Below are 55,610 nucleotides of genomic sequence, written 5' to 3' on the forward strand. Positions count from 1 at the left end.
GAGATGAGCGACTTCGCCGCCATCGTGTCGCGTATCCGCGACATGCAGGACGAGATCGATGTCATCTTCCTGAACGATTATTTCCCGCGCGTCGGCACATTCATCCGGCAGCTGCGCGCCGCGGGCGTGACAACCCCGATCGTCGGCGAGAGCACCTTCCCTTCGGCCGCTTTGCCCGAGGTGGTGGGCGCAGACGGTCTGCAGGATGTGTATTACGTTACCTCGGCTTTCTTCGAAGGCGCCGAAGGTCGCGATCCGGCATTGGAGCCGATGATCACCCGGTATCAAGAGCAATTCGGTACGTTCCCGGAAAACCTGAACGCCGTGCTTGGCTACCAGATCGGACATATTCTTGGCATGGCGCTGGAGCAGGCGGACAGCACCGATGCGGGCGCGGTCGCGGCGGCCCTGCGCGGCATGAGTAATCTGCGGGTGGCCGGAACCGAATACTATGGGTTTGCCAGCAGCTATCCCGAGAAATCGGCCAGCGTTGGCGGCTTCGATGCCGAGGGGCGTTTCGTTCTGGTTGCAGATATCGATACGCGAGACGCTGAGTGACACAGCCGACGCCTGAAACCAAGGCGGCCGATCCCGCCGGCACCTTGCGTGCCGACGGGATCGTGATGCGGTTTGGCGGCATCAAGGCGCTGGATGGTGCGTCGATCCGCATTCGACCCGGTGATACGATCGGGCTTCTGGGTCCCAACGGGTCGGGCAAGACAACGCTGGTCAACTGCCTGACCGGTATCCTGACGCCCACCGAAGGCCGGATAGTTTTCAACGGTCAGGACATCACCCGCCGGACACCGCGGCAGAGGGCGCATGGCGGTATCGTGCGCAGTTTTCAGAACCTGCGGCTCATGCCCGATCTGACGGTTGCCGAGAACGTGGCCGTCGGGCTGGCAGGGCTGGCCCAACCGCTTCGCGCGGCCGAATGGCGCGACCGGCTGACCACGGCGCTGGCCGCACAACGTCTGGAACCTTACGCGCACAGCCCGCTTGGACAAATGCCTTACGGCGTCATGAAGCGGGTCGAGGTCGCCCGCGCCCTCGTGTCGCGCCCGCGTATCCTGCTTCTGGACGAACCTGCCGCCGGGCTGGGCGGCGGCGATTGGGAGCCCCTGGCCGAGACCCTGAAAACGGCGCAGGAGCAGATGGGTTTCGGATTGCTACTGATCGATCACAACATCGAATTCGTTCGCGCGCTTGTGAATCGACTGGTCGTTCTGGCGACCGGGCAGGTTCTGGTCGAGGGAAGCCCCGAGACGGTTCTGACCGACCCCGAGGTCGGCCGCGTCTATCTTGGGAGCCTGGCCGATGCTTGAGCTTGATCGCGTCAGTACGGGTTATGGCCGGGTGCGGGCTCTGGACACTGTCAGCCTGACGCTTGGCGCCGGTCATACGCTTGCTGTCCTGGGACCGAACGGCGCAGGAAAATCCACCCTGCTCAAGCTGGTCGCCGGGTTGCAGGCGCCGTGGTCGGGCACCCTGAAACTCGACGGATCGGCAGATCTGAGCCCGCTCGACGTGACCGCGCGTGTGCATCGCGGGATCGTCCTGTGCCCCGAGGGGCGACGGATCTTCACGACGCTCAGCGTCGAGGAAAACCTTTGCATCGGCGGCACGGCGCTGTTGGCACGCCCCGGCGGCGCACAGCGAATGCGCGAAGGCCTCGAACGCGCCTACAGCCTGTTTCCGATCCTGGCCGAGCGCCGCCACGGCCCCGGCAGCGCATTGTCCGGCGGTCAGCAACAGATGCTGGCCATCGCGCGTGCCTTGATGGCCGAACCGCGCCTCCTGCTGCTCGATGAGCCGTCTCTGGGACTGTCGCCCGTGATGGCCGACGAGGTGTACGCAACGCTGGCCGCGTTGAAGGCCGAGGGGATGACACTGATCGTAGTCGAGGAAGCCGCTGGCCGCCCCCTCGGTCTTGCGGATACGGCCATGATCCTGCGCAACGGCCGAACCGTGTGGCGGGGTGCGGCCGCCGCCGCCCGGGATCCCGACCTGTTGCAACGCGCCTATCTTGGAGACCACGCCGCATGAATCTCCTGCAACTCGGTGTCGACGGGCTTGCGACCGGATCGGTCTACATGATGCTGGCCCTTGGCATCAGCCTCGTCTTCAGTGTCATGCGGCTGGTGAATTTCGCCTATGGCATGATCATCGTCTGGTTCGGCTTCATGCTGCATGTGCTCTGGGGGACCGGGCTGCCCTACTGGCTTTGCGTTCTCGGCGCCCTGGCCGGGACGGTGCTGCTGTCGATCGTCCTGGCGCGCGCGATCTTCATGCCTTTTGTCGGCGCACCGCCCGCGACCCTGCTCCTGGCATCCTTCGGTGTTGCGATCGTTCTGCAATCGGTTGCGGTGGTCCTGTTTGGCGAGCCGGCAAGGCCGGTGCAGACACCGCAGATCCTGTTGACATCGATCGATACCGGCTGGTTCCGTATCTCTGTCCTGCAACTGCTGTCGCTGGCGCTTGGGCTGACCATGCTGGTTGGCCTCGAATTTCTGATCGGGCGGACGCGGATCGGAATGGAGATCCGCGCCACGGCCGAAAGCCCCGAGGTGGCGCGCCTGATGGCCGTGCGGTCGGATCGCGTGTTGACCTTCGTCTTCGCGTTGAGTGGCCTGATTGCGGGTCTCGTCGCGCTGGTCTGGTTCGCACAGTCGGGATCGGTCACGGCGCGCGGCGACCTTGCACCGACGCTCAAGGCCTTCGTCGCCGTCGTGATCGGCGGCTTGGGAACCATCCGCGGCGCGGTGTTGGGGGGGCTGGTTCTGGGCTTTCTCGAGACTGCCATGTCAGGTTTGCTGGTCGGGGCGCTCTCCGGTTTTCAGCAAACTTTCGTATTTGCCCTCGTCATCCTGATCCTGCTCCTGCGGCCCGAAGGATTGCTGGGCAAGGCCACCGGAGGCATGCGATGAGACGTCCCTTGCAGCTCCGCAGCGATGCCCCGCTCACACCGGGAGGCTATATGTCCCTCGTCGCATCGGGCATGGGGATTGCCGCCCTGCTTGCTCTGGCGATCCTCGGCCTGAACCTTGCGACCGGGGCCCGGTTCGCCAGTCTGCTGACCAATCTCGGCCTGTGGCTGATCATTGCCGTCGGGTTTCAGGTTTTCGTCGGATCGACCGGCACCATCTCGTTCGGTCACCCCGCCTTCGTCGCGCTCGGCGCCTATACGGGCGGCATCCTGACCCTGCCCCCTGCGATGCAAAGGATCGCGCTGCCCGATCTGCCCGGCTGGCTTGCCGGTCTGGATCCGGGCCTCTGGCCCGCGACGATCGCCGGCGGCGCGGTCGCTGCCCTGCTTGCCCTTCTGATCGGCCCGATCGTCATGCGGTTGACCGGGATCGCGGCCGGCATCATGACCTTCGGCCTGCTGGTGATCGTGAACGAAATGATCCGCGCCGCAACCCCTCTCACGCGTGGCAACGCGACGTTTTACGGGGTGCCCCGGCTGGCCGGCCTCACCGAGGTGCTCGTCGTCGTGGTCCTCGTCGTCGGGATCGCGCTGGCCTACAAGTTCTCGCGTTGGGGATTGCGCGCACGCTCCGTCGCCCAGGATCCTGTCGCGGCCGAAATGAGCGGCATCAGCGTTGTGACTTCGCGGCTCTGGGCCTTTGTCCTGTCAGCCTTCATCTGCGGGATCGGCGGCGCGCTGATGGGCTTTTTCCTGACCGCGTTCAGCGCGCAGTCCTTCTATGTCGGCATGGTGCTGCCGATGATGATCATGGTCCTTCTGGGCGGCATGAACAGCGTGGCTGGCGCCCTGACCGGGGCGGTTCTGCTGACATTCTGGGAATATGTGATGCGGCTGATCGAAACGGGCGGCATGGGCATTTCCCTCCCGCCGGGGCTGTCGCAACTGACGCTGGGCGCCGGGCTGATCGCCATCCTCTTTTTCCGACCCTCGGGGCTATGGGGCAGCCGGGAATTCTTCATCGCGCCCGTGGGGCAAACACGCAAGGGAGACAATCCATGAGTTTCGAACCCTATATCGAGCGCGGCGAAGGCCCTGCCGTGATCTTCAACCACGGGACGCTGATGGACGCGACGATGTTCGAGCCCCAGATGGCGTTCCTTTCGGCCAAGGGCTATCGCGTCATCTCGCAGAACAGCCGCGTTCTGCTGGGCAAGGCGACCCGCCACACGCTCGACGATCTGGCGGCCGACACCGCCGCGTTGGCAGAGCGCCTGGGCCTGACCGAGTATGTGGTGGCCGGCATGTCCACCGGGGCGTTCATGGCCCTCAACTTTGCCCTGAACTATCCCGACCGCGCAGCGGGTTTCATCCTGATCGAGGGTCAGGCCGTCGCCTATCCCCCCGAGGAGCAGGATGCCTTCGAGGCCGAATTCGACAAGTTCGACACCGACGGGATGGTGTCGCGCGAGCGGGCGGAATGGGCGGCGCCCTTCTGCTTTGGCGAGCATACCTATGCCAACAACCCGGGCCTCGTCGAGCATTGGATCAACCGCTGGACGACCGAGATCCCCTCGCGCGCAGTATGGGCGCAGGGAACGTCCTGGGTCCGCAAGCCGGACCTGACCCCGCGCCTGCGCGAGATCGAGAAGCCGGTGCTCATCATCCATGCCGAAGGCGACCTGCCGGTTCCGATTTCGCGCGCCTATTCGATGCTCGAGAACCTGACCGACGCGACGCTGGTCAAGATCCCGCGCTCTGGCCATACCTCGAACCTCGAAAACCCTGACGCCGTGAACCATGCGATCCTCGGCTTCCTAGACCGCATCTACGGGCGGATGGGGTGATCGCGGCCGATCTCTCCTGTGCTCGCGTGCGGCTCTTCCCCATGTCTTCTCCAGCGGCGGCACGATCATCCACATCGCCTCTGCGCTGGCCTTCGTCGGTTTTCGCAACGAATGTGCCCATGGCCCCACGAAGGCTGGAATCGAGCGGTTCACCAAGGGGATGGCTCTGGACGATGCGGGCCTCGTGGCAGGCTGACGGTAAACAAATTTTTTCCTGACCGACAATCGCTGACGCGGGACAGGGTGACCGGGTCCGGGTCGGATACTGCGCGGCCGCGCGGTGAGGTCCGTTCCGGAGACATAGGTAACACTTTTGGCCCGAACGGGTTGAGAAGCGGTCCAGTCTGCATGTCTCATCGTCGAAATAGCCCAGATCGTAGTCCGTGAAGCTGGCCTTCCAGATTCGGCAGGCAACCGCTTTGTCGGCCTATTTGCTCCGGATTGGTGCTGCTGAAGCGCCCGATGGTGCCTATCGAGGAGACTCGAGACGGATCCCGCATTTCTCGCGGCAGGCACCTGGTTGCTCGCACCACACGTGGGGAAGCCGACTTTTTTCCAGCCTCCTGTAACACAACTGCCATCCTGCTGACATTTCAGCTTCACGAGAAGGCGCTACCAACGCTCCCCGACAGGACGGAACGTCCGCAAACGGGGATTGCCATGCTCGAAATCCGCAGCGTGACGCGCCGCTTCGGCGAGACGGTCGCCGTGGACGGCGTCGACATCCAGATTGCCGAGGGAGAGATGGTCGGCGTCATCGGCCGTTCCGGCGCCGGCAAGTCCACGCTCCTGCGCATGATCAACCGTCTCATCGACCCGAGCGAGGGGGCGATCCTGTTCAAGGGGCGGGAGGTTTCCTCGCTGAAGGGCGCCGCGCTGCGCCGCTGGCAGCGCGACTGCGCCATGATCTTCCAGCAGTTCAACCTCGTTCCCCGGCTCGATGTGCTCACCAACGTGCTCCTCGGCCGTCTCAATCATCGCTCCACGGCGCTCAACCTGCTGAACCTCTACAGCCGCGAGGAGCGGATACAGGCCGTCGCCGCGCTGGAGCGGCTCGACATCGCACACACCGCGCTGCAGCAGGCGGGCACGCTGTCCGGCGGCCAGCAGCAGCGTGTGGCGATTGCCCGGGCTCTGATGCAGGAGCCGAAGGTGATCCTGGCCGACGAGCCGATCGCCTCGCTCGATCCGCTCAACGCCAAGGTGGTGATGGATTCGCTTGCCGACATCAATGCCCGCGAGGGCATCACGGTGATCACCAATCTGCACACGCTGGACACCGCCCGGCGCTACTGCACCCGCATCATCGGCATGGCCAGGGGTAAGGTCGTTTTCGACGGGGCTGCGCAGGCGCTGACGGCGGAGGCCGTGCGCCGCATCTACGGCGCCGAGGCCGGGGCGGATGCGGTGCCCGAGGCCATCACCTCCACCAGCATCGAGACGCCCGCAGCCCCGGAGCCTGCCTTCGCCGGCTAGGGCGGCCTCGAACCTTCGCAACAACGCAACCGCCGGGAAACCGGCATCAGACAGGAGAGTGGGAGATGTTGAAGAAGCTTTTGACGAGTGTCGCCGCCATTGTCGCGCTGACGGCGGTCTCGGCCCATGCGGAGGATCTCAAGGAGTTCCGCATCGGCATCCTGGGCGGTGAGAACGAGGCCGACCGCCTGCGCAACTTCCAGTGCATGGTGGACAAGCTGCCGGAAGTGCTGGGCGTCGAGAAGGTCTCGCTCTTCCCGGCGGCGGATTATGATGGCGTCGTGCAGGGCCTGCTGGGCGGCACGCTCGACTATGCCGAGCTCGGCGCCTCCGGCTATGCCAAGGTCTATCTGGAAGACCCGAACGCCGTTGAGCCGATCCTCACCACGGTGCAGACGGACGGCTCCATGGGCTATCACTCCGTGATGGTGGCTCGCAAGGATTCGGGCATCCGCACGCTCAAGGACATGAAGGGCAGGAAGCTCGGCTTTGCCGATCCCGATTCCACCTCCGGCTATCTGGTTCCGGCCGTGACCCTGCCGAAGGCGATCGGCATGTCGATCGAGGAATATTTCTCCGAGACCGGCTTCGGGGGCGGCCACGAAAACCTGGTGCTCGAGGTGCTGAAGGGCACCTTCGACGCCGGCACGACCTGGGCTTCCGGCGTCGGCGACTTCTCGGAAGGCTACACCTCCGGAAACCTGCACAAGATGGTCGAGAAGGGCATTCTCGACATGGACGACCTGGTCGAGGTGTGGAAGTCGCCGCTCATTCCCAATGGTCCGATCGTCGTGCGCAGCTCCATGAACGATGAGATGAAGCAGGCTTTCAAGGCCTTCATGATGGAGCTTCCCGAGAGCGACCCGGACTGCTTCTCCGCCATCCAGGGCGGCGACTTCAAGGGCTTCACGGAGGTCACGCCGGCCTTCTATGAGCCCATCATCGACGCGCGCCGCGCGCTGATCGGGTCCTGATTCCTGAAAGAAACTGGAGGGGAAGCGCCGCCCGCGTGGCGCTTCCCCGCATCCTGGTCCTTCTCCCCATGAGCGCATCCACACACGGCACGGTTCCGTCCCCGGCGGTGCTGTCGGTCGAGCGGCACTGGCAGGCGCTGGTGGCGCGGCGCAGGCTCTACACCGCGGGCGGCCTTCTCCTCCTGCTGCTCGCGCTCGCTGGCTCGCTGTGGTTCGCCAACGCCACCAACGCCGGCAAGTTCTTCGACCGGCTGCCCTATTTCTTCGATTTCATCGGCCAGCTCGTGCCGCGCGACGGCTGGGAGGTGTGGCGGGCGCTCTTCGACCTGCCGTCGCCCCATGACGACGGGAGCCTGAAATACAATTACCCGGAAGGCCGGGTCTATCTCACCGAGACGCTCTATCTGCCGGAATATTTCTACAAGATGCTGGAGACGATCAACATCGCCCTCGTTGCGACGCTGATCGGCTTCGGCATCGGGTTTGTCCTGTCGTTCCTGGCTGCCTCCAACCTCACCACCCGGCGGTGGCTGCGCTTCTTCGCGCGCCGCTTCATGGAGCTGTTGCGGGCCTTTCCCGAGATCGTGATCGCCGGCTTCTTCCTGGCCGTCCTCTCGCTTGGCGCCGTGCCGGCCATCATCGCGGTCGCCATCCACACCATCGGCGCGCTCGGCAAGATGTTCTTCGAGGTGGTGGAAAATGCCGACATGCGCCCGGAGGAGGGGTTGCGCGCCGCCGGCGCCAACTGGGTGGAGCGCGTGTGGTTCGCCATCGTGCCGCAGGTGCTGCCCAACTTTCTGAGCTACGGGCTGCTGCGTCTGGAGATCAACGTGCGTGCCTCCACCATCATCGGCGCTGTGGGCGGCGGCGGCATCGGCGAGGCGTTGCGCCTGTCCATCAGCCGCGGCCACGAGGCCAAGACGCTGGCCATCATTCTTCTGCTGTTCACCACCATCGTTGCGGTCGATCAGTTCTCCGCCTGGCTGCGGCGGCGTCTTGTCGGTCGCCAGGCTTTCGAGTTCGCACGCGGAGGCTGAGATGACGCGTCTTTCCGCCGCCGAGGAAGAGGCGCTCGTCGCGCGCCACCCCGGTGTCTTCGCAGGCTCCCTGCGCAGCCGCCTGACCGGCTGGCTGGTGGCCGCCGGCATTGCCCTTTACCTCGCCTTTGCCTGGTGGTTCTTCTCGGTCGGCCAGGTCTTCTCCAACGGCAACTGGGACATCGCCGGCAGCTATCTGGCCGACTGGGTGTCCTACGAGGTGCGCCCGGACATCGCCTATCGCGACAATCACCTGGACATCTCCTACCCGCGCTTTTCGCCCCTTGGAGAAAACCCCGCGCCCGAATGGCTGGAGACCAGGCGCGCGGTGGTCGAGATCCGTGCCGAGGAGCCCGCCTCCGCCGCCACCGGCGGCGCCACAACGGGCACCGGCTTTCTGGGAAGCGTCGAGGGCGGCGCGGAAAGCTTTCTGGGGCGCACGGAAAGCCCGGCGGGCGGCGGGGCGTCCGCCGCCGAGCCGCAGGCCGGCGCCCCGCCACAGCCGGCGCGGCGGCAGGAAGCGGTTGTGGAAGCAACGGTGCACTTTTCCTCAAGCGCCCGTCTCGACATTGCCGTGGGCCTCGTGACCGTCACCCGTGGCGGCGAGACGCTCATCCTCGACATCACGCCCGACGGGCGCGTGGAGCCGCGTGGCACCCTGCCGGCCTGGGCCTCGCAGCGTGCGCCGGGAGCCAAGGTGATCGCCCGTTTCGGCTTCTCCGGGCGCGCCGAGATCGAGGGTGACGAGGTCAAGGTGCGCCGACGCTTTCTCGGTTGGGAGAACTTTTTCTTCGATGCGCGTTCGCCCTTCTGGGGCCTGTCGGCGGGGGAGGTGGCGCGCGTCGTGCTCTTCGGCGAGCGGCTGGAGCCTGAAAGGTCCAATGCGGCGCTGGCCTGGGACAATTTCCTCAACAATGCCGAGTGGCAGCATGGCGATGTGTGGTTGAAGCTTCTGCAGACCATCGCCATGGCCTTCGCCGGCACGGTCCTGGCCACGCTTCTCGCCTTTCCGCTCGCCTTTGCCGCCGCGCGCAACATCTATCCCAACCGCATCGCCAACTTCCTCTTCAAGCGGGTGTTCGATTTCCTGCGCTCGGTCGACATGCTGATCTGGGCGCTGTTCTTCACCCGTGCCTTCGGGCCGGGGCCACTGGCCGGGATTGCGGCCATCTTCTTCACCGACACCGGCACCTTCGGGAAGCTCTACTCGGAAGCGCTTGAAAACATAGACGACAAGCAGCGCGAGGGCGTGCGCTCGGTGGGCGCTTCGCCGGCGGCGGTGCAGCGCTACGGCGTCCTGCCGCAGGTGTTGCCGATCTTCCTCAGCCAGTCGCTCTATTTCTGGGAATCCAACACGCGTTCGGCCACCATCATCGGCGCCGTGGGCGCCGGTGGCATCGGGCTCAAGCTGTGGGAGGCGATGCGCACCAACTCCGACTGGGAAAACGTCGCCTATATGGTGCTTTTGATCCTGCTCGTGGTTTTCGTGTTCGACAATGTCTCGAGCGCCCTGCGCCACCGGCTGATGGGGACGGCGCGCCGCTGAGAAGCCCTGCCTTGCCAGCCACCTGCCTTTGAAGCGATGATGCGGCCTTGGCAGGGACAATGGAAAGAAGCGACGCGCAGACAGGCACGACCGGCACCCGGCGCACGGGGCATGCGGGGGCGCGGCTGCGCGTCTGGCTGACGAAGCCCCGGCCCATCGGCTTCTTCCTGTTCCTGGTGATCGTCGTCACCATCGCCCCGGCGCTCGCCGTCTCCACGGTGCTTCTGCAGCGCAACGATGCCGCGCAGCGCGAGGTGGTGAACACTCTGGCAGAGGCCATGGCCGATTCCATCGCCGAGGCGGTGGACCGCGAGCTCAGCGCCATGGTCACCACGCTGCGGGTGCTGTCCACCACCCCGTCGCTCGCCGCCGGCAACATCGAGGATTTCTACAACCGGGCAAGGCTGGCCCTCATCGGCTCGGAATCGCATCTGATCCTGCTCGATTCCGGTCTGCGGCAACTGGTGAACACACGCCGGCCCTTCGGTGCGCCGCTTGGCCCCCCGGCCGATCCGGCGACGCTCGAACAGGCGCTCGAAACACGCATGCCGGTCATTTCCGGCGTGTTCCACGACGGCGAGACGGGGCGGTGGATGTTCAACGTCATCCTGCCGATGGTGCGGGAAAACCGGCCGGCGCGCCTTCTGGTGATGGCGCGCGCCGCCGAGACCATCGCCGAAACGCTGTCGCAGCAGATGCTGCGTGGCGGCTGGAACGCCGCCCTGCTCGACCGCTACGGCCATGTGGTCGCCGCGTCGTCGCTGTCGTCGGCGGTGGGCAAGCCGTTCTTTCTCGACGTGCAGGCGCAGCCCACGCCGCAGACGGTGATCGGCAGGATGGAGGACAGGTCCGCCTCCTACATCGCCATTGTCGAGCAGACGACCTTCAGCGGCTGGCAGGTGGTTGCCTGGGCGCCCACTGCCGCCGTGGAGCAGCCCATGCGGCGCACGCTGCGCCAGCTCTTCGGCGGCACCCTCATCATCATCGCCATCGCCACGGGCGCGGCCTGGCTGCTCGGCCGGCAGATCGCGCGGCCCGTGCGGCGTCTGGCGCGCGACGCGCACCGGCTGGGGGCGGGCGAGACGGTGGAGGCTGCCGTCTACCCGATCGCCGAGTTGACCACGGTCTCGGCCGCACTCGCCGAGGCCGCGAGGGACCGCGAGCAGGCGGAGAACGACATCCGCCTGCTCATGCGCGAGGTCGCGCACCGGGCCAAGAACCAGCTCACCGTCGTCTCTTCCATGGCCAAGCAGACCGCGCGCAGCGCGCGGTCGCTTCCCGCCTTCCTCGACTCTTTCCAGAAGCGGCTCTACGGGCTGGCACGCTCGACGGACCTGCTGATCGCCGGCGGCGCCTCGGGGGTGGATCTCAAGGCGCTGGTCCTGGCGCAGATCGAGCCCTTCAGGCCCGAGGATGCGAGGCGGCTGGAGCTTTCCGGTCCGCCCTTCCGCCTCGGCAACCAGGCGGCGCAGACCCTCGGCGTGGCGGTGCACGAGCTGGCCACCAACGCCGCCAAATATGGCGCATTCTCCACCCGCACGGGCCGGCTTGCGGTCTCCTGGCGGGTGGAGGAGGACAGGCTTATCATCGTCTGGCGCGAGCATGTCGAGCGTGCCGGCCGCCGCCGCCCGGCAAAACGCGGCTTCGGCACCGAGATCATGGAGCGCATGTTGGGCGGCACGCTGAACGCCAGCATCTCCCGCAGCTTTCACCGCGACGGGCTGGAATGCGTCTTCATCATTCCGGTCGAGCGCCTCCTGCCCGACGGCACCCGCCAGGGGGAGGGATAGGTGCCGGCGCGGTTTTCTCTGGCAATCCGGGTCATTTTGCCCTATATGCGCCGCGATACCGCGCGATTGCGCTGTCTCGAACGCATGGCCCTGGCTGGACGACATCCCGGCTATGGGCGTCGAACTCCTCGAACACAGGAAAGGACGAACGATGTCGATCACTGCCGAGCGCAAGCAGGAACTCCTCAAGGAATTTGCGACCGCCAAGGGCGACACGGGTTCGCCGGAGGTGCAGGTCGCGATCCTGACCGAGCGCATCAAGAACCTGACCGAGCACTTCAAGGATCACAAGAAGGACAACCACTCCCGCCGTGGTCTTTTGAAGCTCGTCTCGCAGCGCCGCCGCCTCCTCGACTACGTGAAGAGGAAGGACGAGGCCCGCTACCGGGCCTTGATCGAGCGGCTGGGGCTGCGCCGCTAGAATCGGCTGGCGGGCCCGCCGCGCGCGGGCCCGTCGCCGTTCATGCCGGTGCTGGCGCACCGGCGCCGGCCCTTCGCCAAAGCAAGCGGAAGGCCGCCGAAGGACAGGTCATGGGGCAGGATTGCAGGATGCTTGAGCGGCCGGAGGGCCGAAACGCCAAGCCTCCCGTTGTCTTGCCCATGGCTCGTCCCGACAACCAGGACGTGAAGGAGACCGCCCAGGCCCCGGCCTTGGCGGCTCCTTCGGCAAAACCAAGGACAAGACATGTTCAATCAACACAAAGTGGAAATCGAATGGGGTGGGCGTCCGCTCATCCTGGAAACGGGCCGGATTGCCCGCCAGGCCGATGGTGCGGTGCTGGCCACCTATGGGGAGACCGTGGTGCTGGCCACCGTCGTTTCCGCCAGGGAGCCCAAGCCCGGCATCGACTTTTTCCCGCTCACCGTCAACTACCAGGAAAAGACCTTCGCCGCGGGCAAGATTCCCGGCGGCTACTTCAAGCGTGAAGGCCGCCCCACCGAGAAGGAGACGCTCACCTCGCGCCTCATCGACCGGCCCATCCGCCCGCTCTTCGTCGAGGGCTACAAGAACGACACGCAGGTCATCGCCACCGTTCTCCAGCACGATCTCGAGAACGACCCCGACATCGTGGCCATGATCGCCTCCTCCGCCGCGCTCACGCTTTCGGGCGTGCCCTTCATGGGGCCGGTGGGTGCGGCGCGCGTCGGCTATATCGGCGGCGAGTACGTGCTCAACCCGCATCTCGACGAGATGGACGAGACAAAGCTCGACCTCGTCGTTGCCGGCACCAGCGATGCCGTGCTGATGGTGGAATCGGAGGCCCAGCAGCTGCCCGAGGACGTGATGCTGGGTGCCGTCATGTTCGGCCACAAGAGCTTCCAGCCGGTCATCAATGCCATCATCAAGCTGGCCGAGGTTGCCGCAAAGGAGCCGCGCGAATTCCTGCCGGAGGACCTTTCCGCGCTTGAGGGCGAGATGCTGAAGCTGATCGAGGACGACCTCAGGGCGGCCTACAAGATCACCGACAAGCAGGAGCGCTATGCCGCCGTGGACGCGGTAAAGGCCAGGGTGAAGGAGACCTTCCTGCCGGAGGGCGAGGAAGCGCCGCAGTGGACGCCCGATCAGGTGGCCGCCGTCTTCAAGGCGCTGCAGGCCAAGATCGTGCGCTGGAACATCCTCGACACCGGCACCCGCATCGACGGGCGCGACCTGAAGAGCGTGCGGCCCATCGTCGCCGAGGTCGGCACCCTGCCGCGCACCCATGGCTCGGCCATCTTCACGCGTGGCGAAACCCAGGCCATCGTGGTGGCGACGCTCGGCACCGGCGAGGACGAGCAGTATGTGGACGCGCTGACCGGCACCTACAAGGAAACCTTCCTCCTTCACTACAACTTCCCGCCCTATTCGGTGGGCGAGACGGGACGCGTGGGCGCGCCCGGGCGGCGCGAGATCGGCCATGGCAAGCTCGCCTGGCGGGCCATCCACCCGCTTCTGCCCGCGCAGGATCAGTTCCCCTACACCATCCGCGTGGTCTCGGAGATCACCGAGTCCAACGGCTCCTCCTCCATGGCCACCGTCTGCGGCACCTCGCTGGCGCTGATGGATGCCGGCGTGCCGCTGGCAAAGCCCGTCGCCGGCATCGCCATGGGCCTCATCAAGGAGGGCGACCGCTTCGCCGTGCTCTCCGACATTCTGGGTGACGAGGACCACCTGGGTGACATGGACTTCAAGGTGGCCGGCACCGCCGACGGCGTTACCTCGCTGCAGATGGACATCAAGATCACCGGCATCACCGAGGAGATCATGAAGGTCGCCCTCGACCAGGCGCGGGACGGGCGCCTGCACATTCTTGGCGAGATGGCCAAGGCGCTTTCGGAAAGCCGCAGCGAGCTGGGCGAGTTTGCCCCGCGCATCGAGGTGATGACGATCCCGACCGACAAGATCCGCGACGTCATCGGAACGGGCGGCAAGGTGATCCGCGAGATCGTCGAGAAGACCGGCGCCAAGATTAACATCGAGGACGACGGAACGGTGAAGATCGCCTCTTCCAATCCCAAGGAGATCGAGGCGGCGAAGAAGTGGATCCACTCCATCACCGCCGAGCCCGAGGTGGGCCAGATTTACGAGGGCACGGTCGTCAAGACCGCCGATTTCGGCGCCTTCGTCAACTTCTTCGGCCCGCGCGACGGCCTGGTGCACATCTCGCAGCTCTCCGAGGGTCGTGTGCAGAAGACCACGGATGTCGTCAAGGAAGGCGACAAGGTCTTCGTCAAGCTCATGGGCTTCGACGAGCGCGGCAAGGTGCGCCTGTCCATGAAGGTGGTCGACCAGAAGACCGGCAAGGAGATCGTGCCGGAGAAGAAGCAGCACAAGGAAGAAGCCGAGGGCTGATTTCCCCGGCTTCCGGCTGTAGAACGGGCGCGGCCTCGGCCAGCGCCCGTTTTCGTGTCACGCCATGAACGACGCCCTTCGCACGCTTCTCTTCCCCTTCGAGCGCGGCCTCGTGGAGCCGCCGCGGGACGGCGCGCGCGTGCTCCTCTTCGGTGCCGGGGCGGGGCTGAGCCTGCCGGCCGACCTTGCCGCCGGCCTTGAGGTGGTGCAGGGCTTTCGCTCCGATTTCCTGGCGCTGCGGCGCGCCGGCTTTTCCGTCTCGCCGCGGCTGGAGGAGGGCGGCGCGGCCTGCGGTGCGGCCCTGCTTCTGCTTGGCCGCCACCGGCGAGAGAACGAGCAGCGGCTGGCGGCTGCTCTTGCCTGCCTGCGTCCCGGCGGGCTTCTGCTTGCCGCCGGCACGAAGCGGGACGGCGCGCCGGCCGTCGCCCGGCGCCTGTCCTCCCTGCTGCCGCTCGAAGGGCGGCTGGCCAAGCATCATGGCATCGTCTTCTGGCTGCGCCGTCCGCACATGCTCGACACGGCGGCGCTTGCAGCTCTGGCCGGCACGCCCGCGCGAACGCCGGAGGGATACGAGACCGCCGCCGGCGGCTTCTCCGAGGGCAGTGTGGATCCGGGCTCCAGATTCCTGGCCGACAATCTGCCGGCCGGCATTTCCGGTCAGGTGGCGGATTTCGCCGCCGGCTGGGGCTATCTCTCGCTGCGCCTGGCGCGGGATGCCGCCCTGGCGGCGCTCGATATCTACGAGGCGCATCACGCGTCGCTGGAGGCGGCGCGGCGCAACATGACCGCCCATGCGCCAGGGCTCCGCTGCCGTTTCTTCTGGCACGATCTCCTGAGCGAGCCGGTGGAAAACCGCTATGACGTGATCGTCATGAACCCGCCCTTCCACCGCAGCCGCGCCGCCGAACCGGATATGGGCCGCGCCATGATCGCCGTGGCGGCACGGGCGCTGAGGGCGGGCGGCCGGCTCTATCTGGTCGCCAACCGCGCGCTGCCCTATGAGCAGGCAATACAGGCCGCCTTCCCCCGTCACGGCGAGCTGTGCCGCGATGCCGCCTACAAGGTGCTGTGGGGCGCCCGTTAGACCGGTTCATCGTTTCAATGAAACGCTGATCCGATCCATCTCTTTGTTTTTGCCGCATTTGTGCGACGCCAGATGATTCCATCTGGCTGCAAAATGCTGTAGGCCGATCTACTTGCCCGCCTCGGCCTTCTCCGCCGCCTCGCCGGACTGCTTGAGTTCCTCGAGCGTCGGCATGGAGACGATGTGATAGCCCGAATCCACATAGTGGATTTCGCCGGTCACGCCCGAGGAAAGCTCGGACAGCAGATAGAGTGCCGAGCCGCCGATTTCGTCGATCGTGACGGTGCGGCGCAGCGGCGAGTTGCGGCGCTGATAGGTGAACATGTGCCGCGCATCGGCGATGCCCGCGCCTGCCAGCGTGCGCACGGGGCCGGCGGAGATGGCGTTGACGCGGATGTTGCGCGGTCCGTAATCGTTGGCGAGATAGCGCACGCTCGCCTCCAGCGCCGCCTTTGCGACGCCCATCACGTTGTAGTTGGGCATCACGCGCACCGAGCCGGCATAGGTGAGTGTGAGCGCACTGCCGCCATTCTCCATCATCGCCGCCGCCCTGCGTGTCACCTCCGTGAAGGAATAGCAGGAGATGACCATGGTGCGGATGAAGTTCTCGCGCGTCGTGTTGGCGTAGAGGCCCTTCAGCTCGTTGCGGTCGGAAAAGCCGATGGCGTGCACGATGAAGTCGAGCGTGCCCCAGCTTCTCTGCAGCGTGTCGAACACGCTGTCGATGGTGGCGCTGTCTTCCACGTCGCAGGGCAGAAGCAGCTTCGAGCCCACCTGCTCGGCCAGCGGCTTGACGCGCCGCCCGAAGGCTTCTCCCTGATAGGTGAAGGCAAGCTCGGCGCCCGCCCCCGCAAGCCGCTTGGCGATCCCCCAGGCGATCGAGTGATCGTTGGCGACCCCCATGATCAGGCCGCGCTTGCCCTTCATCAAACCATCCATCGCCGGTCCTCAGCTCTCATATCGCTGGAAGACCAGCGTGGCGTTGGTGCCGCCGAACCCGAAGGAGTTGGACAGCACCCTGTCGATCTTGGCGTTGTCGATGCGCTTGCGCACGATGGGCACGCCCTCGAACTCGGGATCGAGCTCCTCGATATGCGCGCTTTCGACGATGAAGCCCTCCTTCATCATCAGCAGGGAGTAGATGGATTCCTGCACGCCCGCCGCGCCCAGCGAGTGGCCGGTCAGCGACTTGGTGGAGGCGATATGGGGGATGTCGTCCCCGAACACCTCGCGGATGCCCTTGATCTCGCGCGAGTCGCCCACCTCGGTCGCCGTGCCGTGCGTGTTGATGTAGTCGATCTTGCCGTCCACGGTGGCAAGGGCCTGGCGCATGCAGCGCACTGCACCCTCGCCGGAGGGCTGCACCATGTCGAAACCGTCGGAGTTGGCGCCATAGCCGACGATCTCGCCATAGATCTTGGCGCCGCGCGCCCTGGCATGCTCCAGTTCCTCCAGCACCAGCACGCCGGCGCCGCCGGCGATGACGAAGCCGTCGCGGTTCACGTCATAGGCGCGCGAGGCGGTGGCCGGCGTTTCGTTGAACTTCGACGACATGGCGCCCATGGCATCGAAGAGGTTCGACATGGTCCAGTCGAGATCCTCGTGGCCGCCGGCGAAGACCATGTCCTGCTTGCCCCACTGGATGAGCTCGAAGGCATTGCCGATGCAATGCGCCGAGGTCGAGCAGGCGGAGGTGATGGTGTAGTTCACGCCGTGGATCTTGAACCAGGTGGCAAGCGTCGCCGAAGCCGTGGAAGACATGGCCTTCGGCACGGCGAAGGGGCCGATGCGCCTGGGGCTTTTCTTTTCACGGGTCGTGTCGGCGGCCTCCACGATGGTGCGCGTCGAAGGCCCGCCCGAGCCCATGATGATGCCCGTGCGTTCGTTGGTGATGTCCTTCTCTTCGAGGCCGGCATCGGCGATGGCCTGCTCCATGGCCACGTGATTCCACGCGCCGCCCTTGGAGAGGAAGCGCAGCGCGCGCCTGTCGACATGCTCCGTGGGGTCGAGCGTCGGCGCTCCCCACACCTGGCAGCGGAAGCCGTGATCGGCAAAGTCCTGTGAAAAGCTGATGCCCGACCTGGCCTCGCGCAGCGAGGCCGTAACCTCCTCGGCATTGTTGCCGATGGACGATACGATGCCGAGGCCGGTGACTACCACGCGTCTCATATCGTTCTCCCCGGCCGCCCGTGCGGCCTTTTCGCAAACGGTTGAAACTCAGGCGCCCTGCTGGGCCAGGCCGACCCTCAGATCGCTGGCCGTGTAGATGGTCTCGCCGTCGGCCTTCAGCCAGCCATCGGCGATGCCGAGCACCAGCCGGCCGCGCATCACGCGCTTGAAGTCGACGCCATACTCCACCTTCTTGTTCTTGGGTGTGACCATGCCCTTGAACTTGACGTCGCCCGTCGACAGGGCCATGCCCTTGCCCGGCAGGCCCAGCCAGCCGAGGAAGAAGCCCGTCATCTGCCAGAGCGCATCGAGGCCCAGGCAGCCGGGCATGACCGGATTGCCGATGAAGTGACAGGGGAAGAACCAGAGGTCCGGCTTGATATCCAACTCGGCGCGAATGTAGCCCTTGCCGAACTCACCGCCCTCGGCGCTGACTTCGGTGATGCGGTCGAACATCAGCATCGGCGGAGCCGGAAGCTGTGCATTGCCCGGGCCGAACAGCTCGCCGCGGGCACAGGCCAGAAGGTCCTCGTATTCGTAGCTGGATTTTGTCTGCGCCATGAATTCCCGTTTTCGTTCGAAGCCCGCCTGCCGGGCCGATGGTGCAATTTCCCTATCACAGCTTCTTTCCGGTAGGAAACAGCTTGAAGGCATTATCCGATGCGGGATTTCGGCGCATTTGGGACATTGTACCGCTATTGATCGCCTGCTGGTCCCGGAATATATGTGATTGGCTAGGATAAGGGGCCTTTTGCGGGCCTCTTCCAGGGAGATTGATCGGCAAAGGGCAGGAAGGGTTTTCTTGACCGCTCAGGATTTCAATCACTACGGCCCCGCCGCTGAGCAGCGCGTCAGGCAAGCGGGGTTGCGTCCGACGCGCCAGCGTGTGGCGCTGGCGCAGCTTCTGTTCGCCTCCGGCGACCGCCACATCTCGGCCGAGGAGCTGCATGAAGAGGCGCTCGGCGCGGGCGTGCGGGTCTCGCTCGCCACGGTCTACAACACGCTGCACCAGTTCACCGAGGCAGGAATGCTGCGCATTCTGCCGGTGGAGGGGTCGAAGACCTATTTCGACACCAACACCTCCGACCATCACCATTTCTTTTTCGAGGACGAGAACCGCCTCGTCGACATTCCCGAGGGGCCGGTGCAGATCGCCAATCTGCCGGTTCCGCCCGAGGGCATGGAAATCGCCAATGTCGATATCGTGGTTCGCCTGCGGCCGAAGGAAAGGCGGGCCAACTGACGGGCAGGCCGGGAATGCGGCCATCCCCCGGACGGCACCGCCGACCGCTTCTCGCGCATGGCGGCCCGGTGGCGTCTAGTCTTCCACCGTCTCGCCCGGATAGACGCCCCAGATCAGGGACTGGCTCATCCAGCCTTCAAGGCTTGCGAAACGCATGCGGCACCACGTGCCGTCGCACGATTCCACCTGCCCCAGAGCGCCGGGCTCCACCTCCGCGATGCGGCGCGCGCCTTCGTCGGGCCGCGCATGGAGCGGAACGCTCGCCTGCCTGTCCTTGAGCCAGGGGGCGACAAGGCCGGTGCGCCGACCCGAAAGCAGCGCACTGTGGATCCAGCCTTCCGCGCCCTCGGCATCGCGCACGCGGCGCCAGCTGTCATATTCCTGGATCACCTCCATGGGCAGCCCCTCGCGCAGGTATAGCCACTCCACCGCATAGTCGGTGCCGGGGCCCACGCGCATGTTGACGCGGCCGGCCTTCAGGCTGACGAAACGCGGCAGCGGCAGTCCGCTCGGGCCCCGTTCCACCTGCTGCGCCCCGGCCGGGGAGGGGGCCATGGCGGGCAGCGCCGCAGCCGCCAGGGCTGCGAGAACGGCAATCGGCACGAACTTGCGAAACATCGCCAAAAGCGGCATTCCATTCTCCCGGCTGGCAGGGGCAACCGGAGGCGTGCGCTGGTTGCGACGGCAGCCCCTGGCAAGACGGCTTTCGCCTTTTTCTTTGTCTTGGCCGTGCCTGCTTGCTAGACATCGAAACCCTTGGACTGCAAGCGGGAACGGCGTGGTCTTGAAGTGTCGCCGCTCTTGGTTAAAGAGGTCTCAACGGGAAGGGATCGAGGTACCCATGGCCGGCAGAAAAAAGCCACTTGTCGTCATAACCCGCAAGCTGCCGGACCAGGTCGAGACGCGCATGCGCGAGCTCTTCGACGCGCGGCTGAATGTCGATGACAGGCCGATGAGCCAGCCCGAGCTCGTGGCGGCGGTCAAGGAGGCCGATGTTCTGGTGCCCACCATCACCGACCGCATCGACGCCGCGCTGATCGCCCAGGCCGGCGAGCAGCTTCGCCTCATCGCCAATTACGGCAACGGCGTGGACAACATCGACGTGTCGGCGGCCGGCGAGCGGGGCATCACCGTCACCAACACACCCAACGTGCTTAACGAGGACACCGCCGATATGACCATGGCGCTGATCCTGGCGGTGCCGCGGCGGCTCACGGAGGGGGCGGCCGTCCTCGCCGAGGACGGCAAGTGGGCCGGATGGTCGCCCACATGGATGCTGGGCCATCGCATCTGGGGCAAGCGGCTGGGCATTGTCGGCATGGGCCGCATCGGCACGGCGGTGGCGCGGCGGGCCAGGGCCTTCGGCCTGTCCATCCATTATCACAACCGCCACCGTGTGGCGCCGATGATCGAGGACGAGCTCGAAGCCACCTACTGGGACAGCCTCGACCAGATGCTTGCCCGCATGGACATCATCTCCATCAACTGCCCCTCCACCCCCGGCACCTTTCACCTGCTGTCGGCGCGGCGGCTGGCGCTGATGCAGCCCTCCGCCTATCTGGTCAACACCGCGCGCGGCGATGTGGTCGACGAGGATGCGCTGATCCGCATGATCGAGGAGGGCCGGCTCGCCGGCGCCGGTCTCGACGTGTTCGAGCATGAGCCCGCGGTGAACCCGAAGCTCGTCAAGCTTGCCGCCCGCGGCAAGGTGGTGATCCTGCCGCACATGGGGTCGGCCACCATCGAAGGCCGCATCGACATGGGCGAGAAGGTGATCATCAACATCCGCACCTTTTTCGACGGGCACCGGCCGCCGGACCGCGTGCTGCCCAGGAAGGCGGGCGCGGAGCGATAGGCGCAACGCCTATCCGGCCTGGCGGGCGCGGTAGCGTACCGTCTCGAAACGCGCCGCCAGCGCGTCGTAAAGCAGAAGCCGGCCGATGAGCGGCTCTCCGATGCCGGTGATAAGCTTGATGACCTCCATGGCCTGCAGCGCGCCCATGACGCCGGTCAGGGCGCCCACGATGCCGGCTTGGGCGCAGCTTGGCACGAGGCCCGGCGGCGGCGCTTCGGGAAAGAGATCGCGATAGGCGGGGAGCGGGGCGCCCCGCGCATCCGTCTCGTAGGGCTTGAGAACGGTCAGCGAGCCATCGAAGCGGCCGACGGCGGCGGTGACGAGCGGCCGCCGCTCCGCCGCGCAGGCATCGGCGAGTGCGTAACGGGTGGCGAAATTGTCCGAGCCGTCCACGGCCACGTCGTAGCGCGCCACGAGGGGGCGCGCATTGTCTGCCTCCAGGCGCAGCCTGTGGGCCTCCACCGCCACATGCGGGTTGAGGCGGGCAATCGCGGCGCGCGCGCTGTCCACCTTGGGCATGCCCAGCGAGGCGCTGTCATGGATGATCTGGCGCTGCAGATTGGACAGGGCCACGTGGTCGTCGTCCACGATGCCCAGCGTGCCGACACCGGCGGCGGCCAGATATTGCAGCACGGGCGCGCCGAGGCCGCCCGCGCCGAGCACCAGCACGCGGGCGCGCTTCAGCTTCTGCTGGCCGGCGCCGCCGATCTCCGGCAGCACCACGTGGCGCGCATAGCGTTCCAGCTCTTCGGGTGAAAGTTGGCTCATGCGGGAACCTTATCGCGTGATGCCGTGCCTGTCAGGTGGCCGGTCGCACCGTGCCCGCGGCCACGGTGAAGAAGCGCGCCCGGCCTTCGAGGCTGGAGAAGAGCGCGGCTTCCGTGCCGGTCATGAAGGCTTGGCAGTTCAGCTCCTCCAGGATCGCAAACAGCGCTGCCCGCCGTCCAGCATCGAAATGCGCCGAGATCTCGTCGAGGAGCAGGATGGGGGCGGTGCCCGAAAGCTCCGCCGTCAGCCGCGCATGGGCAAGCACCAGGCCAACGAGCAGCGCTTTCTGCTCGCCGGTCGAGCAGCGCTCCGCCGGCATGTCCTTGGGGCCGTGGCGCACCAGAAGCTCGCTCCTGTGCGGGCCTTCCAGCGTGCGCCCCGCCGCCCGGTCGCGCGGCCGCCCGGTGCGCAGGCGGGCGCGAAACGCCTCCTCCACATCCACCGCCGGCATGGCGCCCATCTGTTCGTCGAGCGTGCCCTGAAGGGCGACCTGCGCCTTGGGGAACGGCGTATCGGCGGGCAGGCGCTCCATCATCGCCGCCAGCAGGCGCACCATCTCGGCCCGCGCTGCGGCGATCGCCACGCCCGTCTCTGCCATCTGTGTCTCGATGGCCTCGAACCAGGCATCGTCGTGCGTGTCCTCGGTCAGCAGGCGGTTGCGCGCCCGCATCGCCTTCTCGTAGTCGAGCGCGCGGCGCCCATGCGCCGGGTCGATGGCCAGCACCATGCGGTCGAGAAAGCGGCGCCTGTCCGAGGCAGGGCCGGTAAAGAGCGTATCCATGGCAGGCGTTACCCAGATGACGCGCACCCACTCCAGAAGGGCGTCGATCCCGCGCGCCGGCTCGCCATTGATGCGCACGCGGCGCCCGGCATCCTGGGCATCCGCACCGGCGGTGCCGGTGCCAAGGCTGCAGGTGCCGAAGGGACCTGCGACCTGCGCATGGACGGCGAAGCCGCCGGCGCTGCCCAGGGTCGCCGCCTCCTCCAGCGTGGCGCGGCGCAGGCCGCGGCCGGGCGAAAGGAAGGAGACGGCCTCCAGCAGGTTGGTCTTTCCGGCGCCGTTCTCGCCGGTCAGCACCACCGCGCCGGGCCCCAGCGAAAGCGACAGGGCGCGATAGTTGCGGAAATTGGTGAGCGTCAGTTTCTCGATATGGACCTGCGCCGGGCGCCCGCTCCCGCCGGCTGGCTGCGAAAGCGCCGTCACACCCGCATCGGCATCAGGACATAGAGCGCCCGCTCGTCGGACGTGTCCTGGATGATGGTGGGCGAGCCGGCGTCGGCCAGGAGAAACTTCACCTCCGCACCGGAGAGCTGTGCGGCCACGTCGAGAAGATAGCGGGCGTTGAAACCGATCTCGATGGGCTCTGCCTCGTAGCCGGCCGGAATCTCCTCCGTGGCGCTGCCGGAATCGGGGTTGTTGACCGTCAGCGTCACCTGCCCGCCGGCGATGGACAGTTTCACCGCGCGGCCGCGCTCCGAGGAGATGGTGGAGACGCGGTCGACGGCGGCGGAGAAGTTCTGCCGGTCAATCAGCAGCTCCTTGTCGTTGGTCGTCGGGATGACGCGCTGATAGTCCGGGAAGGTGCCGTCGATAAGCTTGGAGGTGAGCACCACGCTGCCGATGGTGAACCGGATCTTGGCCTCCGAAAGCTCCACCGTCACCGCCACATCGGGATCGTCCACCAGCTTCTGCAACTCGCCCACGGTCTTGCGCGGGATGATGATGCCCGGCATGCCCTCCGAACCCGCCGGCGCCTCGATCTCGGCGCGCGCCAGGCGGTGGCCGTCCGTCGCCACGGCGCGAAGCTTCAGCGCGCCGTCGACCTCCAGCGTGTGGAGGTAGATGCCGTTGAGATAGTAGCGCGTCTCCTCCGTGGAGATGGCAAAGTGCGTCTTCTCGATGAGGTCGTGCAGCGCTTCCGACTCGAGGCGGAAGATGTGCGAGAACTGGCCTGCGGGGAGCGCGGGAAAGTCGGCCTGCGGCAGGCATTGCAGGCGGAAGGAGGAGCGGCCGGAGACGACGGACATGGCATTGCCGCTCTCGTCCATCTTCAGCATTACCTCCGCGCCGTCCGGCAGCTTGCGCACGATGTCGTAGAGCAGGTGCGCCGGCACGGTGGTGGCGCCGGCCTGCTCGACATTGGCGGGGGCCGCCTCCGTCACCTCCAGATCGAGGTCGGTGGCCTTCATCTCCAGGCTGGCGCCATCCGCCGACAGCAGCACGTTGGAGAGGATGGGAATGGTGTTGCGCCGTTCCACCACCCGGTGCACATGGCCCAGGGACTTCAGAAGGTTTGAACGTTCAAGAACTACACGCATGACCGGTGAGACTCGCCTGGATGAGAATTCGGGCGCGGTTGGGACCGCGCCCATCGCGGCGCCGAGGCCGGATTTGCTGCAAACTGACAGGAAATTTTCGGGAAAGGCAAGCCCGCGGAAAGGCCACAGCCGTTTTCCGCGGGCTTTTTGGGGATAACGCCCGCCCGGCGGGCGGTCGGCCTCAGGCCTGTTCGCTGATCAGCCGTTTCAGCAGCTCGATCTCCTGGGCAAGTTGCCGGTCGTCGCCCGACATGCCCTCGATCTTGCGCACCGCGTGCAGCACCGTTGTGTGGTCGCGCCCGCCGAAACGACGGCCGATCTCGGGCAGGGAGCGCGGCGTCAGCACCTTGGCCAGATACATGGCCACCTGGCGCGGCTTGACGATGGTGCGCGTGCGCCGGTTGGACAGGAGCTCGGTCTTCGAAACGTTGTAGTGGCGCGCTACGATGCGCTGGATGTCCTCGATGCGCACGCGGCGCGGCTCGCCGGAACGGCAGACCGGCCCCAGGATCTCGTCGATGCGCTCCAGCGTGATGTGGGGCTCGAAGGATTGGCGGAACACGAGCTGGTTGAAAGCACCTTCGAGCTCGCGGCCGCTGCCGGTCACGGTGCGCGCCACGTGCTCCAGCACCTCCAGCGGAATGTTGAGCGAATGGTCCTCCGCCTGCGCGGCGGCGAGGCGCTGCTTGAGGATGGCGAGGCGCAGCTCGTAGTCGGGCGGCGAGATCTCCAGCGAGACGCCGCCATTGAGGCGCGACTTGACGCGCGGTTCGAGCGATTCCAGCTCGGCGGCCGGCCGGTCCGCCGCCACCACGACCTGCCGGGCGCTGTCCAGCAGCATGTTGAGCAGGTGGCAGAACTCGTTCTGGATCGACTTGCCCTGCAGGAACTGCATATCGTCGATGATCAGCAGGTCGATGTCGCGCAGCTGTTCCTTCAGCGTCAGCGCGTTGTTGTCGCGGATGGCCGTGGCGAAACGCCACATGAAATACTCGGCCGTCAGATAGACGACGCGCGATTGCGGCCGGTACTTCAGCGAGGCGGCGGCAATGGCCTGGAGAAGGTGGGTCTTGCCCAGCCCCACCGCCGCGTGCAGGAAGAGCGGGTTGAAGCGCACCGCGCTGGAGGCCGACTCGGCCACCGTGCGCGCGGCCGCATAGGCGACGCGGTTGGATTTGCCCTCGATAAAGGAATCGAAGGTGTAGCGGCTGTCGAGAGGCGAGCCGAAGATGTTGGGGCGGCCGGCAGGCTCTGCCCGCCCGACGCTCACCCCCGCGAGCCGCTTGCCGCCGAGCGGCTGGGCGGTCGCAGGCCCCTGCGCGGGGTGGGCGATCTTGCGGGTCGCCGCCCGCTTGGCCTCCGGCCGGTGGCCGCTGCCGCGGGTGGCCGTGCGCACCACGAACTCCACCTTCAGGACCGAGGGGTCCTCCGCCCGCCACAGCTCGGTGATGAGGTCGAGATAGTGGCCGTTGATCCAGGCGCGCAGAAAGGCGGTGGGCACGGAAATGCGGACGATTCCCTTGGAGGTCTCCGCCAGCTTCATGCGGCCGAACCAACTGGAATAAACCTCGGTCCCCAGTCTGGCCTTCAACTGTGCCCTGACCCGATCGAAGACGGCGGATGCCCCGCCATTGGCCGCTTCTTCCCCCTGGGCTGCGGGATTGTGAAAAGACAAGGCTCCCTCAGCTTCCCGTTCGACGCCGCTTTGCATCCTCGTTTCCCTGTTAAAAACGTTTGTTCTTCAAACAGACGCGTTCCCGCGCCAAACACGTCCGGCCCGCCCGTTCCGTGTGCCCAATATTTTTTGCCCCTCTCTCGGTTTCCGCCGGCAGCGCACCTCCTTTTCCTGTCCGTCTCTGGTGTACCCGTCCCGTCCCGCCGGATCGACCCGCTGCCGCATCGAACCAAAGGAAGGCATCTTCCGGCTGTCGACCAGACCAAACCTTCCATTGCGGCAATGTCGATCCCCCGGGACCCCTCAAACCGTCGCTCGGACAAAAGCAGGCCGTCGCGCGGAAGATGCCGCGCGGCAAATGCTGCCTTTTTGGCTTGGTCTCTTCAGGCGCTGCGCCTGTCCTTGCGATGGGGTGACAATACCGAAATCCGGCCGGAAAGGGCAAGGCCGACGCCATCGCTTTTTTCGCCGCTCCGGTGCCGCCCGGCAGGGCGAAATCCCCTTGGCCGGCGCAGCAAAAACGATAAGCCATTTTGATTCAATAAGCTTTTGGGAGGGGTGCGGAACGCCGCCGCGACGCAAAAAGAAATAAAAAAATCTGCTTGACATTCGCGGACTGCGCGGGGCTCGCGGATGACACCCGCAACCTGTGGATAAAGCCCCATAAGACATTGTTATATAATAAATATTTTCCTTCGAGGCGAGTCGCGCGAAGGGCGTGTATGACAGTTTTCCTAGCGCTGCGGAAATGCCGCCGGCAAATAAAAAACGGCCACGGCGGAACAACGCCCGGGCGGGGTGCTCCAACCTATTGGCCGGCAAAGAAAAACCCGACCCAGAAGGCCGGGTTCGCAAGCAATGTCGATGAACAGCCTAGGCGCCGAGCGCCTTCACCCGACGGGATAGCCGCGAAACTTTCCGCGAGGCGGTATTGCGGTGAAGAACGCCCTTGGAGGCAGCGCGCATCAGCTCCGGCTGGGCCGCCCTGAGCGCGTTCTGCGCCGCTTCCTTGTCGCCAGCGGCCAGCGCCTCTTCAACCTTGCGGACGAAGCTGCGGACGCGCGAGCGGCGGCTCTTGTTCACCGCGGTACGGCGGGCAATCTTGCGCACCGCCTTCTTGGCCGAAGTGGTGTTGGCCATCTGTCCTCTCTCATCTCAATGGGTGCTGTCGCGAGGCCGCTCTGTTCTCCGGCTCCCGGGCACCACGCACAAACGAAAAGGGCAGCCGACGGGCCGCCTCGATCGGAGCGGCTTATAGAGCAGCTTTCCTGGCGCGTCAACGCCCTGTCGCCCCCCGTCAGCGGTTCCTGAACTGGGCCGATCGCTTCTCGATGAAGGCGGTCATGCCTTCCTTCTGGTCATCGAGTGCAAACATGGCATGGAAGACCCGCCTTTCATAGCGCAGGCCCTCGGCCAGCGTCGTCTCGTAAGCGCGGTTGACGGCCTCCTTGGTCATCATGACGGCGGGCAGCGAGAACTCGGCAATCTTGCTGGCCACCTCCAGCGCCTCCTCGATCAGCTCGCCCGCCGGCACCACGCGCGAGACGAGGCCGCAGCGCTCGGCCTCCTCGGCGTCCATCAGGCGCCCGGTCAGGCACATCTCCATGGCCTTGGACTTGCCCACGAAGCGCGTCAGGCGTTGCGTGCCGCCCATTCCGGGCATGACGCCGAGCGTGATCTCCGGCTGGCCGAACTTGGCGTTGTCGGCGGCGATGATGAAATCGCACATCATGGCAAGCTCGCAGCCGCCCCCCAGCGCATAGCCGGCCACGGCGGCGATCACCGGCTTGCGCACGCGGGTGAACCGCTCCCAGCCGGAGAAGTAATCCTCCATATAGGCTTCGATGTAGGTCTTGGCCTGCATTTCCTTGATGTCGGCGCCGGCGGCGAAGGCCTTCTGCGAGCCGGTCAGCACGATGGCGCCCACCTTGGCATTGGCGTCGAAGGCTTCCACCGCGTCGATGATCTCTTCAAGCACCTGCGAGTTGAGCGCGTTCAGCGCCTTTGGCCGGTTGAGCGTGATGAGCCCCACACGTCCCCGCGTCTCCACCTGGATCGTCTCATGCGCCATGACGGTCGTCCTTTCCCTCGGGTTGGCGTTCTGCAATAGCCTATCGCTGGCAGGCCGGACAATAGAAGGTGGAACGCCCCGCCTGCACGATGCGCCGCACCGTGCCGGCGCAGCCCTGCCGGGGGCAGGGGCTTCCGGCGCGGTCATAGACGCTGAAGCTGTGCTGGAAATAGCCGAGCGTGCCATCGGCCTGCATGTGGTCGCGCAGCGACGAGCCGCCGGCGGCGATCGCCTCGGCGATGACGGCGCGCACGGCCTCGGCAAGCCGGGCGCTGCGCGTCGTTCCCCTGCCATCGCGCCCGGCCAGCGTCGAGGCGGCGCGGCGTGGCGACAGGCCGGCGCGCCACAGCGCCTCGCAGGCATAGATGTTGCCGAGCCCGGCGATCACGCGCTGGTCCATGAGGACGGCCTTGAGGGGTGCCCGCCGGCCGGCGAGAAGCCGGGCAAGCAGCGCCCCGTCCAGCGCGTTGCCCGTCGGCTCCACCCCCAGCGAGGCGAGAAGCGGGTGCGCTTGAAGCGTTGCGGCCTCGCCCAGCACCATGAAGCCGAAACGGCGCGGATCGTTGTAGACGACGCTGAGCGGCGGGCCATGCCGGCTTTCCAGGTGAAAGACGACATGGTCGTGCCGCCCGTCCTTGCCGCGCGGATGGTGGAAGCTGCCGGCAATCCGCGCCGTGCCGTCCTCGATGCGGAAGGAGCCTGACATGCCGAGATGGCAGATGAGGACGGTGCCGTCCTCCATGTGCATCAGCAGATATTTCGCGCGCCGCGCGAGCGCGGTGATGCGACGGCCGGCGAGCCGTTCGCCGAGGTTCCGGGGCAGGGGAAAGCGCAGATCCGGGCGGCGCAGCTCCACCGCCGCAAGCCGGGCGCCCTCCATCGCCGGCTGCAGACCGCGGCGAACGGTCTCGACCTCGGGCAGCTCAGGCATCGGCGCGCAGCACCGGCAGGAAGGAGACGCCGTGACGGCCGGCCGGCAGGCCCAGATGGGCAGCCACCGTCTCGCCGATGTCGGCATAGCTTTCCCGCAGTCCGACGGAGCCCGGCGAAAGCCCGGGTCCCGCGCCCAGGATGGGCACGCGCTCGCGCGTGTGGTCGGTGCCCTTCCACGTGGGGTCGCAGCCATGGTCGGCAGTCAGCATCAGCATGTCGCCCGGCTTCAGCCGCGACAGCGCCTCCGGCAGGCGGCGGTCGAAGGCTTCCAGTGCCGCAGCATAGCCCGCCACGTCGCGCCGGTGACCGAAGGCGGTGTCGAAGTCCACGAAGTTGGTGAAGACGAGGTCGCCTTGCCGCGCGTCCTCCATGGCCGCGAGCGTGGTGTCGAACAGTGCCATGTTGCCGGCCGCCTTTCGCACCTCGCTCACGCCCTGGTGGGCGAAGATATCGCCGATCTTGCCCACGGCCAGCACCCGCCCGCCGCCCGCCTGCACGCGGTCGAGCAGCGTGGGCTCGGGCGGCGGCACGGCATAGTCGCGCCGGTTGTAGGTGCGCTGGAAGGTGGCGGCATCCTCGCCCACGAAGGGGCGCGCGATGACGCGGCCGATGGTGTAGTCATCGACGAGGCGGCGCGCCGTCTCGCAAAGGTGATAGAGGCGCTCCAGCCCGAAATGGGTCTCATGGGCGGCGATCTGGAACACCGAATCGGCCGAGGTGTAGCAGATGGGCTTGCCCGTGCGGATGTGCTCCTTGCCCAGCCGCGCGATGATCTCCGTGCCCGAGGCATGGCAATTGCCGAGAATGCCGGCAAGCCCCCCCTCCGCCACCAGCCGCTCGGTCAGTTCCGCCGGAAAGGCGGGCACCGTGTCGGGAAAATAGCCCCAGGCGAAGGGCACCGGCACGCCGGCGATCTCCCAGTGGCCGGAGGGCGTGTCCTTGCCGGAGGACCGTTCCGCCGCCGCGCCGAAGAAGCCGCGCGCCCGCCCGTCCGGCGCCTTGCCGCCGGCGGCGATGGCCGCGGCGTGGTCGAGGCCGAGCGCGCGCATGTTGGGCAGGTGCAGCGGCCCCTGTCTCAGGCCCTGCCTGTCCGCCCTGCCTTCGGCGGCGGCCTGCGCGATGTGGCCGTAGGTGTCTGCGCCCTCGTCGCCGAACTGGGCCGCATCCGCGGCATGGCCGATGCCGAAGGAATCGAGGACGAAAAGAAACGCGCGCGCCATGGCCTTCTCCCAGTGAGACACACACATAGAAGCGCCGGTGCGCGTTGGCAATCTGGCGGTGTCAGCAGTCCTCGCACTTCACCCTGCGGCTGACGCGCGGGCGCAGGTAGTGGCGCTCGCCCATGTCGATGCGGTCGAACGCCGCCATCAGGCCGAGCGTGCTCTTGCCGCTTTCCGACCAGGTGATGACGGGGGCGTAGGCCAGCGTCGCCTCGGCACGGATCAGGAAGGCACCCGGGGAGATAAGCTCCTTGGGCACGCTGATGGGGCTGCCCGGCGTGGCGGCCCGCGCGCCGGAACCCTTCGAAAGGCGTCGCGACCAGGCGACCAGCGGCCTCGGCGTCTGCTCGTCGGTGATCTCGATCCCCGTGACGGTGATTTCCGGCTGCGTGCGGCCATAGGGCTGCAGCACGGCCTCGCCGATCTTCATGATCGCGTCGAGCTCCTCCGGCGTGATCTCCGGCGTCTGGGCGACGAGATCGCCCACCAGGATGGCCGTGCGGTCGAGCTTTCGGTTGGTGTCGATGGCCTGCGAGAATTCCATGGTGAGAAAGTAGAACGCCAGCAGAAGCGGCGCGACGAAGACGAACTCCACTGCCACCGCCCCGCGCCTCTCCGCCAGGAAGCGGCGGATGACGCCCGGCAGGAATTTCCTTGCGCGCATGTTCATGCCCCCCTCAGTAAGGCTCGTTCTGCCACGTGGTGGTGGAGAAGAGCAGAGTCTTGCCGCCGGGCAGGTTCGACATGGACTTGCGCAGCAGGTCGGTCATCACCGGCCAGCGGTAGAAGACGCGCAGCATGTTCTTCGACAGCGATGCGCCGGGCTCGACCTTGAAGTCGCTGGTGTCCAGGTCGCCATCCGGCGTGAACTTGATGCGCACCCTCGCCGCCTCCTCGAAGGTGTCGTAGGTGCGCAGATCCACCTCCAGCTCCGGGCAGTTGTCCGCGACCAGCAGGCGGATGCGCGCGCACAGCATGTCGCGCAGCTCCTTCTCGCTCAGCGTCGCAGGCTTTATCTCGCCGGTGCGCAGCTGGCGCGCCACATCCAGCGTGGCATTGGTCATGAGCTGCTGCGCGGCAAAGGAGATGCAGCTTTCCAGAATGGCAAACAGCATCAGGAAGAAGGGAATGGCGAGCGCCGCGAACTCGATGGCCGCCACGCCCTTCCGGTCGCGGCAGAAGCGGCGCAGCAGTGCGCCCGGCGCCATGCGCCCGCCGCCGGCTTGCCCTGTGTTTCGGTCGTCCATGCCCTAACCCCGCCTTCTTTCAAAGCATTGACGCAGGCAGATTAGGCGCGCAGCCGTTGCGTTCGCGTTTTCCGCGGCGGTAAAATTGTCGGAACGGCGTTAACCGGGCATCAAGTCTCGGCCTAGCGCCCCATCTCCTGCTCCGAATATTCCTCGGCCTCGCTCTTGTAGGCGCCTTCGCAATAGGGGGTGCAGGACAGGGTCTGGATGTCCGAGCGCCGATAGACGCGCACGGAGTTCGCCGTCTGCCGCGACACGACGATCTGCTCGTCGACGACCGGCCGGCCTTCCGCGTCGAAGACCACCAGATTGGTTACGCCGAAGCCGCGGCCGGTCAGCACGATGGTGCGCGCGTCCTGCACCGCCGCATCGGCGATTTCCGGGTTGCCGATCACGATCGTGTCTGCCGGCCGCGCCAGCCGCACGATCTTGGCCTGGTTCATCACCACGGCAATGCCCTCCTGCGCCCGCGCAGGCGCCGGCGACATCAGGATGCCGGCTGCAAGCGCAGCTGCAAGGGCAATTCCCCCGGCGGCCCGCTGGCTCATCTGTCCTGTCTTCGTCATCGGCCCGGCTCCCCCGCCTCAACCATCTCCGTTCCCATGATGGGGGAGATTGGTGAATCAGCGGTTAAGCCCGGTCCCCGCAGGTTTCTGCCGCTCGTGTGCACGGCAGGCAAAGAATACCCGCGAAAAAATCAAGTAAAAATCCATCTTTCCTTTAAGTGCGGATTAACCAGAGAAGAAACCGGATCAAGGAAAGATTTCGGTAAGCCTGTTTGTTAAAGCGATCGAAAGGGCTGCCGCGTAGGGTGAGGGCATTCTGATCGGCGGGGGAAAAATCGCCGGCGGAAGTGCTGAAGAAACGAGGTAGAAGGAGTTCTCTCATGTCCAAGCTGTTCGCACGTTTCCTGAAGGACGAGTCCGGCGCCACCGCCATCGAATACGGCCTGATCGCGGCGCTGATCGCTGTCGGCATTATCACCGCTGCGACCACGCTCGGTGATCAGATCAGCAACACGTTCAAGACCGTCAGCGACGAGATGAAGAACGCGAAGAAGTAATCTTGTATACATACAAATGCCGCCCGCTTGAAGCGGGCGGCATACTGTTATGAGAACAAAACAATGAATTGAACACATGCTTGAAGCCGCGATCTTCGTCATCTTTCCCTTCTGCATGGTCTTTGCGGCGGTCTCCGACCTGGTGTCGATGACCATCGCCAACCGTGTTTCCCTTCTGCTGGTTGCCGCCTTTGCCGTGCTGGCGCCGCTGACGGGTATGGGATGGGCGGAGATCGGCCTGCATTTCGCCGCCGGCGCGGCTGTTCTGGCAGTCACCTTCGTGCTGTTCGCCATCGGCGGCATGGGCGGCGGGGATGCCAAGCTCATGGCGGCAAGCGCCGTCTGGTTCGGTTTCGGCCTCGGTCTCGTGAACTATCTGGTGGTCGCAGCGCTTGCCGGCGGGTTGCTCACCGTGGCGCTGGTTCTCTTCCGCAGCTCCGGCCTTTCGCTGCTCGTCGGCAATCATCTGCTCCTGCGCCACGTGGCCGACAGCAAGGCCGGCATCCCCTACGGCATCGCCCTGGGGTTCGGCGGGCTCCTTGCCTATGCCGAAAGCCCGCTCATGCAATGGGCCATCGCCCGGCTGGCCGCATAGGCGCCGCCCTCAAGCGGCATCGAGGCGCGAGGCGCGCAGCATGCCTTCCTCCTCCAGCACCGGATAGGCGGTGGAGGCCAGCAGAGCGTTGATCTGCTTGAGATCGCGGATCGTGTCGAGGTGCAGGGCACTCGATTCGATGCTGTCGGCCTGGCCGCGACGCAGCCGCTCGAAATGCCGCTCGTTGGTTTGCCTTTCGCGCTCGCGCAGCCTGTCCTTCTCGTGCACCAGTTGGCGTGCCGTCTGCTTGTCGCGCGACACCAGAACGTTGAAGGCGAGCCGGGCATTGGCGAGAACGGCGGCGTGAAAATCCGCCACCTCGCGCCAGCCCTCCGGCGTGAAGGTCAGCCCCCGCTCGTGCTTCTTGCGCACATGCGGCAGCATGTTGCGCACGATGATGTCCCCCGCCTGCTCCAGCTTGATGCAGGCGCCCAGCAGCTCCTGCACGCGGCGGGCTTCCTTTTCGTTCAGCTTGCCCGAGGCGATCTCGGCCAGATAGAGCTTGATGGCCGCGTGGCGGCGGTCGATCTCGTCGTCGAGCGCGGCCAGCGCCTCCGCGGCCTCCGCGCTGTAGGTCTCGTAGAGCGCGATGATGCGCACCAGCATGATCTCCACCGTCTCGCACAGGCGCAGGGCGGCGCGCGTGGCGTTGGCCAGCGCCTCGGCCGGCCGCGAGAGGGCGTCGGGGTCGAGCACGCTGAGATCGGTCTCGAAGGGGGCTTCGGCGCTGCCCTTCTGCGGCGCGCCGAGGCGCAGGAGGAGGGCGGCCGCCGTGCGATGGACGAGCGGGGCGAGCGGCAGGCCCAGCATCACCACCGCCAGATTGAACGCGATGTGGGCGTGGATGGCCTGCGCCTCGGGGCCGATGCCCAGCAGCGCCGGCGAAGGCTCGAGGAGGGCGACGGCCAGGGCCGCGGCGACGGCGAAGGTGCCGCGCAGGAGCAGGTTGCCGAGCGGCACGGCGCGCGCCGCCGCCGGCATCGCCCGCGACAGGCCCATGGCAATCAGCCCGGCGCCCAGATTGGCGCCCAGGACGAGCATGATGGCAAGGCCGGACGGCACAACGCCGCGCGCCGCCAGGGCGGCGATGAGCAGCACGGCGGCAACGCTGGAGTGGAACAGCCATGTCACCACCGCCGCGATCAGGAAGGCGGTTCCCGGGTCCTGCGCCAGATAGCCCGTGATGACGGGCAGCACCTGGCTTTCGCGCAGGGGTTCGGAGGCATCGCCGATCATCTGCAGGGACAGGAGGATGAGGCCGAGCCCCACGAGCACGCGCCCGAGCTGGCGCCAGACGCGCTGCTGCGACCAGAAGAACACCCCGGTGCCGGCAAGCAGCATGAGCGGGATCAACAGGCTCAGATCGAGGCTCAGGATCCGCACCACCAGGGCCGATCCCAGATCGGCGCCGAGCACGGCGGCAAGGCCCGCCGTGCCGCCCACGATGCCCGAGCCCACGAAGGAGCCGACCAGCAGGCTGACGGCCGTCGAGCTCTGCAGCGCGATGGCCATGCCCGTGCCGGCCAGGACGGCGGCCAGCGAAAAGCGCAGCGCCCGCCGCAGCTTCTGCCGCAGCACATCGCCATAGGCGCGGGTCACGCCGGTGCGCACCATCCGCGTCGCCCACAGGAGCAAGGCGATGGCACCGGCAAGATGCGCAATCACCGCTATGCCGTTCATCGCGCCCTTCCGTTTGCCTCGGTCCGGCTTCCCCCCCGCTCCGTGCGGGGGTATGCCGCCCGCCATTATGCGCTTCTCCGGCGGGCTGCGCCAGCGCGTCTATTTGAACTCCTTGGCGTCGAAGGCATAGTCCTTGGAGCAGAACTCGCAGCTCACGCGGATCACGCCGTCTTCCTCCGTGCTTTCCTCGATTTCCTGCGCGGTGAAGCTGTCGAGAATGGCCCTGATCCGCTCGCGCGAGCACGAGCATCGGTCGATCACGTCCACCCCCTCGTAGACGCGCACGCCCTGCTCGTGGAACAGGCGGTAGAGCAGGCGCTCGACGCCCACGGAAGGGTCGAGCAGCTCGTCCGCCTCCACCGTCGCCAGCAGCGCCAGCGCCTCCTGCCAGGCATTGTCTTCCGGGTGGCCGCCGCCGGCATCCTCCTCGTCGCCGTCGCCGCCCGGCAGGTCGGCCATGCGGGCGCGTTCGGAGGCGGCGGGCATGAACTGCAGCAGGAGCCCGCCGGCGCGCCAGCGTTCGGCACCCTGCTCCCCCGGCACGACGATGCGGGCGACGGCAAGGCGCACTTCCGTGGGAATCTGTTCCGACTGGCGGAAATAGGCGCGCGCCACATCCTCCAGGGAAGAGCCGTCGAGCTCCACGATGCCCTGATAGCGCCGCATGTGCGGCCCCTGGTCGACGGTCAGCGCCAGAACGCCGACACCAAGCAGCGCCTGCGGAGAGTCCGCGCCCTGCGCGACGGCCTCCTGCAGCCGCGCCGCGTCGAACCGCGCATAGGCACGCAGTGCGCCCGGCGTGGTAAAATCGGCCACCAGCATGTCCACCGGCCCGTCGGTGCGCGTCTGGACGATGAACTTTCCCTCGAACTTGAGCGCGCTGCCCAGCAGCGCCGTCAGCACGACCACCTCGGCCAGCAGGCGCGCCACCGGCTCGGGATAGGCATGGCGCGACAGGATCTGGTCGAGCATCGGGCCGAGCTGAACCGCGCGCCCGCGCACGTCCAGCGTCTCCACGTCGAAGGGCACCACGTGGTCGTCGCCGGCAAAGCCGAAATCGCCCAGTCTGATCGTCTGCTCGCTCACGGTTTCAGACACCAGGCAAGAACCGCCTTCTGCGCGTGGAGGCGGTTTTCCGCCTCGTCGAAGACCACCGAATGCGGCCCGTCGATCACCTCGTCCGTCACCTCTTCGCCGCGATGGGCCGGCAGGCAGTGCATGAAGAGGGCATCCTCCTTGGCGTGGCGCATCAGCGCCTCGTTCACCTGATAGGGCTGGAACACGTTGTGGCCGCGGGCGCGGTGCTCCTGCCCCATGGAAACCCAGGTGTCGGTGACCACGCAGTCGGCTCCCCGCACCGCCTCCTGCGGCGATTGCGTGATGGTGACGCGCCCGCCATTGGCCCTTGCCCACTCCACATAGCGCGCCTGCGGCTCGCTGCCGGCGGGCACCGCGATGTTGAGCCGGAAGCCGAAGCGGGCGGATGCCTCCAGCAGCGAATGCAGCACATTGTTGCCGTCCCCCGTCCACGCGAAGAGCCGGTCCTTCACGCTGCCGCGATGTTCTTCATAGGTCATGATGTCGGCCATGATCTGGCAGGGATGCGTGTCGTCGGTCAGCCCGTTGATGACGGGCACCGTGGCGTTCTCCGCCAGCTCCAGAAGCCGGTCGTGGCTGGTGGTGCGGATCATGATCGCGTCCACATAGCGCGACAGCACCTTGGCGGTGTCGGCAATGGTCTCGCTGCGGCCGAGCTGCATTTCCGCGCCGGTCAGCATGATGGTCTCGCCGCCGAGCTGGCGCATCCCGACATCGAAGGAGACGCGGGTGCGCGTCGACGGCTTGTCGAAGATCATGGCCAGCACCTTGCCGGCAAGGGGCCTGTCGGTCTCGCCGGTCTTCAGCCTCTCCTTGCGCGCGCGCGCATCGTCCAGCATGAAGCGCAGATCGTCGGCCGAAACGGCGGAGAGGTCGATGAAATGGCGTGGGCTCGTCATGGGCCTTCCTTCGCTTCTCAGCCGCCCGCCTGGGCGTGCGTGCGCATCGCCGCCAGGGCAGCGCGGATGCGCTCCAGCGCATCGTTGATCTCCTCGTCGCCCACGATGAGCGGTGGCAGGAGCCGCACCACGTTCTCGCCGGCCGGGGCGCACAGCAGCTTCTCCTCGCGCAGGGCCTTCTGCACCGCCGTGTTCGGCACCTTGCAGCGCAGGCCGAGCATCAGCCCCTCGCCACGCACCTCCTCCACGAGATCGGGGAACGCGTCGGCGATCGCCGCCAGCCCCTGCTTCAGAAGCAGGCCCTTGCGTGCCACCTCTTCCAGAAAGCCCTCTTCCAGAACGATGTCGAGCACGGCGTTGCCGACGGCCATGGCAAGCGGGTTGCCGCCGAAGGTGGTGCCGTGGACGCCGGGCGTCATGCCCTTTGCCGCTTCCTCCGTGGCCAGGCAGGCGCCGAGCGGGAAGCCGCCGCCGATGCCCTTGGCGATGGCGGCGATGTCGGGGCTCACCCCCGACCACTCGTGCGCCAGAAACCTGCCCGTGCGGCCGATGCCGGTCTGCACCTCGTCGAGAATGAGCAGCAGGCCGTGGGCGTCGCACAGCTCGCGCAGCCGGCGCATCGCGGCCGGGGCGAGCCGGCGGATGCCGCCCTCGCCCTGCATCGGCTCCACGAGGATGGCCGCCGTGTCCGGGCCGATGGCCTTTTCCACCGCCTGCAGGTCGCCGAAGGGCACCTGGTCGAAGCCCGCCACCGGCGGGCCGAAGCCCTCCAGATATTTCTTCTGGCCGCCGGCGGCGATGGTGGCCAGCGTGCGGCCGTGAAAGGCGCCCTCGAAGGTGATGATGCGCGTGCGGTTCTCCGCGCCGTTGACGAAGTGATAGCGCCGCGCCGTCTTGATGGCGCATTCCAGGGCCTCCGCGCCGGAATTGGCGAAGAACACCCTGTCGGCGAAAGTGGCGGCGGCAAGCCGCTCCCCAAGCCGGCGCTGGCCAGGGATCTCGTAGAGGTTGGAGACATGCCACAGGCGCCCCGCCTGGCCGACGAGAGCGGCCACCAGATGCGGATGGGCATGGCCCAGCGAGTTGACGGCAATGCCGGCGGCAAAATCGAGATAGCGCGTCCCGTCTTCGGTGATCAGCCAGCATCCCTCGCCGCGCTCGAAGGCGAGGGGAGCCCGTGCATAGGTATCGTACAGCGCCGAACCGCTCATGAACACGTCATCACTCCACAGCGCCCGCCGCGGCACCGGCAGGGCAGCGCCGGCAGCGGGCTGGTGAAACCAAAATGCCGCCCGAGGGGCGGCATGCGCGCAGTTATCAGCATTTTCCGGCGCGAAGTCAACGCGCCCGCCGGCCCCGCCAGGATCGCTATGGGAGCCTCGCGGCTCCGCCGGCCGGCTTTGGGGCCTGCCCTGTCTGAAATCCCGCACTTCAGGATCACGCTTCAGCCAATCCGGGCAGCCCGCATCGGACACGGCTTCCCCGTCCCGGAGGAAATCTTCGTCGCCGCAATCAGCCAGCGCATGTCACGCCCTTTCCGAGGGAATGGCAGCGCCGCCTCGTGAGCGGGCGCCAGGCTCAGGCAGCCTTCGACCTGCCCGAAAGGTCGAAGCCCCGGCCGGTCTCCAGAAAGGATTTCCGGCTGGAGAGAACCACCGGCCAACCTCTGCTGATGCCCTTCGCCATGCCACTGCCGGCTTCGAGCTCGTAAAGCTGGTCATCTCTCTGGTCATGGCTGCTTTCCTTCCAGTTCCTTTTTCAGGTCGTGCAGGAGGCTGAGCCGCTGACGCTCGAATTTCCGCACCCACCGTTCGTAGACCTCATGAAGCGGCACGGGATTGATGAAGTGCAGCTTTTCCCGGCCACGCCTGACGGAGCTCACCAAGTTGGCTGCCTCCAATATCTGGAGGTGCTGCGTGGCGGATTGCCGCGCCATGTCAAGGTTCTCGCAAAGCTGGCCAAGCGTCTGCCCGTTCCTCTCGCAAAGAAGGTCAAGCAGCTTTCTGCGCGTCGGATCGGCCAGCGCCTTGAAAACCTTGTCAGCGTCCATCGGTCCTGCTCGTCTTGGAGAGAAGATGCAGATAAATACCTGCATATCAAGATGCCTCGTTCCCAACCCGGGCAACAAGGTCCACGCAGCCTACCTTCCGGCTGCGTCATCGCAATCAGGGAGATGTCAGGGAAAGCACTGAATAATTTACGCAAACTGGCGGAGAGACTCGCGTCGAACTGTCTCCATGAACTTTCGAGAGGGGCCAAGTGGTATTTAGACCGCGTCGACTTTATCAAAGGATGCGCTATGGACCAGGTTCACCACGGGCGCCACGACGACAGCGGCGATCCGTCGAGCCATACGGAATAGCCAAGAGAGCCTGAGAGCGCTGGCCAAGCGCTACGGGATCAATCAGAAGACCGTCGCCAGGTGGCGAAAGCGCACATGGGCTGCCGCAGCGGACCGGTCATGAACAGTCCGAGTTGATCGCGTTCTTTCCGGCCCAGCGCGAATCCTCCACCAAATCAACGATTGCTCAATTGAATCAGTGTCGAGAGACCCCTTCGACAGCCACCTTTTTTTCAGAACACCACGCGCGGCAACCAGGTGGCCACCGAAGGCGCGAGCCAGACCACGCCCATGCCGGCTATCTGCAGGAGGATGTAGGGGATCACGCCGCGATAGATCTGGCCGGTGGTGATCTCCTTCGGAGCGGCGGCGCGCAGATAGAAGAGGGAGAAGCCGAACGGCGGCGTGAGGAACGAAGTCTGCAGGTTAATGGCGATCAGCACCGCCAGCCAAAGCGGGTCGTGCCCCATGAGAATGAGCACGGGTGTCACGAGCGGCAGGACGATGATCGAGATTTCCACGAAATCGAGAAAGAACCCGAGGACGAAGATCAGCGCCATGACGAAGACGAGCGCCCCCTGCGGCCCGCCGGGCATCGCCGTGAGGATTTCCTCCAGCCGCGCATCGCCGCCCAGCCCGCGGAAGACGAGCGAAAAGACGGAAGCGGTGAGGATGGTGGCGAAGATCATGGCCGTCACCGTCATGGTCGAGGTGACGATGGGAGTGAGGATGGCCTGCGCCCGCGCCCGCCGGATGGATTGCAGGATCGCCACGACGCCGACGGCGACGAGCAGCGTTGCCAGACCGCCCAGCGCCCAGTCGAGCGCGCCGGTATCGCTGCGCTGCAGGCGAACGGGCGCCAGCCCGGCCAGCACTGCCACAAGGCCGAGGGCCACCGCGCCGGCAACGATGAGCCGCGCGCCGGCCCCGGCCCGCGCTCCCGCCAGGAGCAGCGCGCCGACCGCACCCACGCTCGCCGCCTCGCTCGGCGTGGCAATGCCGCCCAGAATGGAACCCAGCACGGCCACGATCAGAACCACCGGCGGCACCACGGCACGCATGACCTCGCGGCCGGACGGCCGCTCGCCGGCATTGGCCAGCGCCGGGGCGGCCTTCGGCGTAAACGTCGCCCGCGCCAGGAGGTAGAGAATGTAGATTGCCACCAGGGCGAGGCCCGGCAGCAGGGCGGCGGCGAACATCTCGCCCACCGAGATCGTCTCGACGCTGAACTTGCCCTGGGCGTACTGCGCCTGCTGATAGGCGTTCGACATGACGTCGGCCAGGATGATGAGCAGGGTCGAGGGAGGAATGATCTGGCCGAGCGTGCCGGCCGTGCACACGGTTCCCGAAGCAAGTCTGGGGTCGTAGCCGTTGCGGACCATGGTGGGCAGGGCGATGAGCCCCATGGCGACCACCGTCGCCCCCACGATGCCCGTGGAGGCGGCCAGAAGCGCCCCCACGACCACCGCCGAAATCCCGAGCCCGCCGCGGATGGGGCCGAACAGGCGCCCCATGGTCTCCAGCAGCTCCTCCGCGATGCGGCTTTTCTCCAGCACCACGCCCATGAAGACGAACAGCGGTATTGCGATGAGCACATCGTTGGTGAGCACGCCGAAGAACCGCTGGCCGAGCGCCCCGAGAAGCGACGGTTCGAACTGGCCGGCCAGCCAGCCGATGAGCGCGAAGAAGGCCGCCGTGCCGGCCAGCATGAAGGATACCGGGTAGCCGGAAAGAATGGCCGCGATGAGCGCGGCAAACATCAGGAGGTCGAGCGGCATGGTCATGCAGCCTCCGCCCCGCCGCGCCACAGGGCGATATCGCGCAGAAGACAGGCCAGCCCCTGTATGGCGAGCAGCCCGCAGAACGCCGGTATGAGCGATTTCAGCAGGAAGGAGGCAGGAATGCCGCCCACCGAGATCGCCCCCTCCAGCACCGCCCATGAATTGCGCACGGAGGGCCAGGAGAACCAGGCGATCATCAAGGTGGAGGGCAGCAGAAACAGCGCCGCGCCGAGAACGTTCACCAGCGCCCGGCGGCGCACCGGCAGCCTCTCATAAAAGATGTCGACGCGCACATGGCCATCGACCAGAAGGGTGTATCCCGCGCCCAGCATGAATAGGGCCGCATGCATGTAGAGCACGCTTTCGTTGAGGAAGATGAAGCTGATGCCGTAGACATAGCGCAGGATCACCGCGCCGAACTGCACAAGCACCATGACGAGCGCAAGCCACCGCACCGTGGCGCCCACCGTACGGTTGATCTGGTCGAGAGCGGCCGCAAGCCGTGGCATCACCGTTCACTCCTCAGGCACTGGCGGGAACGGGCCCCCGCCCGCCGGCGGGGGCCGAAGGGAAAGGCAGGGCGCGGTGCTCACCCGCCGTAGCTGTAGTCCAGCGCCCGGGCGTTCATCTGCCCGTTGTCCGCATAGACCATGTACTCGGCGATGCTGGCGCGATAGGCAAGGAAGCTGTCGACGATGCGCCGCACCAGCTCGTCCCCGTCGTCGCGCAACTCGGCGATGACCTCGCCGGCGGCGTTGCCCATGGCCACCATCACCTCTTCGGGAAGCTGGCGCACCTGCACGCCATGTTCCTCGACGAGCTGCTTGAGCGCCTGGGCGTGCTTTGTGGAATACTCCGTCCACACCGGGTTGTAGAGCGACTGGCAGGCATAGGCGACGGCCTGTTTCAGATCGTCGGGCAGCGCCTCGTAGGCGCTCAGATTGACCGCGCATTCCTCCGCCGAAGACGGCTCGCCGACGCCGGGCCAGTAATAGAAGGGCGCGACCTGATAGAAGCCGAGCGCGGAGTCCGTCCACGGGCCGATGAACTCGCCGGCATCCAGCGCGCCCGACTGCAACGCCTGGAACATGTCGCCGCCGCCCATGGCCTGAACCGCCATGCCAAGCCTGGAGCACATCTCGGAAGCCAGACCCGTTGTGCGGAAGCGAAGCCCCTTGAGATCGTCCACCGAGCTTATCTCCTTGCGGAACCAGCCTTGCCATTGCGGGCCGGAGTTGCCGCACAGGAAGGGCTTGAGGCCGAAGCGCGCATACATCTCGTCATAAAGCTCCTGCCCACCGCCGTGGATCAGCCAGCCGAGCTGCTCGTCGGCGCGCAGACCGAAGGGCTGCGAGCCGAACAGAAGGATGCCGCGGGACTTCGAGCCCCAGTAGGCAGGCACGGCATGGTAGAGCTCGGCGGTGCCCTCCGAGACGGCATCGAAGACGCCGTTGCCGGGCACCAGCTCGCCCGCCGCGTAGAGCTCCACTTCGAGGCGGCCACCGGAAAGCGCGGTGATGCGGTCGGCCAGCATCTGCGCGGCCACGCCGGGGCCGGGCAGGTTCTTGGGCCAGGCGGTGACCATCTTCCACCTGCGCCTTTCCTGCGCGATGGCGGGCGCCGCCAGGCCCGCCACGCCGGTCATGCCAGCCGCCTTGAGAAATTGCCGTCTCTTCATCTCTGTTCCCCTTTCTGCTTGCTCAGTTTCCCAGAATTGCGGGCAGCCGCAATCCCTTTTGTTTCGCCCAGTCGAGCGCCTCCTCGTAGCCGGCGTCGGCGTGACGCATCACGCCGGTGGCCGGATCGTTCCACAGGACGCGCTCCAGCCGCCGGGCCGCGGCCTGCGTGCCGTCGGCGCAGATGACCATGCCGGCATGCTGGGAGAAGCCCATGCCGACGCCGCCGCCATGGTGCAGCGAAACCCAGGTGGCGCCGGATGCGGTGTTGAGAAGCGCGTTCAGCAGCGGCCAGTCCGAGACGGCGTCGGAGCCGTCCTTCATGCCTTCCGTCTCGCGGTTGGGCGAGGCGACGGAGCCCGAATCGAGATGGTCGCGGCCGATGACAACCGGCGCCTTCAATTCGCCCTTCGCCACCATCTCGTTGAAGGCGAGGCCGAGGCGGTGGCGGTCGCCCAGCCCCACCCAGCAGATGCGCGCCGGCAGGCCCTGAAAGGCGATGCGCTCCTTCGCCATGTCCAGCCAGCGGTGCAGGTGATCGTTGTCCGGCAGAAGCTCCTTCACCTTCTCGTCGGTGCGGTAGATGTCCTCCGGGTCGCCCGAAAGGGCCGCCCAGCGGAAGGGGCCGATGCCGCGGCAGAAGAGCGGGCGGATATAGGCCGGCACGAAACCGGGGAAGGCGAAGGCGTTCTCCAGGCCCTCCTCCCTTGCCACCTGGCGGATGTTGTTGCCGTAGTCGACGGTTGGCACGCCGGCGTTCCAGAAGGCGACCATCGCCTCCACATGCTCGCGCATGGAGGCGCGGGCGGCCTTTTCCACCGCCTTCGGGTCGCGCTCGCGCTTCTCGCGCCATTCGGCCAGCGACCAGCCCTTGGGCAGATAGCCGTTCAGCGGGTCATGGGCGGATGTCTGATCGGTGACGATGTCGGGCCGCACTCCCCGCCTCACCAGCTCGGGCACGATTTCGGCGGCGTTGCCCAACAGACCGACCGACCTCGCCTCGCCGGCCTTCGTCCAGCGGTCGATCATCGCCAGCGCCTCGTCGAGGCTCCTGGCCTTCTCGTCCAGGTAACGGGTGCGCAGGCGGAAGTCGATGCGGCTCTCGTCGCATTCGACGGCCAGGCAGCAGGCGCCGGCGAGCGTCGCAGCCAGCGGTTGGGCGCCGCCCATGCCGCCGAGGCCGGCCGTCAGGATCCAGCGGCCCTTCAGATTGCCCTCATAGTGCTGGCGGCCTGCCTCGGCGAAGGTCTCGTAGGTGCCCTGCACGATGCCCTGGCTGCCGATATAGATCCACGAGCCCGCCGTCATCTGGCCGTACATCATCAGCCCGGCGCGGTCGAGCCGGTTGAAATGGTCCCAATTGGCCCAGTGCGGCACGAGGTTGGAATTGGCAATGAGCACGCGCGGCGCGTCCGCGTGGGTGCGGAACACGCCCACCGGCTTGCCGGACTGCACGAGCAGCGTTTCATCCTCCTCCAGTGTCTTGAGCGTGGCGACGATGCGGTCGAAGTCGTCCCAGGTGCGCGCCGCCCGTCCGATGCCGCCATAGACCACCAGCTCGTTGGGGTTTTCGGCCACGTCCGGGTCGAGATTGTTCATCAGCATCCTGAGCGGCGCCTCGGTCAGCCAGCTCTTGGCGTTGAGCTCGGGCCCGCGCGGGGCCCTCACCTCGCGGGTGTTGTGTCGGGGGTCGGTCATGGCTTGTTCTCCTTGAGGGAAGGGGCGAGCGCGGCCAGCCGCTCCAGAATGGCCGCCAGATGCGGGCGCAGGCGCGCCGCCCTCGTCTCGTCATAGGCGAAGGGAAGGCTCTCGCTGGCGAGATAGGTGGACTGGGCAAGCTCCATCTGGATGGCATGCACGCCGTCGGCGGGCCGTCCGTAGTGGCGCGTCGTCCAGCCGCCGCGGAAACGGCCGTTGACGACACTGGCATAACCCGCGGCACGGCTGCAGATCTCCGCCGCGGCCGCCTCCACCTGTGGCGCGCAGCTTCGCCCGTTATCGGTGCCGATGTTGAAGTCGGGCAGGACGCCCTCGAAGAGAAACGGACAGCGCGAGCGGATGGAATGGCAGTCGTAGAGGATCGCCACGCCATGCAGCGCCCTGACGCGCGCAATCTCGCCCTCCAGCGCGGCATGATAGGGGCGGTGGAAGGCGGCCAGCCGCGCCGCGACATCCGTCTCGCCGGGCTCCTCGCCCTTCTTCCAGATGGGCTGATCGTCGAAATCGGTGAGCGGCACCAGCCCCGTGGTGTTCTGGCCCGGATAGAGGCTCCTGCCGGAGGGGTCACGGTTGGGGTCGATGACGTAGCGGTGGAAGGTGGCGCGCACCGTCGTCACGTCGGCAAGCAGGCCGCGATAGAGCGTGTCGACATGCCAGTCCGTATCGCGCAGCTTTCTGCCTTCCTCGTTCAGCCGCGCGGCAATCTCCTCGGGGACGTGCGTGCCCGTGTGCGGCAGGCCGAGAATGATGGGCGACGAACCCTGGACGACCTCCACCGGACTCATGGCTCGCTCCTCAGTTCCGGCAGGATGCCGGGCGAGACGCTGGCATTGAGCGCGCCCGAGCGCACCAGCGCGATGGCCGCTTCGAGATCGCCCGCCATGAAACGGTCGGCGTCGAGGCCCGGCACGACGGAGCGGATGGCGGCGTGCGCCCTGGCAAGCTCGGGGCTGGTCCTGAGCGGAGCACGCAGGTCGATGCCCTGGGCGGCCGTCACGGCCTCGATGCCCAGAATCGCGAAAAGGTTTTCGCTCATGTCGAGGAGGCGCCGCGCGCCGTGGCAGGCCATGGAGACGTGATCCTCCTGATTGGCCGAGGTGGGCGTGGAGTCGACCGATGCCGGGTGGGCCTTCTGCTTGTTCTCCGACATCAGCGCGGCGGATGTGACCTCGGCGATCATCAGGCCGGAGTTGAGCCCCGGCTCCCTGGCCAGAAAGGCCGGCAGGCCGAAGGAGAGTGCGGGATCGACCAGAAGGGCGATACGTCGCTGGGCGATGGCGCCGATCTCGCAGATGGCAAGCGCGATCTGATCGGCGGCCAGGGCCACCGGCTCGGCATGGAAGTTGCCACCGGAAGCGACCGTGCCGTCCGACAGGATCAGCGGGTTGTCGGTCACGGCGTTGGCCTCGATGGTCAGGGTGCGGGCCGTCTGGCGCAGCAGGTCGAGGCAGGCGCCGTCGACCTGCGGCTGGCAGCGGATGCAATAGGGGTCCTGCACGCGCTCGTCGCCCTCGCGATGGCTTTCGCGGATCTCGGAGCCTTCGAGCAGCCTCCAGAGCGCGGCCGCCGTGTCGATCTGTCCGCCGTGGCCGCGCAGCGCATGGATTTCCGGGTGGAAGGGGGCCGAGGAGCCCATCGCGGCATCGGTGGACAGGGCGCCGGTGATGACGGCCGCTCGTGCCGCGCGATGGGCGCGGAAGAGGCCGGCGAGCGCCAGCGCGGTGGAAACCTGCGTGCCGTTGATGAGCGCCAGCCCCTCCTTTGCGGCAAGCGCGACGGGGGCAAGGCCGGCCTCTTGCAGCGCTTGTTTAGCCGGCAATCTTTTGCCGCCATGAAAGGCTTCGCCCTCGCCGATCATCACGGCGGCGAGATGCGCCAGGGGCGCCAGATCCCCGGAGGCACCCACCGAGCCCTTTTCCGGCATGACCGGGATGACACCGCGCGCCAGCATCGCTTCCAGAAGGTGCACGATCTGCAGACGCACGCCGGAGGCGCCACGGCCGAGCGACATCAGCTTCAGCGCCATGACAAGGCGCACGACATCCTCGCCGAGCGGCGCGCCGACGCCACAGCAATGGGACAGGATGAGGTTGCGCTGCAGGGTGGTGACGTCACTGGCGGGAATGCGCACGCTGGCAAGCTTGCCGAAGCCGGTGTTGACGCCATAGACGGCCGCCTGTCCCCCGGCGATCTCGACGATGCGCGCGGCACCGGCCTCGATGGCCGGATGACAGGCCGGGTCAAGGCGCACGGGCGTCCCCTCCCGCCAGATGCGCTCCAGCGTATGAATGGACACCTGACCGGGCGTGACGGTGATCGTCATGCGGGTTCTCCAGGGAAAAGCCCATGCAGGGGGTTGAAGCCGATGCGGTAGGACAGCTCGGCCGGGTGCTCGACATCCCACAGGGCGATCTCGGCACGCTTTCCCACCTCGATGGTGCCCAACTCGGCCTGCAGGCCGAGAGCGCGGGCGGCCTCGCGCGTGGCACCGGCCAGCGCCTCCTCCGGGGTCAGGCGGAAGAGCGTGCAGGCCATGTTCATCGCAAGAAGCAGGGAGGCAAGCGGCGAGGAGCCGGGATTGCAGTCCGTGGCCACGGCCATCGGCACGCCGGCGGCGCGCAACCCCGCCACGGGCGGCACCTTTTCCTCGCGCAGCGTGTAGAAGGCGCCGGGCAGCAGCACGGCCACCGTGCCGGCGCCCGCCATGGCGGCGATGCCTTCTTCATCCAGATATTCCAGATGATCGGCCGAAAGCGCGCCGTGGCGCGCGGCAAGGGCTGCGCCGCCCAGGTTGGAAAGCTGCTCGGCGTGAAGCTTGACCGGCAGGCCGAGGGCGCGCGCCTTCTCGAAGACGCGGGCGATCTGATCCGGCGAGAAGGCAATGCCCTCGCAGAAGCCGTCGACGGCATCGGCCAGGCCGGCCGCGTGCGCCGCCTCCATGCCGGGCAGCACCACCTCGTCGATATAGGCGTCGGCGCGGCCCCGATATTCCGGCGGCACCGCGTGGGCCGCCAGATAGCTGGTCCTGACCCGCACCCGGCGCAGCCCTTCAAGCCTGCGCGCGGCGCGCAGCATCTTCAGCTCGTCCTCCACCGTCAGGCCATAGCCGGACTTGACCTCCACCGTCGTCACGCCCTCGGCGAGCAGCGCGTCGAGGCGCGGCAGCGCGGCTTCGGCCAGCGCCTCCTCGCCCATGGCGCGGGTCGCGGCCACGGTGGAGACGATGCCGCCGCCGGCGCGGGCGATCTCCTCATAGCTGGCACCCTGGAGCCGCTTCTCGAACTCGCGCGCCCGCTCGCCGCCGAAGACGAGGTGGGTGTGGCAGTCGACGAGCGCCGGGGTGGCAAGCCGCCCGCCGGCGCTCACCCGCTCGGCGGCGGCCCATTCGCCCGGCAGCGCGTCGCGCGGGCCCACCCAGGCGATGCGGCCCTCCTCGACGGCGATCGCGCCATCCGCCACCAGCCCATAGGGCGGGCCGCCGCGCGCCATGGTGGCTATCCTTGCTTGGGTGAGAACCACACGCTTCATCGCTTGAGGAGACCCGCTGCTTTGTCTAGACTTTGTGCTATTATGTCTATACAAAATGACTTGTAACCTCGGATTGCCGCTCCATGCAAGAGATTTTCGCCCGAACCGCACTCACCCCCCAAGGCTGGCAGGACAATGTGCGCGTGACGATCGACGATGGCGGGCGCATCGCCGCGGTGGTGCCGGGCGCGGCGCCGGGCACGGCGCATGTCGTGCCGGTGCTCCTGCCCGCTCCCGCCAACCTGCACAGCCACACCTTCCAACGCGCCATGGCCGGCCTGGCAGAACGGCGCGGACAGGCAGGGCACGACAGCTTCTGGACGTGGCGCGAGATCATGTACCGCTTCCTCGACCGGCTCTCGCCGCAGGATGTGCAGGCGGTGGCGGCCTTTGCCTTCATGGAGATGCTGGAAGCCGGCTTCTGCGCCGTGGCCGAGTTTCACTATCTGCATCACCAGCCGGGCGGCGCCCCCTATGACGACATTGCGGAGATGAGCGCCCGCGTCGTCGCGGCGGCGGGAGAAACGGGCATCGGGCTCACCCTTCTGCCCGTGCTCTACCGCCATGGCGGGGCCGACAGGCGCCCGCTCGCCGGCGGGCAGTTGCGCTTCGGCAACGACCGGGATGCCTTCGAGCGCCTCGTGACGCGGGCTGAGGCGCATGTGGCTGCGCTGCCCGGCGACGCGCGTCTGGGGGCGGCCGCCCACTCGCTGCGTGCCGTGGAGGTGGACGACATCCGCGCGGCGGTGGCGCTGCGCCCGCAGGCGCCCTTTCACATCCACATTGCCGAGCAGGTGGCGGAGGTCGAGGAAATCCGCGCCGTGCATGGTGCCCGGCCCGTGGCCTTCCTTCTGGGCGAGGTCGCGGTGGACCAGCGCTGGTGCCTCATCCACGCCACGCACATGGAGGAGGCGGAGACCAGGGCGCTCGCGCGGTGCGGCGCCGTGGCGGGGCTGTGCCCCATCACCGAGGCCAATCTGGGAGACGGCATCTTCGATGGCGCCACCTTCCGCGAGGCCGGCGGCACGCTGGGGGTGGGCAGCGACTCCAACGTGCGCATCTCGGTGGCGGAGGAACTGCGCCAGCTCGAATATTCGCAACGGCTGGGGCTCAGGGCCCGCGCCGTGCTGGCGCCGCCCGGCGGCTCCTGCGGGCGCACGCTCTACGAGGCCGCGCTCGCCGGCGGCGCACAGGCGCTCGGCCGCCACTCGGGTGCCCTGGAGGCCGGCCGATGGGCGGATCTCGTGGCGCTCGATCCCGGCGCCTTCGCCGGCAGGGCGGCGGGCGACACGCTGCTCGACGGCTGGATCTTCGCCGGCGGCAACGATGCGGTGACGGACCTCTGGTCGGCCGGCCGCCACGTGGTGCACGCCGGCCGCCACGTGGCGCGCGACGCGATCGGCCGCCGCTATTCGGCAACCCTCGAGAAGCTGATGGCCGGCCCATGACCGGCGCGCGCACCTCCTTCCGCGCCATACGCGACGAGATGGCGCGGCGCATCTCCGAGCGGCAATGGCGGCCCGGCGCGCTGATCCCCGGCGAGGAGGCGCTGGCGCGCGAGTTCGGCGCGGCGCGCGCCACCGTCAACCGCGCGCTGCAGGAGCTGGCGCGCGCCGGGCTGATCGAGCGCCGGCGGCGGGCCGGCACCCGCGTCGCGCTGCACCCGGTGCGCGAGGCGCGCTTCGTCATCCCGCTGGTGCGCCAGGAGATCGAGGGGCGCGGCGCGGCCTACCAGTACCGGCTTCTGTCGCGGCGGGAGGAAAGGCCGCCGGAGATCGTGCGCGCCCGCCTGGGCCTGGGAGAGAGCGTGCCGCTCATGCATGTGCGCTGCCTGCATCTGGCCGACCGCGCGCCCTATCAGTATGAGGACCGCTGGATCAATCTCGACGCGGTGCCGGCGGCCCGCGAGGCGGATTTCGCCGCCACGAGCCCCAACGAATGGCTGGTCGCCAACGCGCCCTTCACCGAGGCCGAGTTCACCTTCGCCGCCGCCGCCGCGGACGGGGAGGAAGGGTCGCTTCTGGGGCTCGGCGAGGGATCGCCCGTCTTCGTGGCCGAGCGCATCACCTGGCTGGGAGACCTGCCGATCACGCTGGTGCGCATGGTGCACCCCCCTTCCCACCGCATGGTCACCAGGCTGTAAGCCTCGACATCGCCGGCGCGGGACGCTAGACTGGTTCATCGTTTCATTGAAACGCTGACCCGGTCCATCTCTTTGTTTTTGCCGCATTTGTGCAACGCCAGATGATTCCATCTGGCTGCAAAATGCTGTAGGGCAGAGGGCGAACGTCACCGATGCCAGGAAACGCTCCATGCCCGCCAGCCGGCCGCTCGCCATCGCCCCTTCCATCCTCTCCGCCGACTTCTCGCGCCTCGGCGCGGAGGTCGAGGCCGCGGCGGCGGCCGGCGCGGACTGGATCCATCTCGACATCATGGACGGGCACTTCGTGCCCAACATCACCTTTGGCCCGCCGGTGGTGAAGGCGATCCGGCCATCGACGGACAAGGTCTTCGACTGCCATCTGATGATCGCACCGGCCGACCCCTATATCGCCGACTTCGCGGAAGCGGGCTGCGACATCATCACCGTGCATGCGGAGGCGGGGCCGCACCTTCATCGCTCGCTGCAGACCATCCGCAAGCTGGGCAAGAAGGCCGGGGTGGCGCTCAACCCGGCAACGCCGGCAAGCGCCATCCAACATGTGCTGGACGATGTTGACCTGGTGCTCGTGATGACGGTTAATCCGGGTTTCGGCGGCCAGGCCTTCATTCCCGCGATGGTGGAGAAGGTGCGCCTGGTGCGTGCCATGATCGGCGAGCGCCCGATCGACATCGAGGTGGATGGCGGCATCGCGCCCGACACGGCCGGCGCCATCGTCGAGGCCGGCGCCAATGTGCTGGTGGCCGGCTCTGCCGTCTTCCGGGGCGGCGCGGCCGCCTATGCGCGCAACATCGCCGCCATCCGCGAGGCAGCGGGCGGCTGAAACTGCCTGCAGGCCGCCAGAGGCAGGCAGGCGAAACGGAGGACGAGACCATGGCAGCAGTTCCACCCGTGTGCGATTTCGGATGGCCGGCGGTCGACGCCACGCTCCGCGGCACCGACGGCAAGATGCACAGCATCTTCGGCCAGGCCGGCCCCAACGGGCTGGTGGTCGTCTTCATCTGCAACCATTGCCCCTATGTGAAGGCGGTGGTCGACCGCATCGTGCGCGATGCCCGCGACCTCGGGGAGCACGGCATCGGCTTCGTCGCCATCAATTCCAACGACGCCGTCGCCTACCCGGAGGACTCCTTCGACAAGATGGTGGCGTTCGCCCGCCAGCACGGCTTCCCCTTCCCCTATCTGCACGACGAGGACCAGAGCGTGGCGCGCGCCTACGGCGCGGTATGCACGCCGGATTTCTTCGGCTTCAACAGGGAGATGAAGTTGCAGTATCGCGGCCGTCTCGACGCCGCGCGCACCGAGCCGGCGCCCCCGGAGCTGAGGCGCGACCTCTACGAGGCGATGGTCCAGGTGGCCAGGACGGGGAAAGGGCCGCAGGAACAGGTTCCCTCCATGGGCTGCTCGATCAAGTGGAAGGACGCGGCCTGAGGAAGGGGCAGGCTTCGCGCGCCGCCTTCAATGCGGCCTTCAATGCGCCTCTTCCCAGTTGTCGGCGGCGCGGGCGTCCACCTTCAGCGGCACGGAGAGGGCGCGGGCCGGCAGGGCGGCGTTTTCCATCACCGTGCGGATGATGGGAATGGCCTTGTCCACCATCTCTTCCGGCGCCTCGAAAATCAGCTCGTCGTGCACCTGCAGGAGCATGACGACATCGCCGAGCCCGTCCTGCGCGAGGGCGGCATCCATGCGCATCATGGCGCGGCGGATGATGTCGGCGGCCGAACCCTGGATGGGCGCGTTGATGGCTGCGCGCTCGTTGAAGGCGCGGATGGAGGGGTTGGAGGAACGGATCTCGGGATAGTAGGCGCGCCGGCCGAAGACGGTTTCCACATAGCCGTTCTCGCGGCAGAACGCCTTGGTGCGCTCCATATAGTCCCTGATGCCGGGGAAGCGCTCGAAATAGCGCTTGATATAGGCCCCCGCCTCCTCGCGCGGGATGCCGAGCTGGTTCGCCAGCCCATAGGCCGAGATGCCGTAGATGATGCCGAAATTGATGGCCTTGGCGCGCCGGCGCACCTCGCCCGGCATACCCTCCACCGGCACGCCGAACATCTCCGAGGCGGTGAGCGCGTGGATGTCCAGCCCGTCGGCGAAGGCCTGCTTGAGCTGCGGGATGTCGGCCACATGGGCGAGCACGCGCAGCTCGATCTGGCTGTAATCGGCCGAGATGAGCTTGCGCCCCTTCGGCGCGACGAAGGCGGTGCGGATCTTGCGCCCCTCGGCCGTGCGCACCGGGATGTTCTGCAGGTTCGGCTCGGATGAGGAAAGCCGCCCGGTGGTGGTGGAGGCCAGCGAATAGGAGGTGTGCACGCGCCCCGTCTCGGGGTGGATGTAGCCCGGCAGCGCGTCGGTATAGGTGGATTTCAGCTTCGTGACCTGCCGCCAGTCGACGATCTTGCGGGGCAGTTCGTGGCCGGCCGCGGCCAGTTCCTCCAGCACCTGGGCGGAGGTGGACCACTGGCCCGTCTTCGTCTTCGTGCCGCCGGGCAGGCCCATCCTGCCGAACAGGATCTCGCCCAGCTGCTTGGGCGAGCCGATGGTGAAGCGCTCGCCGGCAAGCGCATAGATCTCCTCCTCCATCGCCGCCGCCGTCTGCGCGAAATCGCCGGACATGCGCGAAAGGATCTGCCGATCGACGGTGATGCCGCGGTGCTCCATGCGGCAGATGACGGAGACCATCGGCCGCTCCAGCCGCTCATAGACGGAGACGAGCCCGCGCGCGGCGAGCTGCGGCTTGAGCACGCGCCACAGCCGCAGGGTGATGTCGGCGTCCTCCGCCGCATAGGCGGTGGCCTTCTCGATGTCCACCATGTCGAAGGTCACCTTGGCGCGGCCCGAGCCGGTCAGCTCCTTGTAGGAAAGCGGCGTGTGGCCCAGCCAGCGCTGCGACAGCGCGTCCATGCCGTGTGCCTGGGCGCCCGCCTCCAGCACATAGGACATGAGCATCGTGTCGTCATAGGGCGCGATCTCGATGCCCTGGCGGAACAGCAGAAGCCAGTCATATTTCAGGTTCTGGCCGATCTTCAGGACCGAGCCGTCCTCGAGCAGCGGCCGGATGGCCGACAGCGCCTCGGCCGTGCCGATCTGGCCGTCGACGCGGCCGCCGCCCAGAAGGTCCCCGTTGCCGCTCTTGTGGTTGAGCGGCACATAGGCGGCACGGCCCGGCGCCGTGGCAAGCGAAAAGCCGACGATCTCCGCCTGCATGGGATCGAGCGAGGTGGTCTCCGTATCGAAGGCGACAAGCCCGGCCTCGCGCGCCTCCTCCACCCATTTTCCGAGCGTCTCCAGGTCGCGAATGCAGACATAGGCGGCGTGGTCGATCGCCTCCCCCAGCGCCGCCTCGGCGCGCTTCCTGGCCAGCTTTTCCGGCGTATCGGCCTCTTCCGGCACGCCAGTCCCGTCCCCGCCGCTCGGCGAGGCCGTGCCGACATCCGGCCCGCGGGCGGCGGCGCCCTCCTCCACCTCCACGAAGGCCGGCTCCACCTCGGCGGCGTCGGTGCCCGTGGCCTCGGCCACGCGCCGCGTGAGGGTGGAAAACTCCATGGCCTTCAGGAAGGCGATCAGCTTCGGCCCGTCCGGCGGCCTGAGCTCCAGGGCGTCGAGCCCCAGCTCCACCGGAACATCGTTCTTCAGCCGCACCAGCTCGCGCGAAAGGCGCGCCTTGTCGGCATTGGCGAGCAGGTTTTCACGGCGCTTGTTCTGCTTGATCTCGCCGGCGCGGGAAAGCAGCGTATCGAGATCGCCATATTCCTCCAGAAGCTGGGCGGCCGTCTTCGGCCCGATGCCCGGCACGCCCGGCACATTGTCGATCGAATCGCCAGTGAGCGCCTGCAGGTCGATCATCTTCTCCGGCGGCACGCCCCATTTCTCGACCACCTCCTCAATGCCGATCTCCCGGTCCTTCATGGGGTCGTACATGGAGACGCAAGGACCCACGAGCTGCATCAGGTCCTTGTCGGAGGAGACGATGGTGGCGTCGCCCCCCGCCTCCACCGCCAGCCGCGCATAGGTGGCGATCAGATCGTCGGCCTCATAGCCCTCCATCTCGATGCAGGGCAGGTCGAAGGCGCGTGTGGCCTCGCGGATCAGCCCGAACTGGGGAACCAGATCCTCCGGCGGCTCCGCCCGGTTTGCCTTGTATTCGGGGTAGATCTCGTTGCGGAACGTCTTCGAGGAATAGTCGAAGATAACGGCGAAATGGGTCGGCGTGACGCCCACCTCCGTGTCGCGGGCATTGCGCAGGAGCTTCCACAGCATGTTGCAGAAGCCCGAAACGGCACCGACGGGCAGCCCGTCGGATTTGCGCGTCAGCGGCGGGAGGGCGTGATAGGCGCGGAAGATGTATCCCGAGCCATCGACGAGGAAGAGATGGTCGCCTTTTTTCATGGGCAAACGGGTAGCGCGCCGCGCCTGCCCTGTCCATCGCCAAGGCAGGGAAGGCCACAGCCTGCCGCCAGATGGTGACGCCGGGCCGTCGGTAACAGAAATATTACAAAGGTGTAACTTTTTGGCCCTTGAATAGCCATTTTGGCGCACAACATATCTGGATATCGGCAATATTCCGCCGAGCAAAGTCCGGCTAAGGCCCGTCCCCCGCCTGAACCGGACATATAGAGAGCGGCAGCCTTTTCCCCCTCTCCGGGCTGCCGCGGCATACTGCAAGGCCGCCGTGGCTTCCCCTCCGCCACGGCGGCACTTTTTTAGGCCCATTCCCGATTCGCGTAAAGGCCGCCCAGCCGGCAGGCCCTCAGAACAGGTTGAGCTGCTGCGCTCTTCGCTGCCGCCCGGCCGCCGTGCTGGCGGTCGTCAGGGTGGCGGGGATGGCGTCGAGAAAGGGGGACGGCGGCAGTGCGCGCACCGCGCCGCGCCAGAAGCGCCGGCCGGCGCGGGTGAGAAACAGCCGGTCCTTCGCCCGCGTCATGGCCACATAGAGGAGGCGGCGCTCCTCCGCCTGCGCGCCTGCATCCATCTCTTCCGGCGCGCCCCATGAGAACGGCACGATCCCCGCCTCCATGCCGATCACGAAGACGGCGCAAAATTCGAGCCCCTTGGCGGCGTGCATGGTCATCAGCGACACGCGGTCGGCACGCGGGTCGTGGAAATCGGCCTCGGTCGAGAGCGCAACCGCCTCCGCCAGGCGGGCCATGTCGCCAGCCACGTCCGGGGAAGCGGCAAGTGCGGCAAGCCAGCCCCGCGCCTCGGCCAGAGCCGCCGCGTCGGTCTCTCCGGCGGCGCGTGCCGCCTCGGCGGCTGCCGCAAGACGCGACGGCAGATCCGTGCCGGGCGCGGCTTCCGCGCCTTCGGCGAGCGCGCGCATGAGCGCGGCAACACCCGCGTGGCCGGTCAGCGGCGCCGGGGTGCTTTTCCTGAAGGGGATGCCGGCGCGGTCGAACGCCTCGCGCAGGGCGCCCGCCTGCGCGTCGGTGCGGTAGAGCACGGCAAAATCGGCAAAGCCCAGCGGTGCCGCCCCCTTTCCGCCACGCCGGGCGCCGTGGGCGGCCAGCATGTCGTGCCCGCCCAGCATTTCCTCGATGGTGGCGGCGACGAAGGCCGCCTCGGCTGCCTCGTCCGCGGCGGTGTGAACGACGATGGGGGCTGCCATCGCACGCGTGATGCCCTCGGCCTCGGCGCCGACGAGGCGGGCGGCGGCCGTGGCGATGGTGCCGGTGGAGCGGTAATTGTGCCTGAGCCGCGCGGTGCGGGCGGCAGGAAAGTCGCGCATGAAACGGGCAAAGCAGCCGGCATCCGCGCCCCGGAAACCATAGATCGCCTGGTTCGGATCGCCGATCACGCACAGATTGCCCTGCGGCCCGGCAAGCAGCTGCAGGAGGCGATATTGCTGCTCGTCCACGTCCTGGAACTCGTCGGCCAGGATGTGGCTGAAGCGCTCCCGCCACAGCGCGGCGATCCCCTCGTCCTGCTCCAGAAGCGCCACCGGCAGGGCCACCAGGTCGTCGAAGTCCACCCAGTTTCCCGCACGCCCCAGGCGGTCGAGCACGGCGCGGGCCTCGGCGGCCTCGCCCTCCTCCGGCACTCCGGTGCGTTTCGATAGGGAG

General features: G+C 67.1%; 52 protein-coding genes and 1 pseudogene (2 of these 53 only partly in view). 24 read left to right on the forward strand and 29 right to left on the reverse strand.

Going from position 1 to position 55,610, the window contains the following annotated elements:
• The 15 genes from NYR58_RS12075 to NYR58_RS12140 all read left to right on the forward strand — a co-directional run.
• On the forward strand, window positions 1-558 hold the end of the coding sequence (locus tag NYR58_RS12075; RefSeq protein WP_261521065.1) for an ABC transporter substrate-binding protein. It extends 645 nt beyond the left edge of the window; only the last 558 of its 1,203 coding nucleotides appear in the window; the start codon falls outside the window, past its left edge; it ends in the stop codon at window positions 556-558.
• Complete coding sequence (locus tag NYR58_RS12080) at window positions 555-1,325, forward strand: ABC transporter ATP-binding protein (RefSeq protein ID WP_261521066.1); 771 nt, start codon at window positions 555-557, stop codon at window positions 1,323-1,325. The genes NYR58_RS12075 and NYR58_RS12080 overlap by 4 nt, the downstream gene beginning before the upstream one ends.
• Window positions 1,318-2,046, forward strand: a complete 729-nt coding sequence (locus tag NYR58_RS12085; protein WP_261521067.1) for an ABC transporter ATP-binding protein — start codon at window positions 1,318-1,320, stop codon at window positions 2,044-2,046. Before NYR58_RS12080 ends, NYR58_RS12085 begins: the two co-directional genes overlap by 8 nt.
• On the forward strand, window positions 2,043-2,927 hold the full coding sequence (locus NYR58_RS12090) for a branched-chain amino acid ABC transporter permease (protein WP_261521070.1): 885 nt from the start codon (window positions 2,043-2,045) through the stop codon (window positions 2,925-2,927). Before NYR58_RS12085 ends, NYR58_RS12090 begins: the two co-directional genes overlap by 4 nt.
• A gap of 50 nt (window positions 2,928-2,977) precedes the next feature.
• Window positions 2,978-3,988 carry a branched-chain amino acid ABC transporter permease gene (locus NYR58_RS12095; protein ID WP_261521072.1) on the forward strand — a complete coding sequence of 337 codons (1,011 nt, stop codon included), beginning with the start codon at window positions 2,978-2,980 and terminating at the stop codon, window positions 3,986-3,988.
• The gene (locus NYR58_RS12100) at window positions 3,985-4,773 is read left to right on the forward strand and encodes an alpha/beta fold hydrolase (RefSeq protein ID WP_261521074.1); all 789 of its coding nucleotides are present in this window, start codon (window positions 3,985-3,987) and stop codon (window positions 4,771-4,773) included. Before NYR58_RS12095 ends, NYR58_RS12100 begins: the two co-directional genes overlap by 4 nt.
• Before the next feature lie 16 nt (window positions 4,774-4,789).
• On the forward strand, window positions 4,790-4,969 hold the full coding sequence (locus NYR58_RS20580) for an SDR family NAD(P)-dependent oxidoreductase (RefSeq protein WP_378074680.1): 180 nt from the start codon (window positions 4,790-4,792) through the stop codon (window positions 4,967-4,969).
• Between the two features lie 464 nt (window positions 4,970-5,433).
• On the forward strand, window positions 5,434-6,249 hold the full coding sequence (gene phnC / locus NYR58_RS12105; protein ID WP_261521084.1) for a phosphonate ABC transporter ATP-binding protein: 816 nt from the start codon (window positions 5,434-5,436) through the stop codon (window positions 6,247-6,249).
• Window positions 6,250-6,314: 65 nt separating this feature from the next.
• Window positions 6,315-7,223, forward strand: a complete 909-nt coding sequence (phnD, locus tag NYR58_RS12110) for a phosphonate ABC transporter substrate-binding protein (RefSeq protein WP_261521090.1) — start codon at window positions 6,315-6,317, stop codon at window positions 7,221-7,223.
• Window positions 7,224-7,291: 68 nt separating this feature from the next.
• Window positions 7,292-8,260 (forward strand): phosphonate ABC transporter, permease protein PhnE, encoded by a 969-nt coding sequence (phnE, locus tag NYR58_RS12115; RefSeq protein ID WP_261521092.1) that lies wholly within the window; start codon window positions 7,292-7,294, stop codon window positions 8,258-8,260.
• Between the two features lies 1 nt (window position 8,261).
• Entirely contained in the window at window positions 8,262-9,806 is a 1,545-nt protein-coding gene (phnE, locus tag NYR58_RS12120; RefSeq protein ID WP_261521093.1) for a phosphonate ABC transporter, permease protein PhnE, read from the forward strand.
• A 59-nt stretch (window positions 9,807-9,865) separates the two neighbouring features.
• Window positions 9,866-11,596: a sensor histidine kinase gene (locus NYR58_RS12125; protein WP_261521101.1), complete on the forward strand. Its 1,731-nt coding sequence runs from the start codon at window positions 9,866-9,868 to the stop codon at window positions 11,594-11,596.
• Window positions 11,597-11,747: 151 nt separating this feature from the next.
• Window positions 11,748-12,017 carry a 30S ribosomal protein S15 gene (gene rpsO / locus NYR58_RS12130; RefSeq protein ID WP_261521102.1) on the forward strand — a complete coding sequence of 90 codons (270 nt, stop codon included), beginning with the start codon at window positions 11,748-11,750 and terminating at the stop codon, window positions 12,015-12,017.
• 264 nt (window positions 12,018-12,281) lie between these two features.
• Window positions 12,282-14,429 (forward strand): polyribonucleotide nucleotidyltransferase, encoded by a 2,148-nt coding sequence (gene pnp, locus NYR58_RS12135; RefSeq protein WP_261521104.1) that lies wholly within the window; start codon window positions 12,282-12,284, stop codon window positions 14,427-14,429.
• Between the two features lie 64 nt (window positions 14,430-14,493).
• Entirely contained in the window at window positions 14,494-15,513 is a 1,020-nt protein-coding gene (locus NYR58_RS12140; RefSeq protein ID WP_261521105.1) for a class I SAM-dependent methyltransferase, read from the forward strand.
• A 108-nt stretch (window positions 15,514-15,621) separates the two neighbouring features.
• On the opposite strand, the gene fabI is transcribed toward NYR58_RS12140, so the two are convergent.
• The 3 genes from fabI to fabA are packed head-to-tail and all read right to left on the reverse strand — an operon-like array spanning window position 15,622 to window position 18,243.
• Window positions 15,622-16,452, reverse strand: a complete 831-nt coding sequence (fabI, locus tag NYR58_RS12145) for an enoyl-ACP reductase FabI (protein WP_261521107.1) — start codon at window positions 16,450-16,452, stop codon at window positions 15,622-15,624.
• A gap of 9 nt (window positions 16,453-16,461) precedes the next feature.
• Entirely contained in the window at window positions 16,462-17,682 is a 1,221-nt protein-coding gene (gene fabB / locus NYR58_RS12150; RefSeq protein WP_261521109.1) for a beta-ketoacyl-ACP synthase I, read from the reverse strand.
• 48 nt (window positions 17,683-17,730) lie between these two features.
• A complete protein-coding gene (gene fabA, locus NYR58_RS12155) occupies window positions 17,731-18,243 on the reverse strand; it encodes a 3-hydroxyacyl-[acyl-carrier-protein] dehydratase FabA (RefSeq protein ID WP_261521111.1) in 513 nt (170 codons plus the stop codon).
• 241 nt (window positions 18,244-18,484) lie between these two features.
• Between fabA and irrA the strand changes: the two genes are divergently transcribed.
• Window positions 18,485-18,925, forward strand: a complete 441-nt coding sequence (gene irrA, locus NYR58_RS12160; protein ID WP_261521113.1) for an iron response transcriptional regulator IrrA — start codon at window positions 18,485-18,487, stop codon at window positions 18,923-18,925.
• Between the two features lie 75 nt (window positions 18,926-19,000).
• On the opposite strand, the gene NYR58_RS12165 is transcribed toward irrA, so the two are convergent.
• The gene (locus NYR58_RS12165) at window positions 19,001-19,558 is read right to left on the reverse strand and encodes an SH3 domain-containing protein (protein ID WP_261521121.1); all 558 of its coding nucleotides are present in this window, start codon (window positions 19,556-19,558) and stop codon (window positions 19,001-19,003) included.
• Between the two features lie 208 nt (window positions 19,559-19,766).
• Between NYR58_RS12165 and NYR58_RS12170 the strand changes: the two genes are divergently transcribed.
• Entirely contained in the window at window positions 19,767-20,780 is a 1,014-nt protein-coding gene (locus NYR58_RS12170) for a 2-hydroxyacid dehydrogenase (protein WP_261521123.1), read from the forward strand.
• 9 nt (window positions 20,781-20,789) lie between these two features.
• On the opposite strand, the gene NYR58_RS12175 is transcribed toward NYR58_RS12170, so the two are convergent.
• The 11 genes from NYR58_RS12175 to NYR58_RS12225 all read right to left on the reverse strand — a co-directional run bounded on the left by NYR58_RS12175 (window position 20,790) and on the right by NYR58_RS12225 (window position 31,579).
• Window positions 20,790-21,548 carry a molybdopterin-synthase adenylyltransferase MoeB gene (locus NYR58_RS12175; RefSeq protein ID WP_261521126.1) on the reverse strand — a complete coding sequence of 253 codons (759 nt, stop codon included), beginning with the start codon at window positions 21,546-21,548 and terminating at the stop codon, window positions 20,790-20,792.
• Between the two features lie 31 nt (window positions 21,549-21,579).
• Complete coding sequence (recF, locus tag NYR58_RS12180) at window positions 21,580-22,752, reverse strand: DNA replication/repair protein RecF (protein WP_261521132.1); 1,173 nt, start codon at window positions 22,750-22,752, stop codon at window positions 21,580-21,582.
• A complete protein-coding gene (dnaN, locus tag NYR58_RS12185) occupies window positions 22,749-23,867 on the reverse strand; it encodes a DNA polymerase III subunit beta (protein ID WP_261521133.1) in 1,119 nt (372 codons plus the stop codon). The genes recF and dnaN overlap by 4 nt, the downstream gene beginning before the upstream one ends.
• A gap of 181 nt (window positions 23,868-24,048) precedes the next feature.
• A complete protein-coding gene (gene dnaA / locus NYR58_RS12190; protein ID WP_261521134.1) occupies window positions 24,049-25,578 on the reverse strand; it encodes a chromosomal replication initiator protein DnaA in 1,530 nt (509 codons plus the stop codon).
• A gap of 837 nt (window positions 25,579-26,415) precedes the next feature.
• Window positions 26,416-26,682 (reverse strand): 30S ribosomal protein S20, encoded by a 267-nt coding sequence (gene rpsT / locus NYR58_RS12195; RefSeq protein WP_261521135.1) that lies wholly within the window; start codon window positions 26,680-26,682, stop codon window positions 26,416-26,418.
• 157 nt (window positions 26,683-26,839) lie between these two features.
• Window positions 26,840-27,613, reverse strand: coding sequence for an enoyl-CoA hydratase (locus NYR58_RS12200; RefSeq protein WP_261521136.1), 774 nt, complete (start codon window positions 27,611-27,613; stop codon window positions 26,840-26,842).
• A gap of 40 nt (window positions 27,614-27,653) precedes the next feature.
• The gene (mutM, locus tag NYR58_RS12205; RefSeq protein ID WP_261521137.1) at window positions 27,654-28,544 is read right to left on the reverse strand and encodes a bifunctional DNA-formamidopyrimidine glycosylase/DNA-(apurinic or apyrimidinic site) lyase; all 891 of its coding nucleotides are present in this window, start codon (window positions 28,542-28,544) and stop codon (window positions 27,654-27,656) included.
• Entirely contained in the window at window positions 28,537-29,766 is a 1,230-nt protein-coding gene (locus tag NYR58_RS12210) for a phosphopentomutase (protein ID WP_261521138.1), read from the reverse strand. The genes mutM and NYR58_RS12210 overlap by 8 nt, the downstream gene beginning before the upstream one ends.
• Window positions 29,767-29,827: 61 nt before the next feature.
• On the reverse strand, window positions 29,828-30,436 hold the full coding sequence (locus NYR58_RS12215; RefSeq protein ID WP_261521139.1) for a TadE/TadG family type IV pilus assembly protein: 609 nt from the start codon (window positions 30,434-30,436) through the stop codon (window positions 29,828-29,830).
• A 7-nt stretch (window positions 30,437-30,443) separates the two neighbouring features.
• The gene (locus tag NYR58_RS12220; RefSeq protein WP_261521140.1) at window positions 30,444-31,013 is read right to left on the reverse strand and encodes a TadE/TadG family type IV pilus assembly protein; all 570 of its coding nucleotides are present in this window, start codon (window positions 31,011-31,013) and stop codon (window positions 30,444-30,446) included.
• Window positions 31,014-31,135: 122 nt separating this feature from the next.
• Complete coding sequence (locus NYR58_RS12225) at window positions 31,136-31,579, reverse strand: pilus assembly protein N-terminal domain-containing protein (RefSeq protein WP_378074679.1); 444 nt, start codon at window positions 31,577-31,579, stop codon at window positions 31,136-31,138.
• A gap of 320 nt (window positions 31,580-31,899) precedes the next feature.
• Between NYR58_RS12225 and NYR58_RS12230 the strand changes: the two genes are divergently transcribed.
• Complete coding sequence (locus tag NYR58_RS12230) at window positions 31,900-32,076, forward strand: Flp family type IVb pilin (RefSeq protein ID WP_261521141.1); 177 nt, start codon at window positions 31,900-31,902, stop codon at window positions 32,074-32,076.
• A 76-nt stretch (window positions 32,077-32,152) separates the two neighbouring features.
• Window positions 32,153-32,671, forward strand: coding sequence for an A24 family peptidase (locus NYR58_RS12235; protein ID WP_261521142.1), 519 nt, complete (start codon window positions 32,153-32,155; stop codon window positions 32,669-32,671).
• Between the two features lie 9 nt (window positions 32,672-32,680).
• Here the strand turns inward: NYR58_RS12235 and NYR58_RS12240 are convergent, their stop codons facing one another.
• The 5 genes from NYR58_RS12240 to NYR58_RS12260 all read right to left on the reverse strand — a co-directional run bounded on the left by NYR58_RS12240 (window position 32,681) and on the right by NYR58_RS12260 (window position 38,398).
• On the reverse strand, window positions 32,681-34,351 hold the full coding sequence (locus NYR58_RS12240; protein ID WP_261521143.1) for a Na/Pi cotransporter family protein: 1,671 nt from the start codon (window positions 34,349-34,351) through the stop codon (window positions 32,681-32,683).
• A 99-nt stretch (window positions 34,352-34,450) separates the two neighbouring features.
• Window positions 34,451-35,452 carry an Hsp33 family molecular chaperone gene (locus tag NYR58_RS12245; RefSeq protein WP_261521184.1) on the reverse strand — a complete coding sequence of 334 codons (1,002 nt, stop codon included), beginning with the start codon at window positions 35,450-35,452 and terminating at the stop codon, window positions 34,451-34,453.
• The gene (argF, locus tag NYR58_RS12250) at window positions 35,434-36,348 is read right to left on the reverse strand and encodes an ornithine carbamoyltransferase (RefSeq protein ID WP_261521144.1); all 915 of its coding nucleotides are present in this window, start codon (window positions 36,346-36,348) and stop codon (window positions 35,434-35,436) included. The genes NYR58_RS12245 and argF overlap by 19 nt, the downstream gene beginning before the upstream one ends.
• A gap of 17 nt (window positions 36,349-36,365) precedes the next feature.
• Complete coding sequence (locus NYR58_RS12255; RefSeq protein WP_261521145.1) at window positions 36,366-37,559, reverse strand: aspartate aminotransferase family protein; 1,194 nt, start codon at window positions 37,557-37,559, stop codon at window positions 36,366-36,368.
• 518 nt (window positions 37,560-38,077) lie between these two features.
• Window positions 38,078-38,398, reverse strand: coding sequence for an ArsR/SmtB family transcription factor (locus tag NYR58_RS12260; RefSeq protein WP_261521146.1), 321 nt, complete (start codon window positions 38,396-38,398; stop codon window positions 38,078-38,080).
• 249 nt (window positions 38,399-38,647) lie between these two features.
• Between NYR58_RS12260 and NYR58_RS12265 the strand changes: the two are divergent.
• Window positions 38,648-38,786, forward strand: a pseudogene (locus tag NYR58_RS12265) (helix-turn-helix domain-containing protein); the annotation flags it as partial.
• A 136-nt stretch (window positions 38,787-38,922) separates the two neighbouring features.
• Here NYR58_RS12265 and NYR58_RS12270 read toward each other — a convergent pair.
• From NYR58_RS12270 to hutI, 7 genes are all read right to left on the reverse strand, one after another.
• Window positions 38,923-40,473 (reverse strand): TRAP transporter large permease, encoded by a 1,551-nt coding sequence (locus NYR58_RS12270; RefSeq protein WP_261521147.1) that lies wholly within the window; start codon window positions 40,471-40,473, stop codon window positions 38,923-38,925.
• On the reverse strand, window positions 40,470-40,979 hold the full coding sequence (locus tag NYR58_RS12275; RefSeq protein WP_261521148.1) for a TRAP transporter small permease subunit: 510 nt from the start codon (window positions 40,977-40,979) through the stop codon (window positions 40,470-40,472). Before NYR58_RS12275 ends, NYR58_RS12270 begins: the two co-directional genes overlap by 4 nt.
• Before the next feature lie 80 nt (window positions 40,980-41,059).
• Window positions 41,060-42,148, reverse strand: coding sequence for a TRAP transporter substrate-binding protein (locus NYR58_RS12280; RefSeq protein WP_261521149.1), 1,089 nt, complete (start codon window positions 42,146-42,148; stop codon window positions 41,060-41,062).
• Between the two features lie 22 nt (window positions 42,149-42,170).
• Entirely contained in the window at window positions 42,171-43,844 is a 1,674-nt protein-coding gene (hutU, locus tag NYR58_RS12285) for a urocanate hydratase (RefSeq protein WP_261521150.1), read from the reverse strand.
• Window positions 43,841-44,650, reverse strand: a complete 810-nt coding sequence (hutG, locus tag NYR58_RS12290; protein WP_261521151.1) for an N-formylglutamate deformylase — start codon at window positions 44,648-44,650, stop codon at window positions 43,841-43,843. Before hutG ends, hutU begins: the two co-directional genes overlap by 4 nt.
• Window positions 44,647-46,188 carry a histidine ammonia-lyase gene (gene hutH / locus NYR58_RS12295; protein ID WP_261521152.1) on the reverse strand — a complete coding sequence of 514 codons (1,542 nt, stop codon included), beginning with the start codon at window positions 46,186-46,188 and terminating at the stop codon, window positions 44,647-44,649. Before hutH ends, hutG begins: the two co-directional genes overlap by 4 nt.
• On the reverse strand, window positions 46,185-47,393 hold the full coding sequence (hutI, locus tag NYR58_RS12300) for an imidazolonepropionase (protein ID WP_261521153.1): 1,209 nt from the start codon (window positions 47,391-47,393) through the stop codon (window positions 46,185-46,187). Before hutI ends, hutH begins: the two co-directional genes overlap by 4 nt.
• A gap of 83 nt (window positions 47,394-47,476) precedes the next feature.
• Here hutI and NYR58_RS12305 point away from each other — a divergent pair, with 83 nt between their 5' ends.
• From NYR58_RS12305 to NYR58_RS12320, 4 genes are all read left to right on the forward strand, one after another.
• Complete coding sequence (locus tag NYR58_RS12305; protein ID WP_261521154.1) at window positions 47,477-48,841, forward strand: formimidoylglutamate deiminase; 1,365 nt, start codon at window positions 47,477-47,479, stop codon at window positions 48,839-48,841.
• Window positions 48,838-49,536 carry a GntR family transcriptional regulator gene (locus NYR58_RS12310; RefSeq protein WP_261521155.1) on the forward strand — a complete coding sequence of 233 codons (699 nt, stop codon included), beginning with the start codon at window positions 48,838-48,840 and terminating at the stop codon, window positions 49,534-49,536. The genes NYR58_RS12305 and NYR58_RS12310 overlap by 4 nt, the downstream gene beginning before the upstream one ends.
• Before the next feature lie 169 nt (window positions 49,537-49,705).
• Complete coding sequence (gene rpe / locus NYR58_RS12315; protein ID WP_261521156.1) at window positions 49,706-50,377, forward strand: ribulose-phosphate 3-epimerase; 672 nt, start codon at window positions 49,706-49,708, stop codon at window positions 50,375-50,377.
• A gap of 50 nt (window positions 50,378-50,427) precedes the next feature.
• Window positions 50,428-50,985: a thioredoxin family protein gene (locus NYR58_RS12320; protein ID WP_261521157.1), complete on the forward strand. Its 558-nt coding sequence runs from the start codon at window positions 50,428-50,430 to the stop codon at window positions 50,983-50,985.
• Window positions 50,986-51,024: 39 nt separating this feature from the next.
• Here NYR58_RS12320 and polA read toward each other — a convergent pair whose 3' ends face one another.
• On the reverse strand, window positions 51,025-53,940 hold the full coding sequence (gene polA / locus NYR58_RS12325; RefSeq protein WP_261521158.1) for a DNA polymerase I: 2,916 nt from the start codon (window positions 53,938-53,940) through the stop codon (window positions 51,025-51,027).
• Between the two features lie 361 nt (window positions 53,941-54,301).
• A protein-coding gene (locus NYR58_RS12330; protein WP_261521159.1) for a UvrD-helicase domain-containing protein crosses the window boundary here: on the reverse strand, window positions 54,302-55,610 show its 3' portion. It continues 1,799 nt past the right edge of the window; the window shows 1,309 of its 3,108 coding nt (coding positions 1,800-3,108); its start codon lies beyond the right edge, outside the window — the gene reads right to left on this strand; its stop codon occupies window positions 54,302-54,304.

It is taken from the genome of Chelativorans intermedius (assembly GCF_025398255.1).
GTDB classification, from domain to species: domain Bacteria; phylum Pseudomonadota; class Alphaproteobacteria; order Rhizobiales; family Rhizobiaceae; genus Chelativorans; species Chelativorans intermedius.

What these genes read in the sequence shown, in the direction of transcription:
- NYR58_RS12085 (WP_261521067.1), top strand. Translation starts at nt 1,318, where the DNA reads ATGCTTGAGCTTGATCGCGTCAGTACGGGTTATGGCCGGGTGCGGGCT.
- NYR58_RS12090 (WP_261521070.1), top strand. Translation starts at nt 2,043, where the DNA reads ATGAATCTCCTGCAACTCGGTGTCGACGGGCTTGCGACCGGATCGGTC.
- NYR58_RS12095 (WP_261521072.1), top strand. Translation starts at nt 2,978, where the DNA reads ATGTCCCTCGTCGCATCGGGCATGGGGATTGCCGCCCTGCTTGCTCTG.
- NYR58_RS12100 (WP_261521074.1), top strand. Translation starts at nt 3,985, where the DNA reads ATGAGTTTCGAACCCTATATCGAGCGCGGCGAAGGCCCTGCCGTGATC.
- phnC (WP_261521084.1), top strand. Translation starts at nt 5,434, where the DNA reads ATGCTCGAAATCCGCAGCGTGACGCGCCGCTTCGGCGAGACGGTCGCC.
- phnD (WP_261521090.1), top strand. Translation starts at nt 6,315, where the DNA reads ATGTTGAAGAAGCTTTTGACGAGTGTCGCCGCCATTGTCGCGCTGACG.
- phnE (WP_261521092.1), top strand. Translation starts at nt 7,292, where the DNA reads ATGAGCGCATCCACACACGGCACGGTTCCGTCCCCGGCGGTGCTGTCG.
- phnE (WP_261521093.1), top strand. Translation starts at nt 8,262, where the DNA reads ATGACGCGTCTTTCCGCCGCCGAGGAAGAGGCGCTCGTCGCGCGCCAC.
- NYR58_RS12125 (WP_261521101.1), top strand. Translation starts at nt 9,866, where the DNA reads ATGGAAAGAAGCGACGCGCAGACAGGCACGACCGGCACCCGGCGCACG.
- rpsO (WP_261521102.1), top strand. Translation starts at nt 11,748, where the DNA reads ATGTCGATCACTGCCGAGCGCAAGCAGGAACTCCTCAAGGAATTTGCG.
- pnp (WP_261521104.1), top strand. Translation starts at nt 12,282, where the DNA reads ATGTTCAATCAACACAAAGTGGAAATCGAATGGGGTGGGCGTCCGCTC.
- NYR58_RS12140 (WP_261521105.1), top strand. Translation starts at nt 14,494, where the DNA reads ATGAACGACGCCCTTCGCACGCTTCTCTTCCCCTTCGAGCGCGGCCTC.
- fabI (WP_261521107.1), bottom strand. Translation starts at nt 16,452, where the DNA reads ATGGATGGTTTGATGAAGGGCAAGCGCGGCCTGATCATGGGGGTCGCC.
- fabB (WP_261521109.1), bottom strand. Translation starts at nt 17,682, where the DNA reads ATGAGACGCGTGGTAGTCACCGGCCTCGGCATCGTATCGTCCATCGGC.
- fabA (WP_261521111.1), bottom strand. Translation starts at nt 18,243, where the DNA reads ATGGCGCAGACAAAATCCAGCTACGAATACGAGGACCTTCTGGCCTGT.
- NYR58_RS12165 (WP_261521121.1), bottom strand. Translation starts at nt 19,558, where the DNA reads ATGCCGCTTTTGGCGATGTTTCGCAAGTTCGTGCCGATTGCCGTTCTC.
- NYR58_RS12170 (WP_261521123.1), top strand. Translation starts at nt 19,767, where the DNA reads ATGGCCGGCAGAAAAAAGCCACTTGTCGTCATAACCCGCAAGCTGCCG.
- NYR58_RS12175 (WP_261521126.1), bottom strand. Translation starts at nt 21,548, where the DNA reads ATGAGCCAACTTTCACCCGAAGAGCTGGAACGCTATGCGCGCCACGTG.
- dnaN (WP_261521133.1), bottom strand. Translation starts at nt 23,867, where the DNA reads ATGCGTGTAGTTCTTGAACGTTCAAACCTTCTGAAGTCCCTGGGCCAT.
- dnaA (WP_261521134.1), bottom strand. Translation starts at nt 25,578, where the DNA reads ATGCAAAGCGGCGTCGAACGGGAAGCTGAGGGAGCCTTGTCTTTTCAC.
- rpsT (WP_261521135.1), bottom strand. Translation starts at nt 26,682, where the DNA reads ATGGCCAACACCACTTCGGCCAAGAAGGCGGTGCGCAAGATTGCCCGC.
- NYR58_RS12200 (WP_261521136.1), bottom strand. Translation starts at nt 27,613, where the DNA reads ATGGCGCATGAGACGATCCAGGTGGAGACGCGGGGACGTGTGGGGCTC.
- mutM (WP_261521137.1), bottom strand. Translation starts at nt 28,544, where the DNA reads ATGCCTGAGCTGCCCGAGGTCGAGACCGTTCGCCGCGGTCTGCAGCCG.
- NYR58_RS12210 (WP_261521138.1), bottom strand. Translation starts at nt 29,766, where the DNA reads ATGGCGCGCGCGTTTCTTTTCGTCCTCGATTCCTTCGGCATCGGCCAT.
- NYR58_RS12215 (WP_261521139.1), bottom strand. Translation starts at nt 30,436, where the DNA reads ATGAACATGCGCGCAAGGAAATTCCTGCCGGGCGTCATCCGCCGCTTC.
- NYR58_RS12220 (WP_261521140.1), bottom strand. Translation starts at nt 31,013, where the DNA reads ATGGACGACCGAAACACAGGGCAAGCCGGCGGCGGGCGCATGGCGCCG.
- NYR58_RS12225 (WP_378074679.1), bottom strand. Translation starts at nt 31,579, where the DNA reads ATGACGAAGACAGGACAGATGAGCCAGCGGGCCGCCGGGGGAATTGCC.
- NYR58_RS12230 (WP_261521141.1), top strand. Translation starts at nt 31,900, where the DNA reads ATGTCCAAGCTGTTCGCACGTTTCCTGAAGGACGAGTCCGGCGCCACC.
- NYR58_RS12235 (WP_261521142.1), top strand. Translation starts at nt 32,153, where the DNA reads ATGCTTGAAGCCGCGATCTTCGTCATCTTTCCCTTCTGCATGGTCTTT.
- NYR58_RS12240 (WP_261521143.1), bottom strand. Translation starts at nt 34,351, where the DNA reads ATGAACGGCATAGCGGTGATTGCGCATCTTGCCGGTGCCATCGCCTTG.
- argF (WP_261521144.1), bottom strand. Translation starts at nt 36,348, where the DNA reads ATGACGAGCCCACGCCATTTCATCGACCTCTCCGCCGTTTCGGCCGAC.
- NYR58_RS12255 (WP_261521145.1), bottom strand. Translation starts at nt 37,559, where the DNA reads ATGAGCGGTTCGGCGCTGTACGATACCTATGCACGGGCTCCCCTCGCC.
- NYR58_RS12260 (WP_261521146.1), bottom strand. Translation starts at nt 38,398, where the DNA reads ATGGACGCTGACAAGGTTTTCAAGGCGCTGGCCGATCCGACGCGCAGA.
- NYR58_RS12270 (WP_261521147.1), bottom strand. Translation starts at nt 40,473, where the DNA reads ATGACCATGCCGCTCGACCTCCTGATGTTTGCCGCGCTCATCGCGGCC.
- NYR58_RS12275 (WP_261521148.1), bottom strand. Translation starts at nt 40,979, where the DNA reads ATGCCACGGCTTGCGGCCGCTCTCGACCAGATCAACCGTACGGTGGGC.
- NYR58_RS12280 (WP_261521149.1), bottom strand. Translation starts at nt 42,148, where the DNA reads ATGAAGAGACGGCAATTTCTCAAGGCGGCTGGCATGACCGGCGTGGCG.
- hutU (WP_261521150.1), bottom strand. Translation starts at nt 43,844, where the DNA reads ATGACCGACCCCCGACACAACACCCGCGAGGTGAGGGCCCCGCGCGGG.
- hutG (WP_261521151.1), bottom strand. Translation starts at nt 44,650, where the DNA reads ATGAGTCCGGTGGAGGTCGTCCAGGGTTCGTCGCCCATCATTCTCGGC.
- hutH (WP_261521152.1), bottom strand. Translation starts at nt 46,188, where the DNA reads ATGACGATCACCGTCACGCCCGGTCAGGTGTCCATTCATACGCTGGAG.
- hutI (WP_261521153.1), bottom strand. Translation starts at nt 47,393, where the DNA reads ATGAAGCGTGTGGTTCTCACCCAAGCAAGGATAGCCACCATGGCGCGC.
- NYR58_RS12305 (WP_261521154.1), top strand. Translation starts at nt 47,477, where the DNA reads ATGCAAGAGATTTTCGCCCGAACCGCACTCACCCCCCAAGGCTGGCAG.
- NYR58_RS12310 (WP_261521155.1), top strand. Translation starts at nt 48,838, where the DNA reads ATGACCGGCGCGCGCACCTCCTTCCGCGCCATACGCGACGAGATGGCG.
- rpe (WP_261521156.1), top strand. Translation starts at nt 49,706, where the DNA reads ATGCCCGCCAGCCGGCCGCTCGCCATCGCCCCTTCCATCCTCTCCGCC.
- NYR58_RS12320 (WP_261521157.1), top strand. Translation starts at nt 50,428, where the DNA reads ATGGCAGCAGTTCCACCCGTGTGCGATTTCGGATGGCCGGCGGTCGAC.
- polA (WP_261521158.1), bottom strand. Translation starts at nt 53,940, where the DNA reads ATGAAAAAAGGCGACCATCTCTTCCTCGTCGATGGCTCGGGATACATC.